General features: G+C 61.6%; 50 protein-coding genes and 8 pseudogenes (2 of these 58 only partly in view). 17 read left to right on the top strand and 41 right to left on the bottom strand.

Annotation, left to right across the window (positions count from 1 at the left end; translation table 11 throughout):
* From OKW39_RS27045 to OKW39_RS27080, 8 genes are all read right to left on the bottom strand, one after another.
* On the bottom strand, positions 1 to 568 hold the 5' portion of the coding sequence (locus OKW39_RS27045; RefSeq protein WP_184061701.1) for an SDR family oxidoreductase. 200 nt of this gene lie to the left of the window's left edge; the window shows 568 of its 768 coding nt (coding positions 1–568); it begins with the start codon at positions 566 to 568; the stop codon falls past the left edge of the window.
* 91 nt (positions 569 to 659) lie between these two features.
* Positions 660 to 1,379 (bottom strand): FadR/GntR family transcriptional regulator, encoded by a 720-nt coding sequence (locus OKW39_RS27050; protein ID WP_090812118.1) that lies wholly within the window; start codon positions 1,377 to 1,379, stop codon positions 660 to 662.
* Positions 1,380 to 1,770: 391 nt separating this feature from the next.
* The gene (locus OKW39_RS27055) at positions 1,771 to 2,352 is read right to left on the bottom strand and encodes a group II intron maturase-specific domain-containing protein (RefSeq protein ID WP_429564063.1); all 582 of its coding nucleotides are present in this window, start codon (positions 2,350 to 2,352) and stop codon (positions 1,771 to 1,773) included.
* 106 nt (positions 2,353 to 2,458) lie between these two features.
* Complete coding sequence (locus OKW39_RS27060; protein WP_429469385.1) at positions 2,459 to 4,039, bottom strand: aldehyde dehydrogenase (NADP(+)); 1,581 nt, start codon at positions 4,037 to 4,039, stop codon at positions 2,459 to 2,461.
* Complete coding sequence (locus OKW39_RS27065) at positions 4,039 to 5,037, bottom strand: amidohydrolase family protein (protein WP_090812117.1); 999 nt, start codon at positions 5,035 to 5,037, stop codon at positions 4,039 to 4,041. The genes OKW39_RS27060 and OKW39_RS27065 overlap by 1 nt, the downstream gene beginning before the upstream one ends.
* Positions 5,015 to 5,962 (bottom strand): YncE family protein, encoded by a 948-nt coding sequence (locus OKW39_RS27070; RefSeq protein WP_429401018.1) that lies wholly within the window; start codon positions 5,960 to 5,962, stop codon positions 5,015 to 5,017. The genes OKW39_RS27065 and OKW39_RS27070 overlap by 23 nt, the downstream gene beginning before the upstream one ends.
* Before the next feature lie 93 nt (positions 5,963 to 6,055).
* A complete protein-coding gene (locus OKW39_RS27075) occupies positions 6,056 to 6,796 on the bottom strand; it encodes an MFS transporter (RefSeq protein WP_429564064.1) in 741 nt (246 codons plus the stop codon).
* Entirely contained in the window at positions 6,739 to 7,461 is a 723-nt protein-coding gene (locus OKW39_RS27080; RefSeq protein ID WP_090812140.1) for an IS6 family transposase, read from the bottom strand. The genes OKW39_RS27075 and OKW39_RS27080 overlap by 58 nt, the downstream gene beginning before the upstream one ends.
* 530 nt (positions 7,462 to 7,991) lie before the next feature.
* Between OKW39_RS27080 and OKW39_RS27085 the strand changes: the two genes are divergently transcribed.
* On the top strand, positions 7,992 to 9,248 hold the full coding sequence (locus tag OKW39_RS27085; protein ID WP_429564065.1) for an IS110 family transposase: 1,257 nt from the start codon (positions 7,992 to 7,994) through the stop codon (positions 9,246 to 9,248).
* Between the two features lie 585 nt (positions 9,249 to 9,833).
* Here the strand turns inward: OKW39_RS27085 and OKW39_RS27090 are convergent.
* From OKW39_RS27090 to OKW39_RS27100, 3 genes are read right to left on the bottom strand one after another with little or no spacing between them, the layout of a single operon-like run.
* A complete protein-coding gene (locus tag OKW39_RS27090; protein ID WP_429332214.1) occupies positions 9,834 to 10,832 on the bottom strand; it encodes an NAD(P)H-quinone oxidoreductase in 999 nt (332 codons plus the stop codon).
* Positions 10,829 to 11,173: a carboxymuconolactone decarboxylase family protein gene (locus OKW39_RS27095; RefSeq protein WP_429332215.1), complete on the bottom strand. Its 345-nt coding sequence runs from the start codon at positions 11,171 to 11,173 to the stop codon at positions 10,829 to 10,831. The genes OKW39_RS27090 and OKW39_RS27095 overlap by 4 nt, the downstream gene beginning before the upstream one ends.
* 13 nt (positions 11,174 to 11,186) lie before the next feature.
* Positions 11,187 to 12,623, bottom strand: coding sequence for an NAD-dependent succinate-semialdehyde dehydrogenase (locus OKW39_RS27100; protein WP_429564066.1), 1,437 nt, complete (start codon positions 12,621 to 12,623; stop codon positions 11,187 to 11,189).
* 421 nt (positions 12,624 to 13,044) lie between these two features.
* Between OKW39_RS27100 and OKW39_RS27105 the strand changes: the two genes are divergently transcribed.
* Complete coding sequence (locus tag OKW39_RS27105; protein WP_429332217.1) at positions 13,045 to 13,986, top strand: LysR family transcriptional regulator; 942 nt, start codon at positions 13,045 to 13,047, stop codon at positions 13,984 to 13,986.
* A 347-nt stretch (positions 13,987 to 14,333) separates the two neighbouring features.
* Here OKW39_RS27105 and OKW39_RS27110 read toward each other — a convergent pair whose 3' ends face one another.
* From OKW39_RS27110 to OKW39_RS27120, 3 genes are read right to left on the bottom strand one after another with little or no spacing between them, the layout of a single operon-like run.
* The gene (locus OKW39_RS27110) at positions 14,334 to 15,626 is read right to left on the bottom strand and encodes a 3-hydroxyacyl-CoA dehydrogenase NAD-binding domain-containing protein (protein ID WP_429332218.1); all 1,293 of its coding nucleotides are present in this window, start codon (positions 15,624 to 15,626) and stop codon (positions 14,334 to 14,336) included.
* On the bottom strand, positions 15,619 to 17,709 hold the full coding sequence (locus OKW39_RS27115; RefSeq protein ID WP_429564273.1) for an acetate--CoA ligase family protein: 2,091 nt from the start codon (positions 17,707 to 17,709) through the stop codon (positions 15,619 to 15,621). Before OKW39_RS27115 ends, OKW39_RS27110 begins: the two co-directional genes overlap by 8 nt.
* Before the next feature lie 38 nt (positions 17,710 to 17,747).
* Entirely contained in the window at positions 17,748 to 18,530 is a 783-nt protein-coding gene (locus OKW39_RS27120; RefSeq protein WP_429564067.1) for an enoyl-CoA hydratase/isomerase family protein, read from the bottom strand.
* Between the two features lie 249 nt (positions 18,531 to 18,779).
* Between OKW39_RS27120 and OKW39_RS27125 the strand changes: the two genes are divergently transcribed.
* Positions 18,780 to 20,114 (top strand): MFS transporter, encoded by a 1,335-nt coding sequence (locus OKW39_RS27125; protein ID WP_429564274.1) that lies wholly within the window; start codon positions 18,780 to 18,782, stop codon positions 20,112 to 20,114.
* A gap of 18 nt (positions 20,115 to 20,132) precedes the next feature.
* Here OKW39_RS27125 and OKW39_RS27130 read toward each other — a convergent pair whose 3' ends face one another.
* Positions 20,133 to 20,924 (bottom strand): IclR family transcriptional regulator, encoded by a 792-nt coding sequence (locus OKW39_RS27130; protein WP_429564068.1) that lies wholly within the window; start codon positions 20,922 to 20,924, stop codon positions 20,133 to 20,135.
* A 115-nt stretch (positions 20,925 to 21,039) separates the two neighbouring features.
* On the opposite strand from OKW39_RS27130, the gene OKW39_RS27135 reads away from it, so the two are divergent.
* The 4 genes and pseudogenes from OKW39_RS27135 to OKW39_RS27150 form a co-directional block, all read left to right on the top strand.
* Positions 21,040 to 21,840 carry a substrate-binding domain-containing protein gene (locus OKW39_RS27135; protein ID WP_429564069.1) on the top strand — a complete coding sequence of 267 codons (801 nt, stop codon included), beginning with the start codon at positions 21,040 to 21,042 and terminating at the stop codon, positions 21,838 to 21,840.
* A gap of 749 nt (positions 21,841 to 22,589) precedes the next feature.
* Positions 22,590 to 23,408 (top strand): annotated as a pseudogene (locus tag OKW39_RS27140) (histidine kinase dimerization/phospho-acceptor domain-containing protein); the annotation flags it as partial.
* Positions 23,409 to 23,484: 76 nt separating this feature from the next.
* Positions 23,485 to 25,037, top strand: a protein-coding gene (locus OKW39_RS27145) for an IS3 family transposase (protein ID WP_244168772.1) whose coding sequence is annotated in 2 segments (ribosomal slippage) — positions 23,485 to 23,947 and positions 23,947 to 25,037 — 1,554 coding nt in all. Because the reading frame shifts where the segments join, the coding sequence is not laid out codon by codon here.
* Positions 25,038 to 25,055: 18 nt separating this feature from the next.
* Positions 25,056 to 25,373, top strand: a pseudogene (locus OKW39_RS27150) (sensor histidine kinase); the annotation flags it as partial.
* A gap of 175 nt (positions 25,374 to 25,548) precedes the next feature.
* Here the strand turns inward: OKW39_RS27150 and OKW39_RS27155 are convergent.
* Together OKW39_RS27155 and OKW39_RS27160 are read right to left on the bottom strand one after the other, a co-directional pair.
* Positions 25,549 to 26,943, bottom strand: coding sequence for a serine hydrolase (locus tag OKW39_RS27155; protein ID WP_429564070.1), 1,395 nt, complete (start codon positions 26,941 to 26,943; stop codon positions 25,549 to 25,551).
* Positions 26,944 to 27,157: 214 nt separating this feature from the next.
* Positions 27,158 to 27,454 carry a VOC family protein gene (locus tag OKW39_RS27160; RefSeq protein WP_429564071.1) on the bottom strand — a complete coding sequence of 99 codons (297 nt, stop codon included), beginning with the start codon at positions 27,452 to 27,454 and terminating at the stop codon, positions 27,158 to 27,160.
* Positions 27,455 to 27,530: 76 nt separating this feature from the next.
* Between OKW39_RS27160 and OKW39_RS27165 the strand changes: the two genes are divergently transcribed.
* Positions 27,531 to 29,083, top strand: a protein-coding gene (locus OKW39_RS27165; RefSeq protein WP_244168772.1) for an IS3 family transposase whose coding sequence is annotated in 2 segments (ribosomal slippage) — positions 27,531 to 27,993 and positions 27,993 to 29,083 — 1,554 coding nt in all. Because the reading frame shifts where the segments join, the coding sequence is not laid out codon by codon here.
* Positions 29,084 to 30,111: 1,028 nt separating this feature from the next.
* Here OKW39_RS27165 and OKW39_RS27170 read toward each other — a convergent pair.
* Together OKW39_RS27170 and OKW39_RS27175 are read right to left on the bottom strand one after the other, a co-directional pair.
* Positions 30,112 to 31,662, bottom strand: a complete 1,551-nt coding sequence (locus OKW39_RS27170; protein ID WP_429564072.1) for an ATP-binding protein — start codon at positions 31,660 to 31,662, stop codon at positions 30,112 to 30,114.
* 570 nt (positions 31,663 to 32,232) lie between these two features.
* Positions 32,233 to 32,416: pseudogene (locus tag OKW39_RS27175) on the bottom strand (EamA family transporter); the annotation flags it as partial.
* 110 nt (positions 32,417 to 32,526) lie between these two features.
* Between OKW39_RS27175 and OKW39_RS27180 the strand changes: the two are divergent.
* Positions 32,527 to 32,661, top strand: coding sequence for a hypothetical protein (locus OKW39_RS27180; protein ID WP_260335711.1), 135 nt, complete (start codon positions 32,527 to 32,529; stop codon positions 32,659 to 32,661).
* A 141-nt stretch (positions 32,662 to 32,802) separates the two neighbouring features.
* Here the strand turns inward: OKW39_RS27180 and OKW39_RS27185 are convergent.
* A pseudogene (locus OKW39_RS27185) lies at positions 32,803 to 33,031 on the bottom strand (DUF1488 domain-containing protein).
* A complete protein-coding gene (locus OKW39_RS27190; RefSeq protein ID WP_184050798.1) occupies positions 33,032 to 33,319 on the bottom strand; it encodes a hypothetical protein in 288 nt (95 codons plus the stop codon).
* 708 nt (positions 33,320 to 34,027) lie between these two features.
* Here OKW39_RS27190 and OKW39_RS27195 point away from each other — a divergent pair.
* The 3 genes from OKW39_RS27195 to OKW39_RS27205 all read left to right on the top strand — a co-directional run bounded on the left by OKW39_RS27195 (position 34,028) and on the right by OKW39_RS27205 (position 36,660).
* Positions 34,028 to 34,900 carry a transglutaminase family protein gene (locus OKW39_RS27195; RefSeq protein ID WP_429564073.1) on the top strand — a complete coding sequence of 291 codons (873 nt, stop codon included), beginning with the start codon at positions 34,028 to 34,030 and terminating at the stop codon, positions 34,898 to 34,900.
* Between the two features lie 42 nt (positions 34,901 to 34,942).
* Entirely contained in the window at positions 34,943 to 35,746 is an 804-nt protein-coding gene (locus tag OKW39_RS27200) for a transglutaminase-like domain-containing protein (protein ID WP_429564074.1), read from the top strand.
* A 251-nt stretch (positions 35,747 to 35,997) separates the two neighbouring features.
* The gene (locus tag OKW39_RS27205; RefSeq protein ID WP_429333713.1) at positions 35,998 to 36,660 is read left to right on the top strand and encodes a hypothetical protein; all 663 of its coding nucleotides are present in this window, start codon (positions 35,998 to 36,000) and stop codon (positions 36,658 to 36,660) included.
* A 355-nt stretch (positions 36,661 to 37,015) separates the two neighbouring features.
* On the opposite strand, the gene OKW39_RS27210 is transcribed toward OKW39_RS27205, so the two are convergent.
* The 3 genes from OKW39_RS27210 to OKW39_RS27220 all read right to left on the bottom strand — a co-directional run bounded on the left by OKW39_RS27210 (position 37,016) and on the right by OKW39_RS27220 (position 39,167).
* The gene (locus tag OKW39_RS27210; protein ID WP_429564075.1) at positions 37,016 to 38,557 is read right to left on the bottom strand and encodes a cryptochrome/photolyase family protein; all 1,542 of its coding nucleotides are present in this window, start codon (positions 38,555 to 38,557) and stop codon (positions 37,016 to 37,018) included.
* A 158-nt stretch (positions 38,558 to 38,715) separates the two neighbouring features.
* The gene (locus OKW39_RS27215) at positions 38,716 to 38,892 is read right to left on the bottom strand and encodes a DUF1016 N-terminal domain-containing protein (RefSeq protein WP_429332863.1); all 177 of its coding nucleotides are present in this window, start codon (positions 38,890 to 38,892) and stop codon (positions 38,716 to 38,718) included.
* Entirely contained in the window at positions 38,889 to 39,167 is a 279-nt protein-coding gene (locus tag OKW39_RS27220; protein ID WP_429564275.1) for an HU family DNA-binding protein, read from the bottom strand. Before OKW39_RS27220 ends, OKW39_RS27215 begins: the two co-directional genes overlap by 4 nt.
* A gap of 862 nt (positions 39,168 to 40,029) precedes the next feature.
* Here OKW39_RS27220 and OKW39_RS27225 point away from each other — a divergent pair.
* Positions 40,030 to 40,188, top strand: coding sequence for a hypothetical protein (locus OKW39_RS27225; RefSeq protein WP_167368858.1), 159 nt, complete (start codon positions 40,030 to 40,032; stop codon positions 40,186 to 40,188).
* Here OKW39_RS27225 and OKW39_RS27230 read toward each other — a convergent pair.
* Positions 40,119 to 40,748 carry an SET domain-containing protein gene (locus OKW39_RS27230; protein ID WP_429564076.1) on the bottom strand — a complete coding sequence of 210 codons (630 nt, stop codon included), beginning with the start codon at positions 40,746 to 40,748 and terminating at the stop codon, positions 40,119 to 40,121. The genes OKW39_RS27225 and OKW39_RS27230 overlap by 70 nt on opposite strands.
* An 854-nt stretch (positions 40,749 to 41,602) precedes the next feature.
* Here OKW39_RS27230 and OKW39_RS27235 point away from each other — a divergent pair.
* Positions 41,603 to 42,208, top strand: a pseudogene (locus tag OKW39_RS27235) (DUF2242 domain-containing protein); the annotation flags it as partial.
* 367 nt (positions 42,209 to 42,575) lie between these two features.
* Here OKW39_RS27235 and OKW39_RS27240 read toward each other — a convergent pair.
* From OKW39_RS27240 to OKW39_RS27265, 6 genes are all read right to left on the bottom strand, one after another.
* A complete protein-coding gene (locus tag OKW39_RS27240) occupies positions 42,576 to 42,770 on the bottom strand; it encodes a hypothetical protein (RefSeq protein ID WP_187639394.1) in 195 nt (64 codons plus the stop codon).
* A gap of 283 nt (positions 42,771 to 43,053) precedes the next feature.
* Positions 43,054 to 43,443 carry a hypothetical protein gene (locus OKW39_RS27245; RefSeq protein ID WP_429564077.1) on the bottom strand — a complete coding sequence of 130 codons (390 nt, stop codon included), beginning with the start codon at positions 43,441 to 43,443 and terminating at the stop codon, positions 43,054 to 43,056.
* A gap of 74 nt (positions 43,444 to 43,517) precedes the next feature.
* Entirely contained in the window at positions 43,518 to 43,937 is a 420-nt protein-coding gene (locus OKW39_RS27250; RefSeq protein ID WP_429564078.1) for a hypothetical protein, read from the bottom strand.
* Positions 43,938 to 43,971: 34 nt separating this feature from the next.
* Positions 43,972 to 44,442, bottom strand: a complete 471-nt coding sequence (locus tag OKW39_RS27255; RefSeq protein WP_429564079.1) for a hypothetical protein — start codon at positions 44,440 to 44,442, stop codon at positions 43,972 to 43,974.
* Between the two features lie 5 nt (positions 44,443 to 44,447).
* On the bottom strand, positions 44,448 to 44,660 hold the full coding sequence (locus OKW39_RS27260) for a hypothetical protein (RefSeq protein ID WP_429564080.1): 213 nt from the start codon (positions 44,658 to 44,660) through the stop codon (positions 44,448 to 44,450).
* Positions 44,650 to 45,708 carry a DNA-binding protein gene (locus OKW39_RS27265; RefSeq protein ID WP_429564081.1) on the bottom strand — a complete coding sequence of 353 codons (1,059 nt, stop codon included), beginning with the start codon at positions 45,706 to 45,708 and terminating at the stop codon, positions 44,650 to 44,652. Before OKW39_RS27265 ends, OKW39_RS27260 begins: the two co-directional genes overlap by 11 nt.
* Before the next feature lie 169 nt (positions 45,709 to 45,877).
* On the opposite strand from OKW39_RS27265, the pseudogene OKW39_RS27270 reads away from it, so the two are divergent.
* Positions 45,878 to 46,327 (top strand): annotated as a pseudogene (locus OKW39_RS27270) (tyrosine-type recombinase/integrase); the annotation flags it as partial.
* Positions 46,328 to 46,366: 39 nt separating this feature from the next.
* On the opposite strand, the gene OKW39_RS27275 reads toward OKW39_RS27270, so the two are convergent.
* The 7 genes from OKW39_RS27275 to OKW39_RS27305 all read right to left on the bottom strand — a co-directional run bounded on the left by OKW39_RS27275 (position 46,367) and on the right by OKW39_RS27305 (position 52,029).
* Positions 46,367 to 47,242: a tyrosine-type recombinase/integrase gene (locus OKW39_RS27275; RefSeq protein ID WP_429332195.1), complete on the bottom strand. Its 876-nt coding sequence runs from the start codon at positions 47,240 to 47,242 to the stop codon at positions 46,367 to 46,369.
* 331 nt (positions 47,243 to 47,573) lie between these two features.
* Positions 47,574 to 48,071 (bottom strand): hypothetical protein, encoded by a 498-nt coding sequence (locus OKW39_RS27280; RefSeq protein WP_429359823.1) that lies wholly within the window; start codon positions 48,069 to 48,071, stop codon positions 47,574 to 47,576.
* Between the two features lie 3 nt (positions 48,072 to 48,074).
* Entirely contained in the window at positions 48,075 to 48,422 is a 348-nt protein-coding gene (locus OKW39_RS27285; protein WP_429332193.1) for a nucleotidyltransferase family protein, read from the bottom strand.
* Positions 48,423 to 48,991: 569 nt separating this feature from the next.
* Positions 48,992 to 49,438, bottom strand: coding sequence for a GreA/GreB family elongation factor (locus OKW39_RS27290; RefSeq protein WP_262414930.1), 447 nt, complete (start codon positions 49,436 to 49,438; stop codon positions 48,992 to 48,994).
* Between the two features lie 318 nt (positions 49,439 to 49,756).
* Positions 49,757 to 50,188 carry a hypothetical protein gene (locus tag OKW39_RS27295; RefSeq protein ID WP_429359827.1) on the bottom strand — a complete coding sequence of 144 codons (432 nt, stop codon included), beginning with the start codon at positions 50,186 to 50,188 and terminating at the stop codon, positions 49,757 to 49,759.
* Between the two features lie 301 nt (positions 50,189 to 50,489).
* Positions 50,490 to 51,455 carry a Tim44 domain-containing protein gene (locus tag OKW39_RS27300; RefSeq protein WP_429564082.1) on the bottom strand — a complete coding sequence of 322 codons (966 nt, stop codon included), beginning with the start codon at positions 51,453 to 51,455 and terminating at the stop codon, positions 50,490 to 50,492.
* Positions 51,456 to 51,537: 82 nt separating this feature from the next.
* Complete coding sequence (locus OKW39_RS27305; RefSeq protein ID WP_429332190.1) at positions 51,538 to 52,029, bottom strand: CBS domain-containing protein; 492 nt, start codon at positions 52,027 to 52,029, stop codon at positions 51,538 to 51,540.
* 147 nt (positions 52,030 to 52,176) lie between these two features.
* On the opposite strand from OKW39_RS27305, the gene nhaR reads away from it, so the two are divergent.
* Positions 52,177 to 53,073 carry a transcriptional activator NhaR gene (nhaR, locus tag OKW39_RS27310; protein WP_429332189.1) on the top strand — a complete coding sequence of 299 codons (897 nt, stop codon included), beginning with the start codon at positions 52,177 to 52,179 and terminating at the stop codon, positions 53,071 to 53,073.
* Positions 53,074 to 53,748: 675 nt separating this feature from the next.
* Here nhaR and OKW39_RS27315 read toward each other — a convergent pair.
* The 3 genes and pseudogenes from OKW39_RS27315 to OKW39_RS27325 all read right to left on the bottom strand — a co-directional run.
* Positions 53,749 to 54,093, bottom strand: a pseudogene (locus tag OKW39_RS27315) (transposase); the annotation flags it as partial.
* A 17-nt stretch (positions 54,094 to 54,110) separates the two neighbouring features.
* Positions 54,111 to 54,428 (bottom strand): zf-TFIIB domain-containing protein, encoded by a 318-nt coding sequence (locus tag OKW39_RS27320; RefSeq protein ID WP_429332188.1) that lies wholly within the window; start codon positions 54,426 to 54,428, stop codon positions 54,111 to 54,113.
* Positions 54,429 to 54,526: 98 nt separating this feature from the next.
* Positions 54,527 to 55,357, bottom strand: a complete 831-nt coding sequence (locus OKW39_RS27325) for a TerC family protein (RefSeq protein WP_429359831.1) — start codon at positions 55,355 to 55,357, stop codon at positions 54,527 to 54,529.
* A 143-nt stretch (positions 55,358 to 55,500) separates the two neighbouring features.
* Here OKW39_RS27325 and OKW39_RS27330 point away from each other — a divergent pair.
* Positions 55,501 to 55,875: pseudogene (locus tag OKW39_RS27330) on the top strand (LysR family transcriptional regulator); its annotated part runs 363 nt beyond the window's last position; the annotation flags it as partial.

Here is a 55,875-nt window from a genome sequence, read left to right on the forward strand (position 1 = left end):
CGGGACCGATCGCGTTCGCCTGGATGTTCGATGCGGCCCACTCGGCGCTCATCGCGCGGGTCAGCATCTTGATGCCGCCCTTCGCCGCGGTGTATGCGCCCACCGTCGCGCGAGCGGCCTCACTGGTGAGCGAGCCGATGTTGACGATCTTGCCGCCCGTGCCGCGCGCGATCATCCGTTGTGCCGCCTGCTTCGATACGATGAAGGCACTGGTCAGGTTGGTGTCGATCACGCGCTGCCAGTCCGACAGTTCGAGCTCGACGAGCGGCTTGCGAAACTGGATGCCGGCGTTATTGATGACGATGTCGATCTTCACGCCGTCTTTGTCCCATTGGGCGAACGCATCGGCTACGGCCTGTTCGTCCGTCACGTCGAAGGCTCGGCCTTGCGCGCTGAAGCCCTTCGCATCCAGCCGGCTGACCGCGTCGGCGACCGTATCGGCGCGTGTGCCGTTAAGGATCACGCGCGCGCCTGCGGTTGCGAGTCCCTCGGCAAGCGCAAAGCCGATGCCGCGGGCCGAACCCGTGACGAGCGCCGTGCGCCCGCTCAAATTGAATAGCTGATTCATGCGTTGTTCCTTTCCCAGTGTTCAAAAACGAGGCGTAATGGCGCCCCTCGCGACAGGGCTTGCGTCGCGATGATGGTGAAAACAGGAAGCGTCAGACGGGCCGGTCGTTGGCGGTTTGCCTGAGCTTGTCGCGGTCTTCGAAGTCCTTCTCCGCGCGCTCGATCAGCGTCAGTACCGCGGCCTCCGCGGCCGCTTCATCGCCCCTTTCGATCGCCACGCAAAGAGCTTCATGCATCGGCAGCGAACGCGCCGGACCACCGGCGATTTCGGAGCTGAGTTCAAAGCTCGTCCGCAGAATCGCCGACAGCGCGTTTTGCATCTGCTGGACAAACTGGTTATGGCAGGCGCTCAGGATTGCGCCGTGAAAGGCGAGATCGGCGGGAACATATTCGCCATGGCCAGCGACTGCGCGTTCCATCGCCTTGAAAGCGCGACGCACGGCAACGCGGTCTTCTTCGGTCGCGCGCCGGGCGGCGAGTTTGGCTGCGTTCGGTTCGATGATGAGGCGCAACTCCATCAGGTCCTGGATCAGGCCGGCGTCAACCGCCCCCGCCCGCGCGCGCCACGTGATCACGTCCGGGTCGAACAGTTGCCATTGCGAACGCGGCAGCACGATCGTGCCGTAACGGCGGCGCACCTGGAGCATGCCTTTCGCCGACAGCGACTTCATCGTCTCGCGAATCGTGATGCGACTGACCTGCATTTGCTCGGCGAGCACGGGCTCAGCCGGAAGGATGTCGCCCGGCGCGAACTTGCCTGAACAGATCTGTTCGCCCATCTGGTTCAGGACCTGCCGATGAAGCGTTTCCATGTTTTGCCTCTACATCATACGTATGATGTTCAAATACTAGGCAAATGACCGACCGGGTTCAACCAGGGATCTCCCTGTATCTGACCAATGGGATTAGCAGCCCTTTCGCGTGGGCGATTAACTATCGCTGAGTGGGTTTCCGCGTGCATGTCCCGCGTGCCCGTCGAAAGCAAGCAGCCGCGGTTCCCCGGGCGCGCCCGATGCCAGTTTCAATCCCGATTGTTGTTAGTAGGAGGGCGCTTAACGGCCTTGGGCTTGTGTGACGAGTAAGGTTAGCGCCGCAATCTGTTTGCGTTTGGCCGAGCCATCCGTCGCATGTCGGTATCGAGACGTGGCGCGGTAGCGGTAGGTTCGATTTGTCTGTTGCCGCCTCTTTCGTCTGGCGGCAGGTTCACAACCAGGGACCAGTCAGACGCACGAGAGCGAAGTGCCCGTAGCGGTGCTGGGATGGATAAGTCCCGCCCCTGCGACGTCGAACCTTGTACTTCTTGCGTAACCACCGACGCAGACGCAACCGCGCAGCGGTGTGGCTGTCGAGCGCGCGATACGCGCGTCTGTCCGTTCCTACGTTGAAGTAGTTCGCCCAGCCTCGTAGCGAGCGGTTCAACCTGCCCACCAGTTCCGTGGTTTCTTGCCATACCGTCTTAAGAGCGGTCATTGCATGAATCTTTTCTAGCATACGCCGGATACTCTTCTTCGACGGACGCATGCCGATTGAACTGCGGTGGCGGTCGGCGATAGGACTGCGCCGACGTGGGCTACGCGACCATCCACCAAAGGCCACAGCCGACCCGACGCGGTCGGCCGAAGTCGACCCGGTGCGGACGGTCCCAGCCGTCGCAAGCATACGGCAGGTCTGGAGCGTACAGCGGTCAGTCAGGACGTGAAGCTCGGCGCCGGCACCAACGGAGTGGGCTTCGACGTCGGCATGGGCGGGAGGTTCGACGATGGTCGATTGGCAGGCACTCATCATAGTCGACGACGCGCGCGCGAGGCCGCAGGACAAAATCCCGCGCTCACGCCGCGACGCGCGGATCGCGCGCGCATGCGGCGCGATCCGCGATTCATCGTGTGCCAGGTTAGCCGTGGCCGAGCCGGCCGTCGCGCACCCGCCAGAGATCGAGCGGGTTGTCGTCTTGCAGCGCGGGCGGCAGCAGTTCCGCAGGTAGATCCTGATAGCAAACCGGCCGCAGAAAACGCTCGATCGCCATCGCGCCGACCGATGTCATGCGCGGATCGGACGTCGCCGGGAACGGCCCGCCATGCACCATCGCATGCGACACCTCGACGCCGGTCGGATAGCCGTTCGCGAGAATCCGTCCCGCCTTGCGTTCGAGCGTCGGCAGCAGGCGCCGCGCGAGCGCGACGTCGTCCGCCTCGACGTGCAGCGTCGCCGTGAGCTGCCCTCCGACGTGCTCCGCGAGCGCGATCATTTCGTCGACGTTCCTGCAGATCACGATCAGCGACGTCGGCCCGAAGATCTCGTCCTCGAGTTGCGGGTCCGACACGAACGCTTGCTGCGTCGTCGCGAACAACGCCGGGCACGCGGCGCTTTTCGCGTCCGTGTCGGCGCCGCGCGCGAGCGCACACACGTTCGCGCCCGCCGCACGCTCGGCGATGCCGTTCGCATACGCGGCTGCAATGCCGGCGGTCAGCATCGTCTGCGCGCCCTTCTGCCCGAGCGCCTGCGCAGCCGCATCGACGAACACCTGCGTATCTGGCCCGTCGAGCACGACAACGAGGCCCGGATTCGTGCAGAACTGCCCGACGCCGAGCGTCAGCGAATCGACGAACCCGCGCGCGATCTCCGCGCCGCGCTTCGCGAGCGCGCCCGGCAGCACAAAGAATGGATTGATGCTGCTCATCTCCGCATACACCGGAATCGGCTCACGACGCTTCGCGGCGATGTCCATCAGCGCGAGGCCGCCGCCGCGCGAGCCGGTGAAGCCGACCGCCTTGATCGCCGGATGCGCGACGAGCGCCTCGCCGATCGCGTTGCCCGCGCCGATCACGAGCGAGAACGTGCCTTCCGGCAGCCCGCACGCGCGCACCGCCTGCTGGATCGCGCGCCCGACGAGCTCCGACGTGCCGAGATGCGCGGGATGCGCCTTCACGATGACCGGGCACCCGGCCGCGAACGCGGATGCGGTATCGCCGCCCGCGACCGAGAACGCAAGCGGGAAATTGCTCGCGCCGAACACCGCAACCGGCCCGACCGGAATCTTCTGCAGACGCAGATCGGCACGCGGCAGCGGCTTGCGCTCGGGCTGCGCGGAATCGATCGTCGCGGCGAGCCAGCGCCCGTCTCGTATGTGCGACGCAAAGAGCCGCAATTGCCCGACCGTCCGCCCGCGCTCGCCTTCGAGCCGCGCGACCGGCAGTGCCGATTCCTGATGCGCGCGCTCGATCAGCGCGTCGCCGAGCGCGAGAATGTTCTCGGCGATCGTCTCGAGAAAGCGCGCGCGCGTTTCGAACGGCGCCGCCCGGAACGCATCGAACGCCGCGTGCGCGAGCCTGCACGCGCGATCGACGTCGTCCGCGCTGCTCGCGCCGAACGGCGGCTCGAGCGCCGTGCCGCGCGCCGGGTCGAACGCGAACATCGTCCCTTCCGCGCCGCGTACCGAGGCGCCGCCAATCAACATCTCTCCGGTGATCTGCATCATCGTCCTGTCTGTGTGTCCAGTTTGCGAGGTTCGTCGAGATCGATCCGGTAGATCCGGATCGCGTTGTCATGCCAGATCGCGCGGCGTGCCGCGTCGCTCAGCTGCCGGTCCGCCATCGCGGCCGCGAACGTCTGCACCAGCGCCGGATACGCGATCCGCAATCCGGCGACCGGGAAGTTGCTCGCGAACATGCAGCGTTCGGCGCCGAAGATCGCGACCGCGTCGCCGATGATCCGGCGATTCTCCGCGTCGTTCCATGCGGCGTCGCGCAGCCCGAATTCGGACAGCTTCACCGACACGCGCGGCTGCTCGGCGAGCGCCTCCATCCCGCGCCGCCAGCGCGCGAGGCCTGTGTCCGAACGGTCCCACGGCAGCCCCGCGTGTTCGAGCACGACGTCGACGGCCGGCGCATCGGCGAGCCGCGCGGCCGTTTCGTCGAGATGCCAGAACGGCACGCGCAGATCCCAGCGCAGCTCATGCGCGGCGAGCCGTTCGAGCGCGCGCGGCCAGCGCGGGTCGCTCAGCGTGCCAGGGCCGTCGACCGTGGCGTCCGGCGTCGCCGACGTGCGCGGCTTGAAGCGCACGCCGCGCACGAGCGGATACGCGGCCTGCTCGGCGAGGCGCTCATCGGCATCGTCGGCGAGCAGGTCGACCCACGCGACGACTGCCGACGGAATCGGATGACGCACCACGACGTCATGCAGCCAGCGCGTTTCCGCGAGCGCGTCGTCGCGCAGGCACTCCGCCTCGACGTGCACGCTCGCGACGACCGGCGCGCCGCCGGCCGCGCGCCGGAATTCGTCGACGCCGAAGTCGTTGCGCAGGTCCGCGTAATCGCCGAGGATGAAGTGCTCGGGATCGTACGCGCCCTGCAACCATGGATAGCGGACGTCGCCGTTCAGGCGCCACAAGTGATGGTGCGCGTCGACGATCGCATCGGGCAGCGCGAGCGCCGCGTCGTCCGCGCGCGGATCAGCGACCGCCTGCGAGCACATAGGACGCGTCCGGCTCGCGCAGCGTCGGCATCTCGTTGACGAAGCGCCACGCAGTCAGGTCGAGTTCGCGCACGTGATCGTCCTGGAACGACACGTACGCGGCGGGCCGCGACGGATGGAACGACAGCGCGGTCGGATTCGCCGGCAACGCGATGCGCTCGATTTCCTCGAGCCGCTCCGCGTCGAACACCGAGATCGACTGCTCGCCCGAATTCGTCAGCAGCAGCAGGTCGCGGCCGTCGACCGAACTCGTCCGGTAAATGCGGTTCGGATCGCTGCGCGTCTTCGCGCGGCGGCCGCAGGTCATCGTCGCGGTGTCGATCGGGACGAGCGTGTCGTCGCCGCGGTTTGCGACGAAAAGCGTCTTCTCGTCGCTCGACAGAGCGTTGCCTTCGGGGCGCGGCCCCGGCATCACCGCGCGCGGCGTCACCGTCGCATCGCGCGGATCGAACTGCGTGACCGTGTTCGACAGCAGATGCACGCCGTATGCGCGGCTCGCGTCGCGCGTCAATGTGACGAGGTGCGTCTTCACGCCGCCGGATGGCACCGCCATGTTCGGCACCGTCTGCTCGCGCGGACGATCGAACACGAGCAGCATGTCGCTCGCCTCGCTCATCGCATACAGGCGCCCGTCGGCGTCGCTCGCCATCCCGTGCGGCCGGTAGTACGGCCAAAGGTCGAGCATCCGCGTGAGTTTGCGCTCGTGCAGATCGATCTCGGCGATCCGGTGATCGCCGTCCTGGCCGCGCGTCCACGCGGTTTCGATCCCGAAGATGCCGACGTACGCGAAGCGGCGCTCCGCGTCGACAGTGAACTCGTGTGGGAAGCTCGGCAGCACGATGTGCTTGAGCGCCGCTTTCGTCTCGAGATCGTAGAAGCTGAAGGTATGGGCGCATTTCTGCACCAGCAGCAAAATGTCGTTCATCGTGAATCTCCGTCCTTCGAGGTTTCGCCGCGGCTCGCATATCGTGCCGCGGCGAGTGTGGGTTCGTTGCGTTCGCAACCGTCAGTCGGTTTCTCAGTCCTCGCAGAGCTTCGGCAGCGTCAGCGCGAGCAGGCCGGCCACCGCGAGCGTGACCGCGAGGCTGTACACGCCGGCCGCGGAGCTCACGTGCTGGGTCAGCACACCGACCGCGTACGGGCCGCAGAAGCCGCCGAGGTTGCCGAGCGCGTTAATCAGGCCGCGCGCACTGCCGGCGGTCTCAGGGCTGCAGAGCTTCGGCGGAATCGCCCAGAACACGCCGGCCGCCGCTTGCAGGAAGAAGCCGCAGCCGATCAGGAACGCGAACGACACGAGCATCGTTTCGTGCGTCAGCACCGACAGCGTGAGGCATGCGGCGAAGCCGACGAGCGGCAGCAGCACGAACAGGCGGCGCTTGCCGGTCCGGTCGGACAGATACGACGTCGCGAACATGCCGACCATCATCGCGATGTACGGCAGCATCGCGAGCAGGCCGATCTTGCCCATCCCGGTGTGCGTGAGGTTCTTCAGCAGCGTCGGCAACCACATCGTGTAGCCGTAGATGCCGACCTGGTAGCAGAAGTTGATCGCGATCAGCAGCCAGATCGTCGGGTTGCACATCATCGCGCCGAACGACGCCGCGTCCGGCTTGCCCGACGCGCGCTTGCGCTCCTGCTCTTCGCGCGGTTCTGTCGCAGTAAGCGTGACGAGACGACAAATGTCAATATAATCAGTATTGCTTACATAACAAGTGAATAAAACTGCCGGGAAGCAGACAACGGGTCTTTGCCCACACATTTCATCTGTCCTTTCCTGATCATGTGCATTACCTCGATGCCGCCGAGAATGACCCTCGCACTGTGGAAATCCTTGAACCCTAGCATAGGACGGGTCCGGCGTTTGATAGCCCGATGGTCCTGTTCGACGATGTTATTCAGGTATTTGATCTGGCGGACCTTGATCGGCGTCTCGCGATCGGCATTCACCGCGTTCAACGCGGCCAGATTGGAGCCGCTTTTGTCGATGGTCACGGTCTCTGGCGCACCATTGTGGGCGATGGCTTTTTCAAAGAACCGCCGGGCTGCAACCTTGTCCCGCCTGGCCCTGAGCAGGAAGTCGATCGTGTCGCCCGCCTTGTCCACCGCCCGATAAAGATATTTCCACTCGCCTTTGATCCTGATATAGCTCTCGTCCATTCGCCAGCTTTTCCCAACCGGAAGCTTGTGCTTGCGGAACGTCTTTTCGAATAGCGGCAATAGCTTCCGTACCCAGCGGTACACCGTGGAATGATCAACCGCGATACCACGCTCGTCCATCATCTCCTCGAGATTGCGCAAACTTAACGAATAGGCGACGTACCATCGCACGCACAGCAAAATCACTTCAAGCGGGTAATGAAGCCGCTTCAGGACCTTGGCCAGGCCCGGGGCAAGCGTGGTTCGCGGTGTCTTCGTCTTCTTCATCAGACAGCTCAGAAATTTTGCTGCCCAATTTTAACCCGGCCCCTTACTGCAACAAAACCCTGAAACGCGCAATCAGTTGAAAACCACATTTGAACCAACACCACATATCGCATCAAATGAGTTCGATCACATTTGATGCGGGAGATCTGCACGCTGGGTTCGATGAGCGGGATGTGAAAACGGAGCCATGGTGAGGTTATTCGGGCACCGCTAGACGAAAGAGGCGGCAACAGACAAACCCAGCCTAAAGTCACCGCGTCACATCTCGATATAGGTAGCCTGTCCTGCATTCCGTGATACTGGTCACAGCTGGCAGGTAGCTGTCGGCGAAGGCGGGACACGCACCCCGTGGGCTACGAATAACATCTCGCAACGTTTCGCGACGTTTCTAGAGTCAGTTTCGAGTCCTCGGGTGCGCCTGCGTTCAAACGAATACTCAGGGTTTGCCGTTGCACCGGCTGGCTATATCGCCTTCGGCGGACGCAGGCATGCATGTTCCTTTGCGTAATCTACTAATTGCAGAGGTCTACATGTCACTTTTATTCGAGCAGCCATTCACGGCCTATATCGGTATCGACTGGGCCGACACGAAGCACGATATCTGCGTTCAAGCGGCAGGCGACCCCAGTCGCGAGTCGAACCGCATTGCGCACCGGGTCGCGGCCATCGACGAATGGGCAAACGCGCTGCATCGGCGCTTCGGCGGACCAATTGCAGTGGCCCTTGAACTGGCCACGGGGCCAATCGTCGCTGCGCTGCAGAAATATGATTTCCTCGTGTTGTTCCCGATAAATCCGGCAACCCTGGCGAAGTATCGTGAGGCATTCCAACCCAGTGGCGCCAAGAATGATCCGAAAGATGCGGAACTCGCGCTTGACCTCCTGCTGCACCATCCAGAGCGGTTCGGCCCCTTGAGGCCGCAGAGCGCCGCGATGCGGACACTGGTGAGCCTGGTGGAACGGCGCCGGCAGCTGGTTGGCGACCAGACCCGGCTGACCAACCGGCTGTGCGACACGCTCAAGCAGTACTACCCGCAGGCGCTGGAATGGTTCGATGACCGGGGCACAGTGCTGTTCTGCGACTTTCTCGACCGCTGGCCGACGCTACGCTCGGTCAAGCAGGCACGCGCGGCGACCCTTGAGGCATTCTTCCATGCGCACCACTGTCGCAGTGCGAGGCGGATCAGCGCCCGTATCGGATCGATCCGCGAGGCGGCATCGCTGACTGAAGACTTGGCGATCATCGGTCCGTGCCGGCTGCATGTGCTGGCACTGGCTGCACAGCTACGCGTGGTGCTGGCTGCAATCGTGCAATTCGAGCACGAGATCGCCACGGTAGCGCGCACGCTGCCGGACTATCCGCTGTTCAAGAATCTGCAGGGTGCCGGCGCGCAGCTCGCCCCACGCCTGCTGGCCGCCTTCGGTGAGCAGCGGGAACGGTTCAGGAATGCTGATGAACTGCAGAAGTACGTGGGTATTGCCCCGGTGACCCAGCGCAGCGGGAAACAGTGCTGGGTCCACTGGCGCCTGCAGTGTCCGAAATTCCTGCGCCAGACCTTCGTGGAATGGGCCGCCCAGACCATCCCCCGGTCATCGTGGGCTGGCGCCTACTACCGGCAGCAGCGCGCGAAGGGCAGCTCGCACCACATCGCCGTGAGGGCCCTCGCATTCAAGTGGATTCGCGTCCTGTATCGCTGCTGGCAGACGCGCACGCCATACAACGAAACCGTTTACCTCGACGTGCTCAGGAAACGCGGTTCGCTCCTTGCCGGCAAGCTTGGCACTTAGGTCAAGGCCGGGTCCTGCACTTTTATCTGATCGGGGCAAGCCGCGCAGCGGCGCGTCAGGCCGAAGGCGAAGCTCGCGGGGAGACGGTGGGCAACGAGGGAACCGCCGTCAGGCGGCTGTCCACAGCCTCGTGCTGTGGGCAGCGTCGTTGTCCACGGGCGGGCGCGGGATGATCGCCATAGGAGACGTTGACGTCGAACAAAAAACTTGACAGACCCACTCAGGGCATGACTCTACCGACTTATTCGTAGTCCACGGGTGCATGTTCCGCCTGCACTGGCAGCTCGCTGCCAGTCCCACCAGTATCGATGAAAGCGGGACGGACTATCTATACTGGGTCGGCTAGAGCCGTCCGCGTCGGGCGGCAGTCGGCCAATTTGAGACAATCGGACGAGATGCTGTTGGGACTTTCGAGCGTCTGCAAGCGGGCCGGTTGCGAGCGTACGCCTTTGGGCGCACACCGACCCAAAGGTCGAACGCCCACGTGCTGAAAGTCGTCGTCGACCGGTTATGGCATTACGAAGTCTGCAGATCGATATCCCGCGCGCCGCCGTCTACACCGTGCCGGCAACGTTCCGCCGCGCTTCACAGGTCGTCTGCTTCCATGGTCAGGATGATCTTTCCAACATTGGCAGATGATTCCATGCGCCGATGGGCATCGGCGGCGCGCGCAAGCGCGAATGTACTGTCCACAACCGGTTCAAGGCGGCCGCCGCCGTCAAACCGTTCGAGCCAGTGTTCGCGGAAACGACGCACCATGTCGTGTTTTTCCTCCTGAGGGCGCGACTTCATCACCGTCCCCTTGATCTGCAGATAACGGTAAAGGATCTGCTCCAGTTCGACCGCCACCTCCCCACCACCACCAAGAATGCCGACCTGGATCAACCGGCCGCCATTCGCGAGGGACGCTACATTGTGCGCGAAATACGGCGCACCCACGAAGTCGATCACGACATCGACACCCCGACCGTTCGTCGCCTTCTTGACGACTTCGGCGAAATCCTCGGTGCGATAGTCAATGACCACGTCTGCACCGAGTTGCACAACACGTTCGCGCTTTCTGCCTTCAGCCGTAGCAAAGATCCTTGCACCCGTCGCATACGCCAGTTGCACGGCGGCCGAACCGACACCGCCTGCCGCCGCATGAATCAGCACCGAGTCGTCGCGCCGCAGGCCGCCCAGGTGCAGCATCGCCTCGTGCGCCGTGACAAACACTTCGGGAATCGCTGCTGCGTGCACGTAATCGAGCGTGGCGGGAATCGGCATGGCCATACGCCAGTCGATTCGCGCAATCTCCGCGTAGGCGCCGCCGCCCACCACGCCCATCACCCGGTCGCCCACCTTGTAGCCCTGGACCTCGCTGCCGGTCTCGACCACTTCACCCGCTATTTCAAGGCCCATGATGGTGGAGTCGCCGAAGTTGGGACGGCCGTAGCCGCCCGTGCGGTGCGTGAGATCGGCGCGGTTCACGCCGGCGGCGTACACGCGCACTAGCAGGTCCTCCGGACGCACTTCGGGTGTGGATACCTCGGCGAGCTGGAGTACGTCGGCGTCGCCGAATTCCTTGAATGTGATGGCTTTCATGGTTGTGTTTCCTTAGCGTGTTGCTCAAGAAGCGTGGCCTGCGCCACAGCGGAGGCTGAGATCGCTGCCGGAAAACCGGCATAGAACGCGAGGTGCGTGATGGCGGCGGACAGTTCTTCGAGTGTCACACCGTTATTTACGGCGCGGCGCACATGTGCGGGCAACTCGTCGAGATGGCCGCCCGCGATCAGCGCCGCGACCGTCACGAGGCTGCGGTCGCGCAGCGAGAGAGCGGGGTCGCTCCAGATCTGCGGATAGAGCGTGGCATCGACGAACTCCGCGAGTTTGGGCGTGAAGGCGCGCGCCGCTTCGCGCGGGCTGCTGAAGTTTGCGTGGGACATGACCGCTCTCCTTTCAGGCCTGGCTGATGAACTTGTGCGTGAGGTAATACTCGATGCCCTCGACGCCGCCTTCCGAACCATGACCGCTTTCCTTCATGCCGCCGAATGGCAATTCGGTTGCGATGATGCGGTACTGATTGATGCCGATCATGCCGGCTTCGAGACCGTCGCCCACGTCAATCGCGGTGCGCGCGCTCTGCGTGAACGCATAGGCCGAGAGGCCGTACGGCAGGCGGTTCGCTTCGGCAAGGCCGTCTGCGAGTGTGTCGAAGCGCATCAGCACGGCGATCGGGCCGAACGGCTCTTCGTGCATCACGCGTGCGTTCATCGGTACGTCGGCGAGTACGGTCGGCTCGAAGAAGTAACCGTCGCCTTCAATGCGCTTGCCGCCCACGAGCACTTTCGCGCCGCCCGCCACCGCGTCCGCCACCAGTTCCTCCATCTTCGCGAGTTGGCGCGGATTGGCAAGCGGGCCAACCTGAGTGGCGGGATCCATGCCGTCGCCCACCTTGAGCGCCTTTGCCGCCTGCACGAAGTGCTCGACGAACACGTCGTAGACACCGCGCTGGATCAGGAAGCGCGTCGACGAGATGCAGATCTGGCCGGTGCCGCGAAAGCGGTTGGCTGCGCCTTCGACAGCGGCCCTCTCCACGTCGGCGTCGTCGAATACCAGTACCGGACCGTGGCCGCCGAGTTCGAGTGTGATCGGCTTGACGCCTTCGGCGGCGCGCGCCGAGAGCAGACGGCCGATCGGCACCGAACCCGTGAAAGTGACCTTGCGGATCACCGGCGAGGCGATCAATTGCTTCGAGACCTGGTCGGGCACGCCGAACACGACTTGCAGCACGCCTTTGGGCAGGCCTGCATCGTCAAGTGCGCGGGCCAGTGCGAGTGCCGTGGCCGGGCTTTCTTCGCCAGGCTTGATGATCACGCTGCAGCCTGCCGCAAGCGCCGCCGCAAGCTTGCGGGCCGGCGTGATGGCCGGGAAATTCCACGGCGTGAACGCAGCCACCGGACCGATGGCCTGCTTCTTCACGAGTTGCTGCACGCCGGGGCGGTTCGACGGCACCACACGGCCGTCGATGCGGCGTGCCTCTTCCGCGAACCACTCGAAATACTCGGCGGCGCGCAGCACTTCGTCGCGGCTTTCCGAAAGCGGCTTGCCTTCCTCCAGCGTCATCAGTTCGGCAATGTGCGGCGCGCGTTCGCGCATCAGATCCGCAGCGTGCCTGAGGATGCGGGCGCGTTCGGCGGGTACCGTGTTGCGCCAGACGTCGAACGCGCGGCGCGTAACAGCTAGCGCGTGATCGAGGTCGGCGGTGGTGGCGAGCGGCACGCGGCCCAGTTCGCCTTTCGTGGCCGGGTTGATGACCGGCGCGGTTTCGCGTTCGTTGGCCGCGATCCATTCGCCGTCGATGAAAAGGTACAGCGGATCGTAGACTGCGTTCATGACGTTACCTCATGTTGATATTAGTGATCAGGTATCCGTATTAATAGAGCGGCTTGTCCACTTAACGGACGTACTTCGGATCAGGTTATTCGTACGGGCGGCGTGATCGCCTCCCGTCGTTCGGGGCTGGATACGGATGCGTCAAATGCCTGACTGCGGAACGAAGTTTAGGCGCGAAGGCCGCCCGGTTTTAGCGGTGCTGGAAAGAATGATTCTTCCCGCTGGAGGGAAAATCGCGTCGTGCGTATCGAACGGCCGTACGCTTTATGCTCAGCGCGCAAAGCCCTCAGAACCGGCCGCGCGCCTTGCTACCCCAAATAAAAAACGCTCGATATCATGCGGAGTACGCATCCGACGCGGCTGCGGAAGCGTCTCGCGCCGTCATCGAAAGAATAATGAAAGCTCAATAGGGATCGCCGGAATGGACAAGGTCTACAACATGTCGGTATTCGTGAAGGTCGTGGAGATGGGCAGTTTCACCGCCGTCGCCAACCATCTCGACACCACGGTCGGTAACGTCTCGCGCGCGGTTTCCGTGCTTGAGGAGGGCCTCAACACGCGACTTCTGCAACGCTCCACGCGACGCCTCGTCGTCACCGATGCGGGCCGCCGGTTCTACGAGCGTAGCGTCTCGATCCTCGCCGAAATCGCACATGCCGAAGCCGAGGCGCGCGACGCTTTGCTTGAGCCGCGTGGGACGCTGCGCGTACACGCTGTACCGGGACTCGGGCGCGAGCTCGTGACGCGAGCGATACTTGCGTACCGCGAAGCGTATCCGAATGTTTCGGTCGACCTGCTGCTTTCGCAACGCATGCCCAACCTGCTCGAGGAGCAACTCGATCTCGCTGTCGTGATCGCCCGCGCACTGCCCGATTCCGCCTATGTGAGCCAGAAGATCGGTAGCAGCCATTGCATTCTGGCTGCTTCGCCGACGTACCTGGCGCAGCATCCTGCGCCCGCAGCGCCGGAAGATCTCGTCGATCATGCGCGGGTATTGTTGAGCACCGTGGATTACGCCGCGGGTGAATGGCACCTCGAGAGTTTCTCTGGCACTGTCATTTATCGGCCATCCGGACCGCACTTCAGCGTGAACGACATGGAGGCCATGGCCGTCGCGCTGCGCGACGGCGCCGGAATTGGTTTGCTTGCGGGGTTTTCCGCTATCAACGATCTACGTAAGGGAACCCTGGTTCGCGTGCTGCCGGAATATCACACCTACGCGCGGAATGTGTACGCGGTCTATCCGTCCCGGCAGTTCGTCGACGCCAAGGTAGTACGCTTTGTCGACACACTGAAAGCCTGCGTCGGAGATCAGCTCTCCGCGTACGCAAGGGAACTTGGGATAGAAAATGCCGCCGTGTAATTTGGCGCAGGCGCTTGCTGATCGAGCTATTGATGTCTGCGACGTGCGAATTGCCACTGCGACCGGTTTGTGCACGAACCGGGTCATTTCAGCCACGTAACGTCGAGCCACCGCTTCGGGTCCGGGTGCCGCCGATCGCGACCGGCGGTGTTCAGCCCCCTCGCCGAAGTTTGCTGTCGGACCGGGATCGGCAAGAAGCGGCCTTCGCGCTAGTCGCGATGAAGGGCCCTTCCTCAATCTAATTCGGTCGTTCATCCCGATCGACGCACGGCCATCGATCAGCCACTCCTGCCCTTTTGAGAACGTCTGGCCGGAAAGCCTCTATCGATACAAACGTCTCTGCGAGCTTACGCCGCCCCCAACACCAGATCGAGGCGGCCCGCTGGCTTGAACCCGGTCCCGCTTACCTCGGCGAGCCAGGCCAGATCTCTTGAAAGCGTTTCAGGCGCCATGGCTTTCGCCCAATAAATCGGCCCACCTTGGTTACGCGGAAACCCGTACCCATTCGCCAGCACCACATCTACGTCTGGCCCACGCGCGGCGACACCTTCTTCGAGCAGAAGCGCCGCTTCGTTGACCATTGTGAGCAATGCGCGTTTCCGAATGTCTTCAAAGCTAAGCCTACGCGGCACAATCCCCTTACGAGCACGCGCGTCATCGATTATCGCTTTCACAATGTCGTCGGGCTGGCCGTGCTTTGAACCGGCGCCGTATTGATAGTAACCCGCGCCCGTCTTGCGCCCGAGGCGGCCCGCTTCGCACAACCTGTCGGGAATGTCGACATAGCGTACATCGGTAGGGCGACTTGCCGCCCGGGCCCGGCGCATCCGCCACGCGATGTCAAGTCCCGACATGTCAGCAACGGCAAAGGGGCCCATCGCAAACCCAAAGGCTTGGAGCGTCGCGTCGATCTCATTAGGATAGGCACCTTCTTCAAGCATGAATTCGCACTGAGCGCGATACGCCGAATACACGCGATTACCGATGAAGCCAAACGCATTGCGCGTCAACACCGGTAGCTTGCCAAATCGCTGGGCGAGCACGAAAGCCGTCGCAAGCGATTGCTGCGAGGATTCAGTGCCGCGCACGACCTCCATCAGCCGCATCACGTGCGCGGGGCTGAAGAAATGCAACCCGACGACATCGCGTGGCCGTTTTGTGGCTCCAGCGATGCCATCGAGATCCAGATAGGAGGTATTTGAGGCAAGCAGTGCTCCGGGACGCGCGAGTTTGTCGATGCGCTGAAACACTTCTTGCTTAACTGCAAGATCTTCGAACACCGCTTCTATCACGGCATCGACATGCGTCAACGACTGCCAGTCGGTCGTGCAAACGAGCCTCCTCGCGCGTTCTGCTGCGTGATCTGCTTTCAGCTTGCGTTCGTAATGCTTGAGGATTCTTTCTCGTCCCGCGTCAAGGGCGCCTGCATCCTGCTCGACGAGTGTCACCTGAAGTCCTGCATCGAGTGCGCAGATTGCGATGCCACTGCCCATCGTACCGGCCCCGATCACCGCGATCGACTCTACGGCACTTGCAATCGAGAAATCGATGTGGGTGGGATTTGCAGCCTCGCTCTCGGCACGCGCAAGATAGGCGAGGGGGGATGTTTCGTCGAGTGTGATCAGAACATCGTCATTCATGGTGAGCCTCCGATGCGAGTACAGCAACGCCATCAGCCGCCAGTACGCCTTGGCCTGCAGGCAGCACGAAGATCGGATTGATTTCTGCTTCGACAAGACGCCCGCCAAGCTGCACCGCCATTCGCGCAAAGGCGACGATTGCGGTCACGAGGGCGTCAATATCAGCGCGCGGCCGTCCACGATACCCGTCGAGCAGGGGCCACGTTTTCAGTTCGTGGATCATCGCGAGCGCGTCTGCGCGCGACAGCGGCGCTTCGGTGGAGAGGAGACGCATTGTCGTATCCTTGAACAACTCCGCGGTGACGCCGCCCATGCCGAGCAGCAATACCGTGCCGAGTGGATCACGATGGAGGCCGAGAATCAGTTCTGTACCACCGGTCACCATTTCCTGCACGAGAAATGCATTCGCGGATACGCCAGTCGCGGTTTCGACGTCGTCGCGCATGCGGTCTAGGCGCGCCCCGATGCTGTCGGCAGTGACGCCCACCACAACGCCGCCGACATCGCTCTTGTGCGTGATCTCGTTCGACAGCAGCTTGAGCACGACCCTGTCACCCAGATCGCGAGCGGCGCTCTCCGCTGCATGTGCGCTCGTGACGACACGCTCGCGCACCGCTGTCACGCCGAAGCGGGAAAAAAGCGCTTTCGCCTGCGCTTCGTTGAGTGATCCGACCGGTAGATCGCTCAGGTCGACGTCTGATTCAAGGGACCTTTCGTCCGGACTCACAGCGCGTCGAATGTATTCGCCATGCTGCCACATCGCCGCAAGCACGCTCGTCACGCTTTCGGGCGTTGGGAACGCCGGCACTCCCTGCTCGTTAAGCAACCGCGTGATCTCCGGCGCGTGAGGGCTCACAAATACCATCACGGGTTTGTCATTCCCGGGCAGCGAATCGCGGATCGCGCCGGCCATCAGGTCAGGCATCGCGAGGCCAGACGATCCAACGATAACCACGACCGCGTCGTAAGTCGGACTATCGAGTAGAGTGCCGATCGCACCGCGCAGGAGAGCCGGCTGCAGACCTGCAAGCGTCACGTCGATCGGATTGCGGTCGAGCACTGCATGATCGCCGGTCTGGAGCGCGCGCAGCTTTGCAGCAGTCGCTTCATCGGGAGGCGGGGTCTCAAAGTTCGCCATGCCGAGGCTATCGGTGACGAGCGTGCCCGCACCGCCGGTCGAGGTTAAAATCGCCACCCGTCGCCCGGAGAGATTACGCCGCGTAGCGAGCGCATGAGGAATGTCGAGCAAATCGGAAAACGTCTGGGCGCGAATGACGCCGACCTGGCTGAAAAGCGCGTCATACATGCGGTCCGAGCCGGCCAGCGCGCCCGTATGCGAGACCGCCGAACGCGCGCCTGATTCCGAGCGTCCGATCTTGAACACGACGACCGGCTTGCCCGCGGCGGCCGCCCTTAGCGCGGCGCGGCGAAAGCGGTCCGGATGACGTAGCCCCTCCATGTAGAGCGCGATAACAGAAGTCGAATCATCGTCGACCAGATAATCGACGAAGTCCGCCATGTCGAGATCTGCTTCATTGCTCGTCGACACCAGCTTTGACAAGCCAATGCCGCGTGCTGCCGCCCGCGACAACAGCGAGCCTAGAATCCCGCCGCTTTGTGACACCACGCCGATCCCGCCGACTGTAAAAGTGTCTGTCTCCAGCGCCCCGCTTGCTGACAGCGTGATGCGATCGGTGAGGTTGACGAGCCCGATTGTATTCGGGCCGAGCAGGCGCATGGACCCTGCTGCCTCGATCAATTGCGCCTGCCGCTTCGCGCCTTCCTCGCCAATTTCTGCATAGCCGCTCGCCAGCACGATTGCAGCGCTCGTGCCGCGGCTTGCCAGATCTCGCACCGCAACGTGGGCGCGCTCGGCGCCGAGCAGCACGATGCCGACATCCGGTGCGTGCGGCAACGACGCTACATCGGGATAGCAGGGTAGGCCATCGATCGAGTCGTAACGCGGATTGACCGGGTAGATGTCGCCGGCGAAGCCGTGCTTCCTGAGGTAAGCCACCGGTCGGCCTGACGTCTTGGCTGTGTCCGCCGATGCGCCGATTACGGCAACGCTCGCCGGACGCATCAATTTTGAAATTGCATTCACGTCGATCTCCTTCGTGCTCACTTGGTTTTGTTCAGAAATGCGAGCACCGAGTCGCGATGTTCACTGCTTGTGTAGCAGACGGCCTGGGCCTGGCTGCCTTGTGAAAACACCTGATGCGCGGACAGTTCGTAGCTCTGGTTGAGGATGCTCTTGCCAAGCGCGAGCGCGGTGGCCGAACCCTGGCTCAATTCGGCGGCCCAGGCGTGGGCGTCGGCGATGAGCGAATCCGGCTCGCTCAGGCGATCCGCGATGCCGATTTCCAGCGCTTCCTTGGCATCCACTTTGCGCCCGCTGAAGATCAGTTCCTTCGCCCGCGCGAGGCCGACCCGACGCGGCAAAAAGTACATGCCGCCACCGTCGGGAATCAGCCCGCGTTTGATGTAGCTCCACGTGAAGCTCGCTTCTTGAGATGCGATGATGAAGTCACAAGAGAGCGCCATATCGGCGCCGAGCCCCGCCGCCGCCCCGTTGACTGCGGCGATGGTTGGTTTGGGCATCGAGTAGAGCAGATTGACCGTGTGATGCACGAGTTGCTGGCGGGACCAGCCATTGAACGCAACCTCGCCGGCGGGCGCTTCCATGCGCTGCGCCATACCGCTGACGTCGCCGCCGGCGCAGAACCCCTTGCCGTTGCCGGTCAGCACCACGGCGCGCACCCGCCGGTCGCGCGAAACGGCGTCTAGCGCCTCGATCAGTTCGGCACGCATTTCGTTGGTGATGGCGTTACGTTTTTCAGGACGATTCAGCGCGATCATGGCGACCTGCGAATCGATAGTGACTTGAATGGTGGATGTGCTCATGCGTGTCTCGATGGTTGAATTGGAGTCGACTGACAAGGTCAATCTGCCAATGCAGCTTAGCCCCACCCGCCACCCAAGACACCCCGTTAATTCCACTGTGTGGAACGGAGCGGGTTTCATCCGAGGGTTCGACAAATTCCACTGGATGGAATTGACGGATTGTCATCGAGCGTTCGGTGCCGATAATGGATTCCAACGCAGGCCACTTGCCACGACGATCCTGCGGCCCAATACAAGCCCGGAGACATGATGCACGCAGCCCGTTCCAATCCCATCGACGTCAGCGCCGTCGCGCAACCGCAGACAGAGGCCGTCTACCGGAAAGTCACCTGGCGGCTGCTGCCGTTCCTCTTCGTTTGTTACGTCTTCGCTTATCTGGATCGCGCGAATATCGGCTTCGCGCACCTGCAGTTCTCGCGTGACATCGGTCTTTCCGACGCCGCATTCGGTCTGGGCGTGGGACTCTTCTACGTGGGTTACATGCTCTTCGAGGTGCCGAGCAACCTGTGGCTTGCGCGAGTCGGCGTGAGAAAAACGCTCATGCGGATCATGGCGCTATGGGGCATCGTTTCGGCGGGCACCGCGTTCGTGCAGACGCCAACGCAGTTTTACATCGCGCGCGTGTTGCTGGGCGCAGCGGAAGCAGGATTCTTCCCGGGCGTGATTCTCTACTTCACCTACTGGTTTCCGGCAGCGCGCCGCGCACGCGTCACGTCCATCTTCATGATGGCGATCTGCGTATCCGGCATCATCAGTGGGCCTGTGTCGGGATGGATACTCAATAGCATGTCGGGCTTACTCGGCTATAACGGCTGGCAATGGCTGTTCCTGCTAGAAGGGTTTCCGTCAGTCATCGCCGGTGTCTTTGCGTATGTCTATCTGACGGACCGGCCGGAGCAGGCAACATGGCTCACGGACGACGAGAAGGCCCTCCTGCTGGCGGAGCTTAGCCGCGATGCGCAAACGAAGGCCGCACGCGCTCATGGTTCGATCTGGGTCGCGTTGAAGGAGCCGAAGTTTTATTTCCTGACCTTCGCATACTTCAGCGTACCTTGGGCGAGCATCGTCGTGCATATCTGGGCGCCGAGCGTGATCCAGAAAAGCGGTGTGTCGAACTACTGGCACATTGGGCTACTTTCTGCGATTCCGTATGTGGTCGGCGCAGTCGCGATGTATCTGCTCGGCCGAAACTCGGATCGTATGCTGGAGAGGCGGTGGCATTTCATGGCAAGCGCATTGATGGCCGCGCTGGGCGTCGCGCTTTTACCGGCGGCGGCGAATCACGCAGGCATTCTGGTAGCACTGCTTTGCGTCGCGACGGCTGGTTATCTGGGCATGCTGTCGCTGTTCTGGACGATCCCACCCGCGTACCTGTCGAGCACCGCCGCAGCAAGCGGCATCGGCCTCATTAGCAGCCTCGGCCAGTTTGGCGGGATTTCGGCTCCTTCGGTGATCGGCTACGCATCGACGCACTTCGGCAGCAGCGCGATGGGTCTCTATGCGGTTGCGGTCGTCTCCATACTCGGCGGTCTCGCAGTGGTGCTGGGTATTCCAGCGCGCGCGATCAGTGAACGTCGGGAATGAAAGAGACGCTTGCGGGCCTCAATTTTCGAGGCGCACGCATTCGGCTTTGATCTCGTCGCGCAGACGCAGCAGAGCCGGTGCCAGCTCGCTCACAACGCTGTCTTTTGACGCTGCCGTGCGGACGCTAAAGTTGAGGATCAACAACCGGTGTCCTGGAATGGCGAGCGGAGTCGCGAGTGCAATGACTTCAGGCTGCCAGCTTGCGACGCAATAGCCGTTTCGGTGCACATCATCCACGGCCTCGGCGATTTCTCGCGCCAGACGCTCCCAGCCGCTCCGTCCGCGACGCTTGAACGCGCCCATCAGGCGGGCAAATTCGGCCTCCGGCTGCGTGGCGAGATACGCACGGCCGAGCGAAGTCAGTTCCATCGGCACACGTTGTCCCGAGACGATCGTACGCAATGAGGCTCGCTGGTTATAACGAATGGACTCGAGGTAGACCATCTCTTCCCGGTCGGCGCCCGCGATTCCGACATTGATGCGCTTTGCCTGGGCAGTGTCGCGGATTAGCTGTCCTGCAGCATTCAGTACCGTGGATCCGCTGCGCAACGCCTGCGCCAGACTGAGCACGGGCAGGCCCAGTCTATACGCCCTGCGTGCCGCATCGTGCTCGAGATAACCCGCCTCGACGAGCGTTCGTGTAAGGCGGCTCACCGTAGCCTTCGGCAGGCCTGTGCGTTCCGCGAGTTCTCCATTGCCGAGAAGCGTTGCACCGGGACCGAACGCGCGCAGCAGTTCGAGCCCGCGTTCGAGCGATCGATTCGACGGGGTAGCGTTCGATTCCGGTTGTTGATTCTTGTGCTTCGCCATAGACAGCGGGTCTGTAGGGCTTAACGTGGAAAGGTCAATTATGGATGTATGTCACTACATGCGGTGAGATTCGATACCTGAACAAAACGTAGCTTTACTAGAAAAGGATAATCCGATGGTCATCAACATTGCAAAGCTCCGACGCGCGACCGTGTCTGTCGCACTCTGCACCGCGTCACTATTGTCAAATGTGGTTCATGCCGCTGACGTTCATGTTCTGGCAACTGGAGCGCTCTCAGCAGCGTTTAGGGAGCTCGGACCAGCGTATGAACGACAGACCGGGAATCACCTCGTCATATCGTGGGGGCCTTCATACGGTACGTCCGCTGACGCGTTACCCATGCGCATTAAGAATGGCGAAGCAATGGACGTCTGCTTCATGATCCGCCCTGCGCTAGACGCACAGATCAGACAGGGTAAGTTTCTCCCGGGCACTCGCACAGATCTCGTTGCGTCCCGAATTGGCGTGGCGGTTCAGGCCGGCATGCCGAAGCCGGATGTCAGTACTGTGGTAGCACTACGTGGTGCACTGCTCGCAGCGAAATCAGTAGCCTTCTCTGAAGGAGCGAGCGGCACCTATATTACTGAGACGTTGTTCCCCAAGCTTGGCATCGCGGATCAAATGAAAGCCAGGAGTGTTCAGATCAAAGGGAAGGAGCTGGTCGGAACGGCCATTAAGCGGGGCGACGCCGAAGTTGGATTGCAACAGATCAGTGAACTTCGTGCCATTCAGGGGATCCAGTACGTCGGGCCGCTTCCGCAAGAAGTGCAGAAGGCGAGCGTCATTTCCGCCGCCGTGTCAACAAACGCGCAGGAGCGGGAAGGCGCCGCGGCGCTCATTTCTTATCTGAGAACGCCGACAGCGTCGGCAGTATTCGAAAGGACTGGGCTTGGCCCAATCGAGCCCCACAAATAAATCGCATTGGTTTTGAGTCCTGGTACCCCGGAAGATAAGCTGCCGCGACAGCCGCTTCTCTCGTTGATTAACCTTGTCCGAGCGAAAACGGGGGCATGACCTTCGAGCAAGATAGCTAGCCGTTTAGTGCGATCCAGTCACTTCCAGCGACGGCTCGCTCGCGCAAAGCGGTCGTTCGTGGATTTCGGCGGGCTGTCTCGTTTGGGTCGACTTGCGACGATCATTCGCTGCAGGCCGGCAAGCAGTTCTCAATTCAGCTATCGGATCGGGTTCGGCCATCAACGGGCGCTGGCCCCGCACGCTCGACGCGACGTTCGCGTGGCGCCTTCGCCCTGACACCGGCCGTCAAGCGTCCGTGTTGATCGCGTTGTTAGCACTGGGCCGGTACCGCGGCGCTTAGCTTACGGGTTCTGCAGGAATCTCAAATAGAAGGCTGCAAACACCAAGACAATGCCGACGTTAACTATCAGCCGTTCCCAAAATCGATTCCTAAAGAACAGAAAATCTACACTAACGACAACGGCTATCAACATCACAACGTAAAGCACGATGGACGTGTTCCTTGTCATTTCAATCACCAGTTCAAATATATCCACAGGTTGGCCATGACCGGTCGTCGGCGGTTGTGCCAGAAAGCGGCCCTTGTCGACACAGCGTAAACCCGACGGAATCCTGTCACGAATTCGCGCGTAACATAACGTCCGTAAAATATTCCCTGGAGTCCTATTTTTTGTTCTGCAGGAGCAAGTATGCGACTAGCCGCCTTTATCTTGCGAGACATGGAGCCCGTAGTGGCGGAATGGGAGACGTTTGCAGCGACCCTGCTTCCAGCTTCAGCCGGGATGGAACTGCTGGCCCTGCGCAACCACGCGCAGCAGATTCTGGAAGCCGTGGCCAAGGATTTGCAGACTTCGCAGACCAGGGAAGCGCAACACGAAAAATCGTTGGGGCGAGCCCCTAGACCGGCTGATGCCCCAGAAACAGCCGCGCAAACGCATGCCCTTCTGCGCGCGCGACGCGGCTTCAACATCAAGCAGCTGGCCGCCGAGTACCGCGCGCTGCGCGCAAGCGTGCTTCGTTTGTGGATGGACGATTGCCAGCCCGACGCGCCGCATCTGGATGATATCGTCCGCTTCAATGAGGCCATCGATCAGGCGCTCGCCGAATCGGTCGGCTTTTTCAGCGAGCAAGTCGATCAGGCTCGCAATCTGTTGCTTGGTATGCTCGGGCACGACATGCGCAGCCCGCTTCAGACGATTCAGGTGACAGCCTCATATCTGTCCGCCCTGAATGCGGGGGAGCGCGTTTCGGAAGCCGCAGCCCGTCTGGTACGAAGCGGCGCGCGCATGCAGTCGCTTCTTGATGATCTGTGCGATTTCAATCGGACCAGGCTCGGGCTTGGTATCAACGTCACACGCACCAACGTTGATTTGGCGGATGTGTTCACCGATGAGTTAGACCAGTTGCGCGCAGTTCATCCGGACAGGCAGATCGAGATGGAGTTGCAGGGCAATGCTCATGGCGTCTGGGATGGCCCGCGTCTGCAGCAGTTGCTTGGCAATCTTGTTCTCCCCCGGCGTCAGACTACTTGTCGTGTTATCTGAATCTTATAGACATGGTCCGGGGGCGGTAAAATCAGGGTGAATGAAAGCCTACTCAGCAGAAAGAAAAGAAGCGCTGGTGCGTCGCATGATGCCGCCGGAAAACGCGTTGGTCTCAGCGCTGGCCAGAGAAACGGGGATTACCGAACAGACGTTGTACACGTGGCGCCGACAGGCGAAAGGACAAGGGCTGGCCGTGCCGGGCGATGGGAAGAATCCCGAGGGATGGTCTTCGGAAGACAAGTTTGCAGTAGTGCTGGAAGCCGCCCCGCTCAACGCAGCGGAGCTGGCCGAGTACTGCCGGCGCAAAGGACTCTATCCCGAACAGATCGCGGCGTGGCGAGCGGCCTGCCAGGCAGCCAACGCGAATGCCACCGAGCAGGCACGCGAGCAGCGCCACCAGTCGAAAGACGACAAGCAGCGCATCCGACAGCTCGAGAAGGAATTGCAGCGCAAGGAGAAGGCGCTAGCGGAAGCGGCGGCGCTGCTGATTCTGAGAAAAAAAGTCCAGGCGATCTGGGGAGACAAAGAGGACGATTGATCAACGTCCCGGATCGCCTGTTATGTATATCGTTGATACGCGAGGCGGCGCAGTCAGGCTGCCGGCTGGAGAAGGCTTGCGACGAGTTGGGCGTGAGCCTGCGCACGTTTCAGCGCTGGGTCGGTGACGGTGACACGGTACGTGCCGATGGTCGTACCACGACCGAACGGCCGCCGCCGGGCAACCAGTTGAGTGAGGCTGAACGGCAACAGATTCTTGAGGTAGCCAATAGTGCGGAGTTTGCCAGTCTGCCGCCCAGCCAGATCGTGCCGAGGCTGGCCGATCGCGGCGTGTATGTCGCATCGGAATCGAGCTTTTACCGCGTGCTGCGCAGCGCCTCGCAGCAGCACCATCGTGGTCGTGCGCGCAAGCCCTCGACCCGGGTAGTGACCAGTCATTGCGCGACGGCGCCCAATCAGGTCTGGTCGTGGGACATCACCTGGGTACCTGCGGCGGTCAAAGGACAGTATTACTACTGGTACATGATGCTGGACGTGTTCAGCCGCAAGATTGTCGGTCACGAAGTGCATGAGGCCGAATCGGCAGAACTGGCCGCGTTGCTGATGCGGCGTGCCAGTCTGGCAGAGGGCCTGGCAGGACGTCCCCTGGTGCTGCATTCGGATAATGGCAGCCCGATGAAAGGTGCGACGATGCTTGCCACCCTGGAGAACCTGGGGGTCGTGGCCTCGTTTAGCCGACCACGCGTGAGTAACGACAACCCGTACGCAGAGTCGCTGTTCCGGACCTGCAAGTATCGGCCCGACTACCCGCGCAAGCCGTTCGGCAGCGTTGATGAGGCGCGGGCCTGGACGCAGCAGTTCGTGCGCTGGTACAACCATGAGCACAAACACAGCGGCCTCAAATTCGTCACGCCGGCCCAGTGTCATAACGGCGTGGCGAATGCAGTTCTTGCGCAACGTGAGATCGTTTATGCGGAGGCCAGGCAGCGCAATCCACGGCGTTGGTCCCGATCGACGCGCAACTGGAAATTGAAGGATGAAGTCTGGCTCAATCCGGAGCGCATGCAACCGGAAGAACTAAAGCAGTGCGCATGAGGTGACGCGACAAGTACGTTGACAACCGCCGTTCTCAATGCGATCAGACATGGGGCGCCGAACGCACCGGTGCGCGTGGTGGTGACTGGTGACGAAGCGGAGTTGCGTTTCGAGGTCAGGAACAGCGGACCTGCCATCGAGAGGTCGTTGCTGGAGCGCATCTTTGATCCGCTCCAACGCGGCGCGAATCATGAGAACAGACGGGACAGCAAGGGCAGTCTCGGACTCGGGTTGTATATCGCAAGCGAAATCGCCAAGGCCCATCACGGCACGATCGAGGCGCGGTCAGATAAGGTAGAGACCGCATTCACCGTGTGTCTGCCGCGCCGCACGTAGCAGGCGATGTCCATGCCGCGACGGACATGTAACGGGGTCCGTGGGTGTTTGCTTTGCCTGAACGCCAACGGCCGGGGCGACATGAGTCCGACGCATCCGGCAGCACGCGGCCAATTTGAGACATCCGCGAGTAACGTCTAGATTGTCGACGATCGGCGAATACACCGCATCCCGTTCATTCCTTCTGCCGGACGCCAGACTGGGCGCCGATGTTGAAGTTTGCTCTAGCTCCCCCGATTTTCAACATTTCAGTGTCCTTGCCATGCTGACGCAGCGTCATGGAAACGACGACGCCATGAGAATCCACATTGAAAGTGACCTGAACGTTTAGGTCGAAGTCCGCGAAGAACTCCCGGGCGTTTTCGGGAAAGATGCCGAACGGGCCTTGACCTGTCGCCTGAGCAATCAGATGTTGATCCGCTTCCGTCACAGTGATCACAAAGTCCGCTCGCAGTTCATAACGACCTGTGTAGGACTGCAGCACAGCCTGATCAACCGGGACGATCACCCGTGCTTTGTTCAACGGTTTAGCCGGATTCAAAAGATGGTGCGCAATGTCGCCCACGTCACCCGCTGCGTTGGACATTAATACCACGCCGATCCGCGCGCGGCGGTAGAACAACATAATCGAGCGATAGCCCGCAGTGCCACCGTCGTGACCGTACAGTACATCATCACCTACTGCTTTCGCTCCCCAACCGAGCGCGATATCGTGATCCGCTACGCGTTGGCGCAGCGTCATCGTTTCTTCAATCGCGTGGTCGAGGCTGGATTTACGCTGCCCGAAGATGGTATCCATTAAGGTCAGCTGGTCGTTCACTGTCGAGCGAAGTGCGCCTGCTCCGGCAAAGGGGGAAGGACCGAGATTCCATCCTGGCACTGGCCGCAGTGAGGCGTCATGTCCGGGTACAAGACGGATTTTCATGGAATCTGACAACTCGATCGATGTGCTATGCATACCCAGCGGACCAGTGACGCGCTCGCGGATCAAGGTCTCATAGTCTTTGTTGGCACGGCACGTCAGCGCATGGCCCAACAGGCCGACGCCAAGATTGGAATATTCTTCAACCGTGTCAACATCGCGCGTGAGTTCGTGCGCTGCGAGGAATTGGTAGAGCGCGTCAACTGTGTAATGCCGATAAGGATCGGGGTCGTCGCCATTGAAGTTGTCGGGCATTCTGGGAAGGCCGGACAAATGTGTTGATAGCTGCTGCAGCGTGATTTTCCGGCCGTTACGCTCAGGTATCACTACGCCGCTTGGAAGCAGATCCTGAACCGGCTCGTCGAATGTTGCTTCTCCTCGCCCGACCATATCAGCGAGTAGGAGTGCCGTGTAGACCTTTGTGATTGAGCCTATCTCGAACACAGAGTCGCCATCAGGAGTGCTGGTGTTGTCGGCGCTGTGGCGGCCATAGCTCACGACACGCCGCCTGCCACCATCGATCATGCCGACCACAATTCCTATGCTTTGCCTCCTCCCATCGACGCGATCCGCAAGAATTGAAAGAATTTCATCGTTGCTGGGGAAATGCGAGTGGGAAGCTTGTGCGTTGTGGTCGGTTTTAAGCATACGTGGCTCAACGTGTAGGGACGGGGATATTGTCTGGCGCCAAAATTTTCGCCAGTCGCTCGGGCGGCCGCTTATTCGTCGACCGGCGACCGCAACCACCGCTTTTGGGGAATTTGACTCTCCGTCTTGGCCGAGTTATGCGTAGCGCATTAGGCAGCGGTCGGCCAAAAGCAGCCTGTCGAAATGGCCACGCAGATCGTCGACAATATTCGGGTTAGCCGTAGAGCCCAACGCAATTTTCCCAAGGGTCGCGCAGCATGCACATCCGCTTTCCATCTTCCACTTGGCCTGGACCACGATAAAGCGTGGCACCTATGTTCAGAAAATGCTTTAGCGATTCATCGAAGTCATCGACGGTCCAGTAGACGACTGTGCCCGCCGATCCCGCCGATAATTTTGCATCGGCGGGAACAATTTCGAGTCTGATGCCATTGAATTCGAGGTATGTCAGATTGAACTCGTCAAGAAAGCGCCTTTCAGCGCCTCGAAAAGCTGACTGGTACCAGTCCAATGCCCCCGGCGTCAGACTACTTGTCGTGTTATCTGAATCTTATAGACATGGTCCGGGGGCGGTAAAATCAGGGTGAATGAAAGCCTACTCAGCAGAAAGAAAAGAAGCGCTGGTGCGTCGCATGATGCCGCCGGAAAACGCGTTGGTCTCAGCGCTGGCCAGAGAAACGGGGATTACCGAACAGACGTTGTACACGTGGCGCCGACAGGCGAAAGGACAAGGGCTGGCCGTGCCGGGCGATGGGAAGAATCCCGAGGGATGGTCTTCGGAAGACAAGTTTGCAGTAGTGCTGGAAGCCGCCCCGCTCAACGCAGCGGAGCTGGCCGAGTACTGCCGGCGCAAAGGACTCTATCCCGAACAGATCGCGGCGTGGCGAGCGGCCTGCCAGGCAGCCAACGCGAATGCCACCGAGCAGGCACGCGAGCAGCGCCACCAGTCGAAAGACGACAAGCAGCGCATCCGACAGCTCGAGAAGGAATTGCAGCGCAAGGAGAAGGCGCTAGCGGAAGCGGCGGCGCTGCTGATTCTGAGAAAAAAAGTCCAGGCGATCTGGGGAGACAAAGAGGACGATTGATCAACGTCCCGGATCGCCTGTTATGTATATCGTTGATACGCGAGGCGGCGCAGTCAGGCTGCCGGCTGGAGAAGGCTTGCGACGAGTTGGGCGTGAGCCTGCGCACGTTTCAGCGCTGGGTCGGTGACGGTGACACGGTACGTGCCGATGGTCGTACCACGACCGAACGGCCGCCGCCGGGCAACCAGTTGAGTGAGGCTGAACGGCAACAGATTCTTGAGGTAGCCAATAGTGCGGAGTTTGCCAGTCTGCCGCCCAGCCAGATCGTGCCGAGGCTGGCCGATCGCGGCGTGTATGTCGCATCGGAATCGAGCTTTTACCGCGTGCTGCGCAGCGCCTCGCAGCAGCACCATCGTGGTCGTGCGCGCAAGCCCTCGACCCGGGTAGTGACCAGTCATTGCGCGACGGCGCCCAATCAGGTCTGGTCGTGGGACATCACCTGGGTACCTGCGGCGGTCAAAGGACAGTATTACTACTGGTACATGATGCTGGACGTGTTCAGCCGCAAGATTGTCGGTCACGAAGTGCATGAGGCCGAATCGGCAGAACTGGCCGCGTTGCTGATGCGGCGTGCCAGTCTGGCAGAGGGCCTGGCAGGACGTCCCCTGGTGCTGCATTCGGATAATGGCAGCCCGATGAAAGGTGCGACGATGCTTGCCACCCTGGAGAACCTGGGGGTCGTGGCCTCGTTTAGCCGACCACGCGTGAGTAACGACAACCCGTACGCAGAGTCGCTGTTCCGGACCTGCAAGTATCGGCCCGACTACCCGCGCAAGCCGTTCGGCAGCGTTGATGAGGCGCGGGCCTGGACGCAGCAGTTCGTGCGCTGGTACAACCATGAGCACAAACACAGCGGCCTCAAATTCGTCACGCCGGCCCAGTGTCATAACGGCGTGGCGAATGCAGTTCTTGCGCAACGTGAGATCGTTTATGCGGAGGCCAGGCAGCGCAATCCACGGCGTTGGTCCCGATCGACGCGCAACTGGAAATTGAAGGATGAAGTCTGGCTCAATCCGGAGCGCATGCAACCGGAAGAACTAAAGCAGTGCGCATGAGGTGACGCGACAAGTACGTTGACAACCGCCGTGTATGTCGCATCAATCCGAAGCCGTTCCGCGTGCTGCTCGGCCTGTTGACGACGAACTTCGGCAATCCGCGCGGTGACCTCATCGGAAATTTCTCTCCGGCCCGCGAGCTCTAGAGCCCAAGCTCCCACTTCCTCTGGCAAGTCTGCGGCCCCAGCGAGCGCGGCCGTAAAGAAAAGTGGGTCTTGGTTGACATAGATCACCCCATGACCCTTCTCGACCTGAACGGTGCGCGCCATGGCCAAGGCCATTTCAGCCAGCTCGCGACGAAACGGAATCAGCATTCCGTTTTCCAGTTCGCGTGGAGTTCCTGTTAGCCAGGTCTGTATAACCTTGGCGATCGCGGACGATACCGCCCCCCTGAGCTTTTCCCGTTGCGCTATGAGGAATCGAAGCACTGGCGGCCAGCGTCCGATGACAATCGAGCGATGCTGCGCCTCCAGGTACAAACCAAGGGACGACATGGTGCCTGAAATGCCACCGGTAGGCACGGTTCCGATGTGGTCGAACCGGATCAGCAGTCTGGTGAGATGCTCAGCGTTGTTCGCAAGCAGCAGGTCAACCCGCTCTGTAAGAAACCGCTCCGCTTCAGGGTCGAGACACAGTGCATCAAGGAGGATGTCTCCTGCCAGGAAAAGGCCGCTCGTCTGGGCGGAGGCGAACGCCGAATCCCAGGCCGTCCCAGTTTCGGCAGGCTGTCGCAGCAGAAACTGGCCCAGCATCCGTAGCGAGTTTGTCCAGAGAGGATTTTCCGCGAGCTTCGCCCACTGAGCCGCATCAGCCGATATCTCCTTGAGGTACTGGAAGCGAGCCCAATCCGCCGCGAGGTCGTGCTCGAACTCGATGCGGTTTGTTCGTCGGTTCAGGCGAAGAGGCAGTTCTGCAGGACTCTCCGAGAAGGTCGCAGCGTCGGCCGGATCGAGGTCACTAAGCGCGAAGCTTCTCTCGAAGTACGCCTCACGCTTTGCGAGGCGCATCATGAGTGCCTGAACGTCTGGTCAGTCGCCAGTCCAGTAGTGCCACAGACGATCAGAAATAGCAGTGTGAGACGCAAGCCCACCCGCACTTGAACCGAACGCAGAGCCGGCCTTGACCACCCATGCCAGGGTCCTGAGGTTTGTTAGCGCTGAAACCGTGTCGTCGTGGGCGGCCAGCCAGCCAAGGGAGGGCGACGCCAACAGCGCTGACATTACGTCCAGTTTTTTCATGAGCTCGAGTTCGACCAACGCGGCTCGGCGGCCGCCGAGCATGTCCCCGGCACCGTCGGCCCAGTTCTGGGTCTGGGTGATGACGACAACGCGCCATACGATGCCGTCAGCCTGTTCCGCGGACCCGAGGATAGCCCGGAAAAGCTGCCGGATGATGCCGAGTTCCGCCGGGTCGATTCGTTCCGCCGAGTCGACAACGAGGACGTTTTTCGGATTGACCGTTGCGTTAAGAACCCGCGCCAGTTCATGCCTGAGCGGAAGCATGCTGCGACGCGCAGCGCTGAGCGCCGTCTTCAGATCATCCGGACCGAACCAAACCTGCGTCCACGCCTCAAAGTGCGCGTCGAGCACGTTCTTGACGAGCGCTGATTTACCGGAGCCCGACTCGCCGAATACCACTGTGACAGCGTTCCCGAAGATCGCAGTTTTGAGTTTCGATTTCTCTTCAGTTCGCGGGACGCTGTAACCCGAAGGTAACGCGGTCTCTATCCGCGCCTTGCAATCGGAAGCGATACTAGAGAGGGTCTCCCAATCCCGCGTGAAATCAGGATGGTGGCGAAGACCGAACTCCACGCGGAGCATCGACCAGAGTTCCTGACACGTGATGGTGCCACGGCGAAGGCGTATCTCCGTTGCGACGTTGATAAGCCACTGCCAGAGTTTTTCTGCTTCCGTCGCGTCGCCGCTTGCCAGGAGTTGCCGGCATTGCGCGATCGCCTGATTCCTAGCCTCCGAGTGAGGGAGCTGCAGGTCGACTGGCAGTACATGCAGCCGCCGGATGAGTTCAATTGTCTCTTCCTCAGTTGCCTCCGGGCCATTCTTGTCCGGCTTCCGAACGCTCTCGAAAACTTTGGCTTGTCCGGGATTGCTCCGGATTCGACCCATGGCGAGCGCGACGTCGAAGCCGGTACATGCATTCTTCACCTCCCGCCAGTTCGGCTCGAAGACGCGATGCGTGCCCTGTGTCACGAGCGCCAGACCGTCGCCTGATCGGCTCATCGGGCCGTGCGATGCGCGCCACTGTTCCCACGCACGCTTTACGAAATCTGCGGGCAAGCCCGAAGCGCTGACTTGCAGATTGCCTTTCGCTGAGATAGCAAGCTGCCCATGCGCTCCCGCGTTATGCTGTGTCGTCAATAAAAGGTCGTCGATGCGCCACCCTAGTGTCGAAACCTGCGCCTGAAGCTGAACGCCCGCGCCTCCGATTGCAGGTGCCTGCTCGCCCGTTAGCATTTTCACCAGAAGCCAGGCGCTAATCAGATCCTCGAACTCAAATCCCGCGCCGCTCGTTGACCGCAGGGTCGCGGGTGCTCGCTTCTTTCTGGCTGGCTTGTTCGGCATTGCTTATGTCGGCCCAACAATGGACAAGGAATAAAGACTAGCACCAATCAGTCGCGCTTATGAAAGACAATGGACGTCCAACGGTGGGGCACTCAAGACGCCCGGCCATGATCGTGCCTCGTGCTTCGTTCCTCGGCCACTGTTCGGTCGAGCTTTTCGACCAAACCCGTGGTCGTGCGGTCGTACAGCGCGTAGTCTTCACCGCTTGTTGTACGCCGATGCCTCGGCTACGCGTTCCACCTTGTCACGGTCGAAAATAGATATGACACTGGCACCGCAGAGCGAATGTCCGGAATGGCCGATTATGCAACGTTCATCGTCGGGAATGGAACGGCCGCTTACAGAGGCGAAGCCGACGTCTGAGTGTCCGAGCAACGGTGCGAGCGAATGACGCTTCATGGCCGATAGCACCAGTTCAATGAACGTTCCGAAGAACTGCCGTTGAAAACTTCAACGGCGGCTTAGGGGCGGCCTCTGTGAGCGAGTACAGTCGGCCATTTAGGAGTCGATCAAAGCGATAGAGTGAGCGACCGATAATCGCGCTGCTGCGGACATTGAAATCACGTGAAGTCAATGACGATGGTGGCGATGCTTGTGTGTTACGGGTTCACGCTTATGTGGGGGTATGTGGTTCCTGCCCGTCCCACGGGAAGTCATGAACGTGCTGATGGTGCTCGTCATGGCGACCTCGGTGGTTTGGTTCCGGTGTCTCGTGCGTGTGAGCGTGCTCGTGGCGCTCCCGCAAATGTAGCCAGGTCGCTCCGAACACCGCTTCCACGTCGCGGCCGCGTGGCGGGACTGCTACTCAGGTGAGCTTTTTACCCCAGGGCGCCGACCGCCTATGTATTGTTCACGACATCGCGAGTGTCGCTCGGCCCGGATCAGGCGACAGGCAAGATTGTCGATCGCACCGTGGAGTTTGGCCAGTCTTCAGCGGTTGCGCTTTTTCGTGAAGCGGTGTATCAGGCGCTGGGCGATCTGCTGCCTGCTTCATATTGAACGTATGGGGGCGTTCGGGCCGAGTAATATTGGCTGCATGTTCGAACCCTGCTCGCGCCTCGCATCCCCGCAACTAAAAAGTGATCGCGCCCGATCTTCGATTCAGGAGATCGTGTACCTGATCTGCGGGCCACCCTTATATCACGTTTTGGCCAGTTCCAGTATCCGGTCGCGATTACGATCGAACGCCGCGAGCAGGTCGGTTTCCTCGCTACGGATTCCGGGGTTGAGCTTCGTCAGCATTTGACCATCGACGAGAAACGCGATCTCGCGAGAATTGTCGTAGCCCCAGAAACATACACGATGCCTAGGAGGTGTCGTAAGAGCGACTGGGATTTGGGAAGCTGAGCACGATCTTGCTTTTTGCCATCTAATCTCTCGAAGAGACGTAGCGCCACTTCGCGGCGTTGATATCGATGCGCGCATCATCGTCGAGCCGCTTCTGGGCGCGGTCGGACTCCGCCTGCCGCAAGGCTTCGACGCGAGCTTTCTGGGTCGCCACATAGTCTTGCGGTCTGCCCGACATGATCGGGCTCATTGGGGTTCGCTTCAGCATCTGGACGCCTGCAAAAAGAGCGTGCAACTTCAAGGCAGTGGCCTGAGGCCAGAAAGCACGCTTGAGCACGGCGACGCGCCACATCAAGGTAGCAATGCTCATTCGCGTGCGAGATTCAACGCGTATTCCCGCCGGTACTGGCGAGCCGGACACGAGTGGCGAGTCGATGAAAGCGGCTTGCGCACTCAAGTTGGCTATCCGAGAGTGCGCCGCATGGCGCGACAAAGCAAGAACAATCGGCAAACCGGCGGCTGGGTGCATGAAGAGAGCAGGCACTATCAGCAAACTTGCGCAGTATCAGCAAACTTGTGCACTTACCCCTTAAGGTGTGTGATCGGGTCTTTTAAATAGATCGCGACAGTAATTAAAAATGCGCCCAGAATGAGTCGCAGAGCGGCCCCTTCCGTGGGCGCCTAAATGGGGAGCGAAATGGCAAAAGGTCAACTGCGTAGTAATCGCGAGGCAAAGAAGCCTAAACAACCTAAAAAGTTACCATCTCCCGGAGCAGGTCTGTTCAAGACGTCTACCCCGAAGACTTCTGTGTCGAGCGGCGTGACGAAGAAGTAACCGACACGCGCATGTGACGCGCGGTCGTTTCACTTTGCTTGTGCGCACTTTCGACGAAGGTGTAACAGCGGCCCGGTAGAAAGAGCGTCATTGCAATTCGGGCTGCACCTTGTTGCCTCTCATTGCTGATCGTTTCCAGCGCGTGTCTGAGTCGTGACCGATTGCCGCCCCGGTTCGTGCTGTCGCGGTGGGCTTTCCTTTTGGGGGCGAAATGGTGAGCAAGTTTGTTCGCGGCGAAACGCAATGAGCGCGCCGCAACGTCTAACCGTGTGGCACCAGAGCGTCTACCACTACTTGGAGCCAGTGCGCTTCGGCGAGCATCGCATGATGTTCCGCCCGCGTGCGAGTCATGATCTGCGGCTTCTCACCGCGCAGTTGCTGATCACGCCCACACCTGAACGGCTGTATTGGTTGCACGATGTCTTCGACAACTCGGTCGCAGTCGCCACGTTTTCGGTCGAAGCATCCGAGCTGCTCTTCAGAAGCGAGGTGACGCTCGAACATTACGAGGCGCCGCTGCCTGACTATTCGCTGGAAGCCTATGCGTCGACCTGGCCCTTCGCGTATACGAGCGAGGAAGCCTCTGATCTGGTGAACGCGCGAAGCCGACAGTTTCCGAACGAGGATGTCGACCTGTGGGCGCGACGCTTTATCGACCCCGGCGGCACGACGGGCACGATGACGTTGTTGCGCAGCATGACGCTCGAGATCAAGAACAACTTCATGTACGTGCGGCGCGTCGAGAAGGGCGTCAATCGTCCTGCCGACACGCTACGCCTGCGCAGCGGCAGTTGCCGCGATTTCGCGGTGCTGATGATGGATGCCGTCCGCTCGCTTGGCCTCGCGGCCCGGTTTGTCAGCGGCTATATCTTCGTGCCGGACCACGACACCACCCTGGGCGGCGGCGCGACCCACGCATGGCTGCAGATCTATCTTCCCGGTGCAGGCTGGGTCGATTTCGATCCGACCAACAGCATCGTCGGCAACCGGCATCTGATTCGTGTGGCGGTAGCGTGGAATTACGATCAGGCGCTGCCGCTCTGGGGCACATGGCACGGCGCGATGCATTCGTTCCGCAGTCTTGAGGTCGACGTGAGCGTGACCGAAGACGCCTGAGCGCTCAGCGCGTTACGACTTTATCAATGGAAGGATGGTCAGATGAAACTTCGCGTGGGCTATGAACTGATCTACGAGTGCGCGCAGCCGACACCAATGATGTTGATGTTGAACACGCATTTTTCCCGCGTGCAGGATGTCCTGTCTGCCGATCTGCTGGTGGTCGATCCGCCGGTGGCGATCACGCAGTATCGCGATAGCTTCGGCAATCTGTGCAGCCGCATCGTCGCGCCGCAGGGGCTGATTTCGCTCTCCACCACCGCGCTGCTCAACGTCTCCGATCAACCCGAGACGCGCGAGCCGTTCGACTATCAGCATGCCGTCGAAACGCTTCCGGATGAATGTCTGGTGTTCCTGCTCGGCAGCCGCTATTGCGAAACCGATCTGCTGTCCGACGTTGCCTGGAAACTATTTTCCAATACGCCTCCGGGCCGCCACCGGGTGCAGGCGATTTGCGACTACGTGCATCGCCATGTCATGTTCGGATACGAATTTGCACGGCCGACCAAGACGGCGTTTCAGGCGTGGCAGGAACGCAAGGGCGTGTGTCGCGACTTCGCTCACCTGGCCGTGGCGCTATGCCGCGCGATGAATATTCCGGCGCGCTACTGCACGGGCTACATCAGTGACGTCGGTGTGCCGCCGCCGTGGAGCACGATGGATTTCGCGGCATGGTTCGAAGCCTATGTGGGCGGCTCCTGGCAGACCTTCGATCCGCGCAACAACGTGCCGCGTATCGGTCGTGTGCTGATGGCGTGCGGCCGCGATGCCGCCGACGTTGCGATCAGCAACACATTCGGTCCGACGAAGCTCATCAAATTTGACGTCCACTGCGCGCCTGAATGATGACGAGTGGTCATTCGTTGGTGGTGTCGTAGAGGACGGGTTTGGGTCGGGATGCATCAGATGCATCAGGCAGCGGTCGGCCAGTTTGAGACGTTCGACATCATGGGCCAGATCGCTGACAATCTCGGCAGCAAGCTGGGCGAGCCCAGAGAACCCTCGTGTTGGCAAGCGACGAATTGACCGACGCCAACGACTTCGGCAGGTAATGCCGTTGGGCGTCTCGAGCCCCGTGCTAGTACAACGGAGAACACATGCGAACGACAACTATGAAACTCTCGCACACGATCAGGATTCTTATCGCAACGGTCGGTCTCTCGGCGCTCGGTGCGCATGCAGCCGACGAAGCCAAAGTGCTGCCGTTTGAAACTCATGCCGCGTTCTTCTCTAGGGAGACACAGCAAAAGACACCATTGGACCCACAGGTTTTCGTCGAGCAACCGGGTGCCCCCGCCGCTACCGGGCCGCAAGGGATTAAGCGAAGCGCTGGCCTTCGCAATGCGCTAATCGCTGACACGCCGACGCTGCCTTTGAAGACCGCTACCGGCCAGCGGATGAATCTTACCTTGGGCGCCTGGCTTGGTGCCAGAGGGGAAGCGATCCTGACGCCGCAGCCGGACGGGCGTGAGAAGGTAACTGTCGTGCTTTCTGGTCTCAAGCCCAACGGACACTACAGCCTTTTCGAAAATCACTTCAATGAGAAGCCGATCGGCTTCACGCCGCTTGATGGTAGCGGTCAGGACAACGACCTGGTAGCAGACGCCGAGGGCAACGCGGCGCTCACCACGATCGCACCAGTGCCGCTGACGCACGACAACGCTGTACTCGTCGTCTATCACTCCGACGGAAAATCACACGGCAAGCAGCGCGGCGAAATTGGCGTAACGGCGCACCACCAACTCATCGCGAGACCGTAACTTTGCTGTTGTTCATGCGTGAAGGGCTGCTTCAGAGCAACGTTAACGTCCCTTGCGGGTCGCCTGCTGCCGATCGCAGCCTTCCGATGACTCCGGCCTCGTATGGGGATTGCATGAGGCAGTGTGATCGGCCATTTCCTGCCATTCGTCGGCGTGCGTCCGCAGACGTTCAAATGGCCGTTCCCCAGTAGGCAGCGGGCGTTCACGGCTGACTGACGAATTGCCCGAGGCCCGATCGCACCTGTAGGACCTGCTACAGCATACTGAAGCCGAAGTAGGTGTCAACGGCTTCTTGATAGGGTTGGCACAAACCGCATCGACCCGCAGCACGACATGCGCTAAGGGATGAGCCAGCTTAGCGTGCGATTTTTTTCTGAGTTACGCGACCGGCGCGCTCGCGCAGCCCTTCCATGGCTTCGAGCGCCCGCGTGCGCGCGTGCTGGTGAGACACTAGCGGCAATGGATAGTCGTGGCCCAGCCGAACCGACGCGGCCGCCAGCTGCGCAGGCTGCGCGAGCCATGGCGCGTGGATCGACGCACTGGGCAAGCGCGCGAGCTCGGGCACCCAGCGTCGCACGTAGTCGCCCAGCGGGTCGAACTTCTGGCCCTGCAACACCGGATTGAAGATGCGAAAGTACGGTGCCGCATCCGCACCGCTGCCGGCCACCCATTGCCAGCTCGCTGGGTTGCTGGCCTCGTCGGCGTCCACGAGCGTGCCCCAGAACCAGACCTCGCCCTCGCGCCAGTCGATGAGCAGATGCTTGACGAGAAACGACGCCGCCACCATGCGCACCCGGTTGTGCATCCAGCCCGTATGCCATAGCTCGCGCATGCCGGCGTCGACGAGCGGGTAGCCAGTCTCGCCGCGCTGCCACGCGCGGAGCGCCTCGGGATCGGCGCGCCAAGGCATGGCGTCGAATTGCCGTCTGAAGTTGACCTGATGCAGCGAGGCGAAATGGTAGAGCAGGTAGTACGAGAACTCGCGCCAGCCAAGCTCGTCGAGAAACTTGTCCAGATTGGCGCCTGCCATGGGCGCTGCGCGCGGGTTGCCTGGGCCGTGGCCCGCATGTGCCGCCGACAACCGCGCTGCGTACCATACCTGCCGCACCGAGAGATTGCCGAAGCGAAGATACGGAGACAGCCGGCTGGTCGCGTGCATCGCGGGGTTGTCGCGGCCGCTTGCGTAACCGGCCAGTGTGTCCGCCAGAAATGCCTGTAGCTGACACTGTCCTGCTTCTTCACCGCATTGCCACGTTTCGCGCAACCCGCCGGCCCAGTCGGGCGCAGAAGGCTGAAGCGCGAGTGCGGACAGATCCTTCACACATGCCGTTGCGTCTTCGGGCACCGGAAAGAAGTCGATTCGCCCGGGCGCAGGCCGTGGCGGTTCGGGCGAATACTCGCGGCGCGCGGCGCGCCAGTACGCGCTGAATACCTGAAACGGCGGGGCGTCGCGCGTGGCCACCGTCCACGGCTCGCGCAGCAGGTGCCCATTGAAGGTCGAAACCGCAATTCCGCATTGTTTCAACGCCGACTTAATCGCTGCGTCTGTCTCGCGTTGCGCTGCCGAATAGCGGCGATTCCAGCACACCTCGATCGCCCCGATCCCTGTGGCGAACTCTTCGACCACCTGCCGTTCAGGTCCGCGAAGTACGGTCAGCCCCCCGCCCATCGCGGCAAGTGCCGCATTGAGCTCGCGCAGTGATTCGTGAAGCCACCAGCGCACAGCGGCGCCCGGTAGACGGGTTTCCCGCGGTTCCGGGTCGTGGACATACACGCAAACGACAGGGTGGCCTGTGACGACGGCATGCTCGAGCGCGGGGTTGTCGGCAAGACGCTGATCGTCGCGGAACCACACGAGGACGGGCGGGCGTGAGCGGGACTGAGAAGACGATGGCATGAAATAAGGCGGGAGCGAGCAGCGGGTGACAGCTTACATGATAGGGGGCGGCACGGATGACCGTTGGACCGCGGAAGCAGCCGTTGACGCGGTGACGGCTTGAACGGCGCCAGTGGGTCGAGCTGAGACAGTTGACCGGGTGCCACCGACCCGCTGGCCTAGCCGAGTTCGCCGCCTTGCTCGAACTCCACGATGCGCCGGCCAATCTCCCGGTAGGTCGCCGTCATCAACGCATTGACGCGGCGGGCGGCGGCCGCGCGCGCGGACTCCACTACGTCGGCGATTTCACGCTGCAGGCCCGCGTAGATGGCCGGTGCGATGCCGGTCTTCGTCACCGTGCGTTCACCGCGTCTTTGAACACCTTGCCGGCAGTGAACTTCACCGACTTTGCCGCGGCAACCTGGATTTCAGCGCCCGTCGACAGATTGCGGCCGGTGCGTGCCGCACGCTGTCCCGTCGGGAACGAGCCGAAACCGAACAGTTGCACGGTGTCGCCAGCGGTCACCGCGCGCGTGATGGCGCCTGGCACTGCATCGATGACTTCGCCGGTGGCGGCCCAGGTGTCGCCGGTGCGGGCTGCGACCGCGTCAATCAGTTCCCGTTTATTCATGTTCGATCGGTTGTTGTTGGCCAGACCCGCAAGGTACGGCAACGGGCGGTCCGAACGCAAACGCGCACGCACGTGCCCAAGGTAGCGCCCGCCCCCTCCGTTTTCCCGGCCAGCGCGGGCTGCCGGAGCGTGACAGACGGAAAATCGTCCAGCGGCCAGCAGCGCTGTCGCGGCACTGCGGTAAAAGTCGGTGTGTGCGGCTCCGTCATTGCGAAACGGTCTCGACGTTGGAGGGGCGGACCAGGCGAACATGACGGTTAGTTGCGTCATCCGGTATTAAATGAACCGGTAAGGCGAGCTTTTGCAGCAGCGCGGACACTGGAACGTTGAGGCTTTCCTCCTGCAGTCCGTCGTGACATCGCTAACCGCATCGGGCGCCTTGGCGATGCGGCGGCACGTAATGGCGCCGGGCAAATCGTTTGCGCCTTTGCGCCGGAGGTCCTATGAGGTCACACGCCGATCTGCCATCGGGACGGCAGGAATTCGCCCTTATGAGAGCGTCGAACGCACATGTCAGGGTCGAATCGATACTCGAACCTCCAGATTTCAGTCTGCGTAACGAGCGAAGCCGAATGTGGTCGGTCGAGGAGGATGCCATGTGGAACCGATCGGCGATGATGACAAGATCACCGTTCGGCAGACCAGGCTACCCCTGGTAGCGCCCCCGTTTGCCGAGTAGGACAAGCAGCGCTAAACCCGGGTCATCAACGCGCCCATGCTCGTGGCAGCCTCTTCGCATCCTTCCCGGTTTGGGCTGCGCAAGGCGGCAGGAGGCGGCAGCAGGAAGGAACAGGTAGAGTACCCGACGCGCCGGCGCATCACCTAAACTGTAAGCATGTTTGCGACGCGACAGGAGGTCGCCATGGCCGAATCAATTTCGGGAATCATGCTGGGAGTGATCGTTCTGATCATGGCTGCCATCCTCGTGACGGAGCACTACCGACGTGAACATCACAGGAGCCGGCAACTCCGCTGGCTGGACACCCATCCGATGCGGGACTGGTTGCACCGCAGGCCTTGAAGCACAGCCAGACACCTGCCTTGTTGACTGTCCACCCATTGCGGGCAATTCCGGCAGCGCAAGCGACAGGGGCCAGCCGTTTGCGCTCCACTCCGGACGAGCTGTGCTCCGGGACTTTGCCAGCGTCGGCATGACCCGGCCCGTCCCGGGTAACGCTCGCTTCCCGGGCCCGAGCATGGTGCGGCGGCACCACCGCACAGGCACGCGTAGTACCGACACAGGTCACCATCAAGTGGCTCGTCCGTCTCCAGTCGGTAATCGATAAAGAGTTCGCCGCCAGCCGTAATGTCCCGGATCGCGTGGTTGAACACGCGCCCCGCCTCCTCAACTGCCTCGCAGTTCGCCGAGCAGCAGTGATCAGCCAGCGCGCGCTGTTGCCCCCGCGGCTGCCGTCGATCACCCGGCCGTCCTCCAGCCCGAAAAAGAACGTGTGTCCCTCGATGCCGTCTCGCCGGTGCTGCGCGGGCGGCCCGTCGCCAGGAAATCACCTCACCCCTGTATTCCAACACGCGCTCCCCCGCTTTCAGCGTCCGCAGCGCGAACACTCGTTTCCCATGCACCGGCGATCGCTGTCATCGGCGATCTGAAAGTCGTCAAAACTGACAGTGTGAAACTCACTGCGTGGAACCAACTTTTCTTGGTTCATTTTCTTCGGGGCCCGGTTTATCCAGAGCCTCATTCTTCTTTATTTTTCCTCGCTCCATTCTCCTGCTTCCCGTGTGGTTGCCGCATTCTCAGCGGATTAGCCACTGAGGTCAGCCGCGGTCGCAGAGCCAGCCTGACTATTTATCCCGCCCCTACCGCATCGCACAGCTCTCGGGCGAACGCAATGTAGGCTTCGGGCGTGACGGCGGATGTCATCTGCCATGCCGTGCGTTGAAATAGCAGCAGGCCCCCACGTTCACCGAGCCTCCTGAAACAACCCGTCCGCACGTTCCGAAAGGCTGCCCGATTTGACTACGCTGCGCAACATCGCACACGGGGTTTCCTCTCATGCTTCGGCCTGATCCGGCAGCACTTCGCGCTGCCTCGACATCTGATGAATGCAGGTCGACACCGGGCAGAATTGAAGGATCGCCTGGCGGCCCGGCGTCAATGGACAACGGCAGAATCTGGCGTCCGCATTTTTTGATTTGCAATCCTACTCTTTGTCAAAAATTTCATCTTTCCTCGACCAACTTGAGAAGGCCGTCCTCTCATATCAGCTTGCCACATCCGCCGTACCACGTAACGGATCTGCGCTCACGAGAACGTCGAAGGTTGTTGTAGGGAAAGAAAACTATAATGGCCCGGCCCATTCACTGCCGGATCGGCCGCATGATGTGTCCCTCTCATGCAGCGCAAGAGCATTGGGTATCGTGGCCATCTGGCGCCGGCCCCCATCTCCGCTCGAGCCGGTCCAACCTGTTCAGCCATGCATACCCCGTTCCGCTTTTCCTCCGCGGCTTTCGTGCTTGCGCTTGCGAGCGCACTGTCTGCGTGCTCGACACCGAAGCCGCTTTACCAGCAAGAACAGTTCGACGCAGGCGATAGCCCTTATATGCACAATTTCGCCGGGAAGGCAGAGCTCGCCTGCGAAGCCGCCCGCCGTGCGTTGCTCAGCCAGGGATATATCGCCAGTTCGACGAGGCCCGATTCGGTCGACGGCTCGAAAAATTTCCAGCCCACCGGCGATACGCACGCGGTGATTGAAATCCATGTGGTCTGTACAACCGACGACCCCAAAAGCAACAGCAGTATCGCGTACGTGAACGCAGTGCAGGATCGCTATGCGCTGAAGAAGAGCAACACGTCGGCGAGCGTCGGACTGAGCGTGTTCGGATCGCTGTCGCTGCCGATCGGCTCAAGCGATGACTCGATGGTGAAAGTTGCGAGCGAGACGATTCCTGCCGGCGTTTTCTATCAGCGTTTCTTTGCGCTCGTCGACCACTACCTGAAGGCCGACTCCGCCCAGCCGGACGCCGTCGCCGCCGCGGCAGCGCCGAAGGAGACGCTGCCGTCAATGAACGACGCCGTGCCGCCGATCGGGACAGCCCGGACAGGTAATGGTTCGGAGAAAGCGACGAGCGCCAGGTAAGGCGTCGACGGTATGGCGCGCCCGGACGTGTGCTCGAGCCGCGTTTGGTCCGCCCACTTTCCCGGCTAGCATGCAGCGACGAAGAGGCGAACAGCCTGACGTGCCATGTTGCCGTGTACGGACCCGCCCGGCAGCAGACGCGAGCCGCCGCGGTCGTCAGCCCGGTCGTAAACTTCGGCGCATAAACGGCGTCATGCTCGCGCTGTCCCAGTGCAGATCGGGCGGCCCTCGAAGTTGGGCCGCGGCAAGTATCCGGAACAACGCTCAAGCCTGCATCATATTGGCTTGCGGGCTCATAGGGTGCGACATCTCAGTGACGGCGTGCGAAGGCCCGAAGAAGGGAATCTCCGTCCTGCGTAATTCGAGGCCGCACCGTACCGCCGGCAAGCTGCTCCATGGCGACGAGCTGGCGTTCGAGCAACGTGTCAAGTTCCTGCCGCTCGGCAATATGGTCGGCCGAGTCCCTGACGAGCATCAATGTCGCAAATTCATGGGCGCTGAGCATTCCTGTCTCCTGGTCGTTCGAGTAGGTGCCGTAGGGGATTGCGCCGGCTACTGGCCTGTGGGCCGTGCCTGCCCGGCTAAGGTCGCTGTCGGCGACGCATTACCGATGGCGCGTTTGGCTGCGATTGGCAGCGGGGAGTTGATGATAGAAGCAGGCTCGGGAGCGGAGCAATCCGGGTCGTCCCGCATATTGGACATATTGGAGGTCTTCCGCGCATGAAATAGCGTCACCCAGCTTCAACGCCGGCTGCCCCGTGCACAGTCGCGAGAGCACCCAACCGGCCTCACCTGATCAACCCGCCGCTCCACCGGTCACGGTCGCTCCAGAACGGACACCGCGGACAGGTTTCGCCTGCCGGATAGTCGATGCCTTCCTCATGCGGGCACCCGATGATGCGATCGACCGCTGCGACCGAACGCGCACCATGTTGTTCAATGAACCGGACGACTGCTTCGGTGATTTCCGGATCGGTTCTCGCATCGGACGTTTCACAGAACCACCGCTCAACAGGATCAGCATCCGCGCCTTCGTACGCGACGATGCCGACGGCAACCTTCGTCGCCCGCCTGTCATCGGGCCCATAAAAGGCCACCGTTGCGACCGGATAGCCGCAGAAGCCCTTGCGGCTTTTTTTCGTGAGCCTGTCCCGGTACCACTGCGCTTTCAATGTCATGTCGCCTCCGTGCCTCCGCCCGACTGGCCAATGCGACCACGGCATCGTCGGTGATTGGCCGCCGATCGCCATACTCACCGGTGCTGCACTTTCCGTGTCGCCATGTACACGTCGAACAGGCCGGCATGCAGGCGACTGAGCGCCTGACGCAGACTGACGAGTTCGTGCTGGTCGCCGTCATGCTCCCGGCGCAGGATCTCTCCGAGCAGGGCCGTCGCGCGCGATGCCGCCCGGTCACGCTGCGTCCGGGCGTCACCCAGCCGGCCTGCGAGCGCCGGCTTGACCACCAGCAGCCAGGCCGGAAACCACGAATAGTCGTCGATCTCGCCGGTGCCGGGGAACTCCGCATCGAAGCGCCGGCGTAGCGCGTCGAGCGACGCGTCGCCCAGTCCGGGCAGCAACGCCGCGCACCGTGCGGGCGCGAGCCACGCCAGTCCAGCGAGCAGTGGCCACGCGGCATCCAGACCATCAGCCCGGTAGCGCGCCTCCGTCATCCACGCGAAGGGTGCCGGGATGCGCCACCAGGACTCAATGCCTCGACCGCTGCACGTGCAGCCGCGCCCAGTCGCCGGCCAGCAGCCAGAGCGGCGCGGCGTGGCTGTCGGCAAGGTTCCCGGCACCGGCGCCGCGAAAGGCCAGGGACGCGGCCCGCTGGGCGAGCGCTCGCCAGCATGGTGCGAGCCACGGCTGGACGCTCTGCGCGGGCAGCACGCGCCGGGCGGCGGGCACCACCCCGTCCTCCTGGTGACGGTGGGCGATGTCCAGCGCCGCATGGTCAGCAAAGGGCGCGGTCGATCCATTCCCGAGTTCGCGGACCAGCACGGTCATCGCGGGCAGCGCACCGTCGTCCGGGTATTCGCCGGCGAGCTGCGCCAGTGCCGTTCGCGCGGCCGCCACATCGCGCCGCTGCAACGGCTCCAGCACGTCGTTGCGCAACATCACGTCACGGCTGTCGGCGAAGATGTCGAGCTGCTGAATGGTGGGCTGCTGCATATTCATCCCGCTCAGAAGAGCTGATCGTGAAGAGCGGCCAGATTAGCCCACTTCACCGTGCTGCGGAAGCTGCTGCCGTCTTCGTGCACCGACCCGATGATCACGCGCTGGCCGCTCGCTTCGGCGATCACGCGCACGGTGCGCTCGCCATAGCGCATCAGCGCGCCGATCGGCGGACAGACCGGGGCCTTCCGTCTCTTGCGCGGGCGGGTTCTATTTTCCATCCCTCTTTCCCCGCTTGCGGTGCACTACGGTCTGGCTGGCTGGCGCGGGCGTGACGCGCGGCGCGCGTGAAGGGCGTGTCGCCACCGGGCGCGCCGGGGTGGAGCCGGACTTCGCACGGGCTGGGCGGGCGTCGCGTGTATCCGCCTGCCGCAGTGCCGCCAGCTGTTGCTGCAGCGTGACGTTCGTGGCCAGCACGGCATCGAGCCGTCCCTGCAGCACGCCCGCCTGGTGACGCACGTCCCCGAGCTGCGCCCGCAGCGCCTCGACCGCCCGGTGATGGTCCGCCCCGCGACTGTCGGCCCGCTTCACCGCGGCATCGAGGTCCTTCTGCAGCTTCGCGGCCGCACCCCGCTCGCGGTCGATCTCCAGCAGCGCGCGCTTTTCCGACGCCCGCAGGCGCTCTTCGGCGCGTTCCGCGCTCTCGCGCAGCTTCTCGAGATCCCGCGAGAAACCTTCGCGCACCTTGTCCAGTTCACGGTCGCGCACGAGCGCCTCGGCCTTGAGCCGGACGACCTCGGCCTCGCACGCCTGCCGCGCCGCGTGGCCCTCGGCCTGCGCCTTTTCCAGTTCGCGCACCTCGACCTGCGCGGCAAGGAGCGCCGCCGTGCGCTGTTCGAGCGCGGTCTCGACGCGACCCAGTTCGTCGCGGGCAGCAACGACCGACCGTTGCGCCTCAACGCGTTGCGCCTCGACCTCGTCGCGCAGCGCGTCGAGCGCGGCTTCGGCAGAGGCGGTTGCGCGGGTCCAGAGCGCCGCGACCAGTTCGCCGGCAGCCGGCCCCAGATCGGCGGGCAGGTCGGGGTGTTCGATGCGCACCCGGCTCTTTTCGCGCAGTTCGGCCCAGAATCCACCGAGCACCTGGGTCGGCGTGCTCATGCTGCCGCGCTTGACCAGCTGGTAAAGCCGGTTCGCGGTCGGCGTGATCCCGAAGCGGAAGAACAGTAGCGCGCAGACCTCGCGGTACAGCTCGCGGGTCTTCGGGATTTCGGCCTTCAGGCGGTCGATTTCAGCGGCGAGACGGGTTTCGTCAGGGAGGGCGTCGGCCATGGAAGCATGCTGGGGTGGGTGTCAAATAAATAATACAACGTAAACCGCCCGATACCTAACGCATCAGAGGCCATATTTTGACATTACGGCGATAATGTTGATATCTTGGGGGCGGATCAGTCCATCATCACGTCACACCCCGACCTCCGCCTCCGCCGCGTCTGCGACCATGAAAACCGCCGTCTCCGCCCCGCGCCCGATCGACGCGCTCGAACTGCCCGCCGGTCTCGATGGCCACCACGGCACGAACCGCGCAACCGGCCACATGCAGGTCGCCGCGGTGACCGATCCCGATGCGATCCGCGCGTGGCTCGCCCGCTTCGTCGATACGAAAACGACGTTCGACAGCTACCGCAAGGAAGCCGAACGGCTGCTGCTGTGGTCCGTCCTGCAGATGGGCAAACCGCTCTCCTCGCTCACGCACGAAGACCTGCTGGTCTACCAGCACTTTCTCGTCGATCCGCAACCCGCGGCACGGTGGACCGCTGATGGCGGACGCAAGCATCCCCGCAACGATCCGCGCTGGCGACCGTTCTACGGCCCCCTGTCGGCATCGAGCCAGCGGCAGGCGATGGTGATCCTCAACGTCATGTTTGCGTGGCTGGTGCAGGCGGGGTATCCGCGACCTCCAGCACGGGGTGCTCCGCGTGCGGCCGGGCTAGCCGGCGGGCAGGCGGTCCAGCGGACTGACCACCTTGCGCAGGAGGTCAGTGGCAACCTGGGTATAGAGCGTGGTGGTCTCGATCTGCCTGTGTCCAAGGAGCACCTGGATCACGCGGATATCCTCCTTCTGTTCCAGCAGGTGCGTGGCAAAGGAATGCCTCAGCGTGTGCATGGATACGCGCTTGTCGATGTTTGCGGTCTCGGCGGCCGCATGGATGGCGCGGGTCAGTTGCCGCGTGCTGAGCGGGTCAATCGGATCGAGGCCCGGAAAGAGCCACCCGCCATCGAGCATGCAGCCCTGGGCACGGGCAACGCGCCACCAGACGCGCAGACGTTCGAGCAGGACCGGCGAGAGCATCGCGTAGCGGTCACGGCGGCCCTTGCCCTGCTCGATGCGCAGGGTCATGCGCTGGCTGTCGATGTCGCTGACCCTGAGGGCGACCACTTCGCTCGCACGCAGCCCGGCGCCATAGGCGACCGACAGCGCGGTCTGATGCTTGAGGTTTCCGGCTGCCGCGATGAGCCGGCGCACCTCCTCGGGGCTGAGCACAACCGGGAGCGTGCGAGGCACGCGTACCGGCTGCATCCGCGCCATCAGCTCAGGCCGGCCGGGCGTGACTTCGAAGAAGAACTTCAGACCGCTGATCGCGGCGTTCAGCGACACCGGCGACGCGCCGTGATCGACCAGATGCAGCTGATAGTCCCGGAGGTCCTCGACCGTGGCGGTATCGGGTAAACGCCCGAGGTATCGGGCGAACTGACGTACGGCACGCAGGTAGGCGGCCTGGGTCTTGGGTGCGAACTTGCGCATGCGCAAGTCCTCAAGCATACGGCGGCGCAGCGGGCTGATGCCCGGATCGGAGGAGGTCATGATGGGGCTCCTGCTGGAGGACGAGGCGGATTGCCTCAACCACCAACATAAGCGCCGGCGCCACTGGCCTCCCATTCGCCGCCAGAGACGGGCCGCAGCCCCCTACCGCGCGAGCGGTTTAGTCCATTCGGCCTGAGCCGTCATTCGAGCATCGGTGCCGGTCAGACGGGTATGGGGCGCTTTCCTGTCAGCCACAGGTCGGTGGTCGCGAATGACTCGTCCCGCGGAAAGCGAACGAGTACTTGCGACCCACAACGGACGGTGAACGCGGTGGAAAGCGGCCGTTCGCGGAGCCGCTGTCACGCTCAGCCAGCACGACTGCACTGGCGACCTATCTGATGTAGCCCCGATACTGAGAGACGCTGACCGACTTGTTATTTAGGTAGGCGGCAAACAAGGTTCCAACCGATACAACGAGGAAACGCTTACTCTTCCTTTCGATGTAGAAGGTATCGGTGCCTCCGGCGGTGCTAACGAATTGGAGAACGATCAAGTTTTCGTTCTCGAAGAGCTTGGACAACTTTTCGTCGAAGCCATCTGGCCAAACAACCGTGGGCTCTGCGGTCGTGATCCCGGTGAAGGTGACTTGACCACCCACCCATTTGGAAGAACTTGGTGCGTCGGTGACCACACCGATCAAGCTGTTCTGACCTGGCTGGGCCAGTGAGTGCTGCGGCGACGCTCCCGTTATCGCGAGAAGCAGCGGAATTGTGATACGCGCGACCAACGCGCGCATCCTCGTTCGTTGCATGATCTTCGAGATAACGGACATGACCTGGTGTCGTGCGTCACAAATAATGCGGGCTTCGCCGCCATCGCCGTTTATCACGATTCATCCTTCAGCCACATCATCACGTTGATAGACCAATGCGGCACAGCAGCCGATATATGCGACGACGCGTGACGTTGGGTTTGTGAGATCGTAGTCCTGGAGGTGCACCTTATATGGGACGAGCGCTGTCATCTCAGTCTCCCATTCAGTGCGGTGACAGCCCCACGAATCTCGTGCCGTCTCATCGTTGCCGACAGGGTCAATTTCCATGGCGACATCGAGATCGCTGTCGGTCCGCTGGACACCCTTGAGTCGGCTGCCATAAACCCATAGCCGTCGCACGTGCCGGCGCGCTTGCGCCCATCCGCGCAACCGTTTTATGGCGTCGAAGAGGCCGTCGTCGATCATCGTGGATCTCCGTAGCACGTATTGATCGTCTCTCACTGTAAACCATTGCCCGCCCGACGCCTGGAATTACCCATACCGCCCCCTTGCGCCGAACCGAGAGTCCAACGAGCAGCCGACCGACTGCTTTCGTGCGCCACTGTCGACCGACCGGTCATGGCCGAAACTTGCCCGATGCTCAACGCGAGCATCTCGGCCTTCCCCGTGGCCTCCTGCGGCGGTTCGCCTTGGCGTATGAAAGCGAGGCGGAACTGCGGATAAGTGAATCCTTTCGGCCACTGGGCCGTGATGGCAACAGAAGTGATGCCGGACACTCATTCTTCGGTGCATCTCGGCGTTTTGAGTGGACAATCTTGTGATTGACCGCCGTAAAGACGGTGATGCCACCACCCAGCATGCACACCACCGCTAACGTCAGCGAGAAAAATGACAGCAGCTTGAGGACAGTCATGCTAGCGCCCCCTTGACCCTTGACCAACCGAATCAAACGGAATTGAATGGGCGACGGGGCCGACTGAGGGGCGCTCGCTAGCGACGCTATGCAGTTTCTTCGGTGCCTCCTCCCGATATCATCAGCCTGATAAGCGACGACTCTCCGGTTGCAGGAGGATCTTCCTGATGACGTAATGAACCGGCACGCCGCTCGGCGGAAGGCACATGATGACTTGTCCGCAACGCGCACCCAACAGTGCGATGCCCGTCGGCGAGAGAACGGACAGTCGCCCACGCTGATAGTCGGCCTCGCGCGGGTAAACCAGCGTCCATTCATGCGTCTCAGTGCCGTCGGTGGTCGTACATTCGACCGTTGTATTCATCGTGACGACGTCCGGTGGTATCTCGGCGGAATCGACAAACAAGGCTGTCGCTTCCATGGCGTCCAGGAGGGCGCGCTGCGTCGGTGACACCCTCGGCAGGTGCGCACATTCCCGGAGTCGTTCCATGTCGGATTCGGACACGACCGGCTGGCCTTCCATGCGGCCGGTTATGGCCGTGATCGAAATGTTTTTGGCAGACAACATGTGTGCCTCCGGCTGGAAAACAGGTTACAGATATCCGCGCAATCGCGGTCATTCCATACGTCGAGCCACGAACCGTCCAAGAAAATGAGCCGATCGATGGTTCCCAAATGTTGTATATCGAGCAACGCGCTCCGGTTGACGAACGCACCGGGTCGATCGTCAGGAAAGACGACCTGCATCAGGGGAGCGAAGCGCCGGGTTATCTCGGTGAAGCTCGCCTCACTAGACGGTTCCGTCACGTCAAGCCAGTAGACAAGCGCCGCCGTTGGACTTCCTGCCTTCCGAGCAATAAAACGGAGTGTTTTTTCGCCTGACGATTCATTCATGATCCCCTGCCCGGTTAGTACGTTCCTCTTTCAAAAGCAGTTCGGCGCTGCTTGCCGGGCTTGCCGATACGACGCGCTGTAGGGCGACTTTCGTAAGCCGGTGGTCGACCCATATCCGTCCCCATCGGATCGCGTACCGCAAGGCCTGCGCTGGGTCGTAGAAATAATCCAGCGCGTGGAAGCAGCACTGTGTCGGGCAGCCCGGCCCTTCGATCACAAGATGGGCCGCGTGCAACGCACTCTCCACGGGTTCTGCTCGGGCCGTCAAACGGTAGCCCTGATGTTCAGCCTGATAGCTCACAGAGCCGATGCGCCTGCTTTGCGAAACGTTCCACTGCGAGGCCAAATTCTGGCCACTGATTGTGACGGAGCGTTCCTGCCTGACCGTCGGCGTCTCATTCAGACGTTTTGTTTGCGTTCTCATGGCTTCTCGATCCTTCGAAGACGATCCGATTCCGCCGCTGTTCGGTCGCGCGGCTAAAGACCTGCGCACAGGCAGCGCAACGGATCTCGAGTTTGTTCGGCACGCGGGCGGACGCCCATCACGCAAGTCGTGATGGAGTAGCCGACTATCGCCTCATGCGCCCAGCGTTTGCCACTCCGCAAGTGGCGCTCGACTTTCTCACGCACGGTCGCTGGCGAAAGGTTGGTCTCAGGTAGTTCCGCGGCACGCACGACCCTCACGAGTAACCGGCAGCAGGCCGCTGCCGGTTTCAACTACGCTCTCATCCGTCAATTTGCTGAATGCCGGCCAGTCGCCACGCCTGGTTGCCACGTGCGTCGCTGACCATGTTCCAGACTTCCTGGAACGGCTGGGCAGTCGGCGCATCGTCTTCCCGCATTTGACCGTAAAAGCGAACGCTAACCAGCGTTTCATCCGCATTGCGTTCTGTGCCAAGCACTTCCGCGTCAAGTTGCGTGACTTCCGTATGACTCACCTGGCGACCCCGCGCTTCGAGGTCCCGCTTGATTTGCGCGAACATCTCCGGCGTCGTCAATTCGAACAGGTCACCCTGCTCGTTCCGGTCCCATGCGCCTTGAAGGCGCATGAACAAGGTCTTTGCCGATACAAGAAACGCCGCCTGATCTTGCTCGAGTGGTAGTCCCGTTGTCCTCTCCGTGTCCGCTGCTCCCGTCGAACCCATCGCCGCGTTCGGCCTGCCCCGCAAGTTCGCTTCAGGCCGCGCTTGCGGGATCTGATTCAGAAACCGTGAGCCGTTCGTTTGCTGGCGGTTCACGGGACCGTGTCCATAGGCAAGATCCGGACGACGCCGGTTGGCGATAAAGCGGAATAGCATCACGCCGGCGAAAATCACCGCCCCGATCAGCAACACATTCGACAGCATCTGCGCCAGCCCTTCGCCCAGGCCAAACGACGACAGTAATGCTGCAATCCCAAGGCCCGCAGCGAGACCAGCCAGCGGGCCCATCCAGCGGTTGCCCGCTGCCGCAGCAGGCGCCTGCGCGGCCTGTTGTGCCGGCTGTGCCTGTTGGCTTCGCTGCGCTTGTCCAGACGGCGACGCCGTCTGCGACTGCCGCCCGATGCTTTGACTCCCGCCTACGCGCTTCGCCTCGGCGTCGTTCGACGCCACGGCGCCCAGCGCCAGCAGTCCCGCCAGACCGAGCGCGGCCGTCCCGCGCGTGACTGCACCGGCAGCACGTCGTAATTTGTTGATGATTTGCGTGTACATAAAAACCTCTTTCGATGAGTCGCGAAACTGCCCGCAACGCGCTCCATTTGCGCGCGCAAATACATTACGAACAGTAATATTTTTAGCTACGCAAGCTCGCCGCTGGTTGTGCCTTCGATCCATCAAAAGCGGCGTGAAAACCGTTGCCGTGGATGTAGTGCTCCAGTTGCCGGATGGTGTGTTCCTGCTCGGAAATCAGGTTCTTGATCAGGTCGCCGATCGACACCATTCCTGTCACCTGCCCTGCGCTGATCACAGGCAGATGGCGAATCTGATGTTCTGTCATGATCGCCATGCACTCGTCCGTCGTCTGCTCCGGACTGACATAACGCACCGCCGTCGACATGATGTCGCGCACAGGCGTATTCGTTGACGAGCGTTCCATCAGAACGATCTTCCGGGCGTAATCGCGCTCCGTCACGATGCCGGCTATGCGCCCGTCGTGCGCGGCGATGAGCGCTCCAACCTCCCTGTGAGCCATGATTGATATCGCGTCGTAAACCGAAGCGGATGCCTCGATCGACCACACTGTCCGGGAAGCTTTCGCACGCAGCAATTCTGCAACCGATGCCATATGTCACCTCTGTCAGCTGTCATGAAACGCCCGCCGACGCTTCGGGGCGAGGTTTCAATCTAACTGAACCCATGCCAACATAAAATTCGTATTTTTATTGTTGATACTTCGAGAAAAACGTATCTTTCCGTAATCGATGGAGGGTTCGTGAATTTCAAGCATCTCTATTACTTCTGGGTCGCGGCTCGTGCGGGCGGCATCGTGCGCGCGGGCGAGCAGTTGCACATCACGCCGCAAACGCTCAGTGGCCAGATCAAGCTTCTCGAAGAGGCGCTGGATAAGAAGCTGTTCAGGAAAACCGGCCGCACGCTCGAACTGACCGATGCGGGGCGCCTCGCGCTCGATTACGCCGACGAGATATTTTCGTTAGGTTCGGAACTCGAAAGCGCTGTGCGGCGCGAAAGCGAAGCCGGTGCGCAAACGCGGTTTCGCGTCGGGATCGCGGATTCGGTCCCCAAGGCGATTGCGTACCGGCTGCTGGAACCCGCGCTGAGCGCGTCGGCGTCGCTGCGCATGATCTGTCACGAAGGCAAACTGCACGCGCTGCTCGCGCAACTGGCCGTGCACCGCCTCGATCTGATCATCGCGGACGCCCCCATTCCCGTCGACGTCAACATCAAGGCGTTCAATCACCGCCTCGGACGTTCGACGCTAAGCTGCTTCGGAACCCAGGCGCTGATTCAAAGCAGCAAAAAACGCTTCCCGATGTCGCTCGACAAGCTGCCTGTGCTACTGCCCGGCACGGAATCCGCCGTGCGGCGCAAGCTGGATCACTGGCTCGCCTCGCACGCCATTTCGCCGCGCATCGTCGGCGAGTTCGACGACGGAGCGATGACCATGGCATTCGGCCGCGAAGGCCGCGGCCTGCTGTTCGCGCCAACCGTGCTCGAAAGCCAGTTGCAGACAGAGCACAACCTGACGATAGTCGGGCAGATCAATTCGATCGTCGAGGAATTTTTTGCAATCTCTATCGAGCGCCACATCAGCCACCCGGCTGTCGCGATGATCATGGACGCGGCGCGTAGCGAACTGTTCAACGTTTAGGCGGGGTCGTTTCTGAGTAGGATGACCTCGCGATGCCGGCAACACCCTGGTTTGAGCGCGCTTGCGGCCCCTTACGTAGCAGGAACGCGGCGATCACCTCGAAGGTCTCGATGCGAACGCACGCGTGTTCAATTCGATGATGACAATAGCTACTATCGCTATTCCATTAGAGCGATGAACAGATTGCTAATGTCCGCGAGAAGCACGCATGCGTTTTATATCGAGTCGACGTCCATACGCGATCTATCCAAAGTTTGCGGCCGACGGCTCGCCTGATCAAACGGCCGGGCAGATGAAGGCTATGGCCGTTCCGATGTGAAGGGTACGCCTCTCGCGATTGATACCCTGCATCTTGCGATGCTTCGTTACGTTGTCAGAGTCGCTCTTTATTGAGACTCCTAGACGCGCCCGGTGACACGGGCGGTTCCCTCATGTTGAAGCGGGAACAGCTCCTGCAAGCAACTTCGTGTCGCAGTCACCACCTTCCATCCGCTGGCGGCTAGCCAGCCTCATCTGTTGCGCGTTGCGCCGGAATTTCTTTTCGGGAGCACGCCCCATCTCAAGAATCGGTTACGTGAGTAACCCGCGGCACCCCACGGGCATGTTCACTTCAAACCGCCCAGACATCGGGTCCCGCGCTTTCCATGGTGATGTTGTCGGAACGCCTTTGCGGATCGCTGACTTCAGCTGCGCCCCCTCGGGTATCACCCCGTCCTTCAGATAGCGCCACAACGCAATTGCGAGACGCCGCGCCACCGCGACGATGGCGATACGTCGGGCGCGGCGATTCAGTGGGACGCCCTGCGTTCGCTGGAAGAACCACCGTGTCAGCACACTGTCGGGCTGGTACCGCAGCCAGGACCACACCATCTCGAGGAGCAGGGCACGCACCCGTCGATTGCCCTGCTTGCTGATGCCCTGATCTGTGCGGCTCCCGCCACTGTCGTATGGCTGTGGTACGAGGCCAACGCACGTACCGACTTCACGCCGGTTGTGGAATGCCCGCCAGAACAGTTCGAGCGCAGGATGCATCCAGGTCAGTCAAAGTCGAACATATCGAACAGTGACTTCTTCTTGCGGCGCGGATCGTAGTGCTTGCGCTGATCGCCGTGGTAAGAATCGTTGCGCCGTCCCCACTGCTGGTCATGGTGGCCGTCGCGGTCGCCGTAGCGCGCGTCGCGCTCGACCTGATTGCTTCTGTTGTCCGGTTCGGGCGTGCCCTGCATCTGGGTCAGCAGCTTGTCCAGCTCGCCGCGATCGAGCCATACGCCACGGCATGTCGGGCAATAGTCGATCTCGATGTTCTGACGCTCGGTCATCAGCAGATCGGGGGTCTTGCAAACGGGGCACTTCATTGCGTTGCTCCTTTCTTAACGTTCAACCTTTGTGCTGCCGGTCGGGGCGGCGTTCAACCGCCCCGATACTTCTGTCAGTCCGCTTCAGTCCGCTTCGTTCAGTTCGAGAAAGCCGAACCGCTGGTCTGCGTCTCTTCAGACCTTGCTTCGGAGCCAGCTTCACGCTTCGCTTCCAAAACTGCCGCCTCGTGCTCGCGCTTGTCCTTTCTGCGCCGCGCCATCATGTTCATGCCTTCGACGAAGCCTGCGAACGCCATGGCCGTGTAGATGTAGCCCTTCGGCACGTGCGAACCAAAACCTTCGGCAATCAGCGTCATCGCGATCACCAGCAGGAAGCTCAGCGCAAGCGTGACGACGGTCGGATTGCGCTCGATGAACTTCGACAGCGGGCGAGCCGCGAACAACATCGCCGTGACAGCAGCGATCACTGCAATGAACATGATGGGCAGGTGATCCGTCATGCCGACCGCGGTGAGGATGCTGTCGACGGAAAACACGACGTCGAGCAGCAGGATCTGGCCGATGGCAGCCGTCACCGTCAGGCCGCCGACGCCCATCGCAGGAGTCGTGTGCGCCTCGGCGTCACGGCTCACGTGATGGTGCATTTCACGCGTGGCCTTCCACACAAGGAACAGACCGCCCGCGAGCAGGATCAGGTCGCGCCACGAAAACGCGTGATCGAACACGGAAAACACAGGGACGGTGAGACGCGCGATCCATGCGACGGTGCCCAGCAGGCCGAGCCGCATCAGCAGCGCCAGCATGATGCCGATACGCTGCGTGCGCGCGCGTTGCGCTTCGGGGAGCTTGTTGCTCAGAATCGAAATGAAGATCAGGTTGTCGATGCCAAGCACGATCTCCATCACGACGAGCGTCACGAGTGCAGCCCATGCAGCGGGATCGGCGGCCAGGGTCAGTAAGGATTCCATTTGCGTGCGTCGTTCTCCGGTTGAGAAGAAAACGGCTGATTACTGGGTCACAGCCTGTGGAAAGCATGATCGCCTGGCGCCGTATTCGAAAAAACCAGTGATAATCTGACAGTTGGTTCGGTTTTTTCGAAGTGAGGCCACACATGCTCAACTACCGGCACTTGCACTATTTCTGGGTCGTCGTGAAGGAAGGCGGGTTTGCGCGCGCCGCCGAACGGCTCGACATGGCGGTGCAAACCATCAGCGCGCAGGTGCGCGAACTGGAAAAATCCCTCGGACATCAACTGCTGAAGCCCGCCGGACGCGGCGTCGCGATGACGGAAGCGGGACAGGCGGCGTATGCGCGAGCGGAGGAAATCTTCCAGATCGGGCGCGCGTTGCACGACGAAGTGCGCGAAGCGGCCAGCGGGACCGTCGCGCGCTTCGCGGTCGGCTTGACGGATGGCATTTCGAAGCTGGCCGTCCATGCCATTCTTGCGGGCGTGCTGGACACGCCTTCGCTACGGCTGCTCTGCCAC

Origin of the sequence: Paraburkholderia sp. MM6662-R1 (assembly GCF_050436245.1) — a bacterium.
GTDB classification, from domain to species: domain Bacteria; phylum Pseudomonadota; class Gammaproteobacteria; order Burkholderiales; family Burkholderiaceae; genus Paraburkholderia; species Paraburkholderia tuberum.

What these genes read in the sequence shown, in the direction of transcription:
- OKW39_RS27095 (WP_429332215.1), bottom strand. Translation starts at nt 11,173, where the DNA reads ATGTCCCACGCAAACTTCAGCAGCCCGCGCGAAGCGGCGCGCGCCTTC.
- OKW39_RS27070 (WP_429401018.1), bottom strand. Translation starts at nt 5,962, where the DNA reads ATGAACGACATTTTGCTGCTGGTGCAGAAATGCGCCCATACCTTCAGC.
- OKW39_RS27170 (WP_429564072.1), bottom strand. Translation starts at nt 31,662, where the DNA reads ATGCCGAACAAGCCAGCCAGAAAGAAGCGAGCACCCGCGACCCTGCGG.
- OKW39_RS27080 (WP_090812140.1), bottom strand. Translation starts at nt 7,461, where the DNA reads ATGAAGAAGACGAAGACACCGCGAACCACGCTTGCCCCGGGCCTGGCC.
- OKW39_RS27290 (WP_262414930.1), bottom strand. Translation starts at nt 49,438, where the DNA reads ATGTTGTCTGCCAAAAACATTTCGATCACGGCCATAACCGGCCGCATG.
- OKW39_RS27285 (WP_429332193.1), bottom strand. Translation starts at nt 48,422, where the DNA reads ATGATCGACGACGGCCTCTTCGACGCCATAAAACGGTTGCGCGGATGG.
- OKW39_RS27050 (WP_090812118.1), bottom strand. Translation starts at nt 1,379, where the DNA reads ATGGAAACGCTTCATCGGCAGGTCCTGAACCAGATGGGCGAACAGATC.
- OKW39_RS27105 (WP_429332217.1), top strand. Translation starts at nt 13,045, where the DNA reads ATGGACAAGGTCTACAACATGTCGGTATTCGTGAAGGTCGTGGAGATG.
- OKW39_RS27265 (WP_429564081.1), bottom strand. Translation starts at nt 45,708, where the DNA reads ATGGCCGACGCCCTCCCTGACGAAACCCGTCTCGCCGCTGAAATCGAC.
- OKW39_RS27240 (WP_187639394.1), bottom strand. Translation starts at nt 42,770, where the DNA reads ATGCTCAGCGCCCATGAATTTGCGACATTGATGCTCGTCAGGGACTCG.
- OKW39_RS27320 (WP_429332188.1), bottom strand. Translation starts at nt 54,428, where the DNA reads ATGAAGTGCCCCGTTTGCAAGACCCCCGATCTGCTGATGACCGAGCGT.
- OKW39_RS27255 (WP_429564079.1), bottom strand. Translation starts at nt 44,442, where the DNA reads ATGAATATGCAGCAGCCCACCATTCAGCAGCTCGACATCTTCGCCGAC.
- OKW39_RS27110 (WP_429332218.1), bottom strand. Translation starts at nt 15,626, where the DNA reads ATGAATGACGATGTTCTGATCACACTCGACGAAACATCCCCCCTCGCC.
- OKW39_RS27195 (WP_429564073.1), top strand. Translation starts at nt 34,028, where the DNA reads ATGAGCGCGCCGCAACGTCTAACCGTGTGGCACCAGAGCGTCTACCAC.
- OKW39_RS27155 (WP_429564070.1), bottom strand. Translation starts at nt 26,943, where the DNA reads ATGCTTAAAACCGACCACAACGCACAAGCTTCCCACTCGCATTTCCCC.
- OKW39_RS27115 (WP_429564273.1), bottom strand. Translation starts at nt 17,709, where the DNA reads ATGCGTCCGGCGAGCGTTGCCGTAATCGGCGCATCGGCGGACACAGCC.
- OKW39_RS27055 (WP_429564063.1), bottom strand. Translation starts at nt 2,352, where the DNA reads ATGATGAGTGCCTGCCAATCGACCATCGTCGAACCTCCCGCCCATGCC.
- OKW39_RS27135 (WP_429564069.1), top strand. Translation starts at nt 21,040, where the DNA reads ATGGTCATCAACATTGCAAAGCTCCGACGCGCGACCGTGTCTGTCGCA.
- OKW39_RS27225 (WP_167368858.1), top strand. Translation starts at nt 40,030, where the DNA reads ATGGCCGAATCAATTTCGGGAATCATGCTGGGAGTGATCGTTCTGATC.
- OKW39_RS27305 (WP_429332190.1), bottom strand. Translation starts at nt 52,029, where the DNA reads ATGGCATCGGTTGCAGAATTGCTGCGTGCGAAAGCTTCCCGGACAGTG.
- OKW39_RS27200 (WP_429564074.1), top strand. Translation starts at nt 34,943, where the DNA reads ATGAAACTTCGCGTGGGCTATGAACTGATCTACGAGTGCGCGCAGCCG.
- OKW39_RS27205 (WP_429333713.1), top strand. Translation starts at nt 35,998, where the DNA reads ATGCGAACGACAACTATGAAACTCTCGCACACGATCAGGATTCTTATC.
- OKW39_RS27130 (WP_429564068.1), bottom strand. Translation starts at nt 20,924, where the DNA reads ATGGCGAAGCACAAGAATCAACAACCGGAATCGAACGCTACCCCGTCG.
- OKW39_RS27250 (WP_429564078.1), bottom strand. Translation starts at nt 43,937, where the DNA reads ATGACGGAGGCGCGCTACCGGGCTGATGGTCTGGATGCCGCGTGGCCA.
- OKW39_RS27245 (WP_429564077.1), bottom strand. Translation starts at nt 43,443, where the DNA reads ATGACATTGAAAGCGCAGTGGTACCGGGACAGGCTCACGAAAAAAAGC.
- OKW39_RS27075 (WP_429564064.1), bottom strand. Translation starts at nt 6,796, where the DNA reads ATGTGTGGGCAAAGACCCGTTGTCTGCTTCCCGGCAGTTTTATTCACT.
- OKW39_RS27065 (WP_090812117.1), bottom strand. Translation starts at nt 5,037, where the DNA reads ATGTGCTCGCAGGCGGTCGCTGATCCGCGCGCGGACGACGCGGCGCTC.
- OKW39_RS27260 (WP_429564080.1), bottom strand. Translation starts at nt 44,660, where the DNA reads ATGGAAAATAGAACCCGCCCGCGCAAGAGACGGAAGGCCCCGGTCTGT.
- OKW39_RS27220 (WP_429564275.1), bottom strand. Translation starts at nt 39,167, where the DNA reads ATGAATAAACGGGAACTGATTGACGCGGTCGCAGCCCGCACCGGCGAC.
- OKW39_RS27060 (WP_429469385.1), bottom strand. Translation starts at nt 4,039, where the DNA reads ATGCAGATCACCGGAGAGATGTTGATTGGCGGCGCCTCGGTACGCGGC.
- OKW39_RS27190 (WP_184050798.1), bottom strand. Translation starts at nt 33,319, where the DNA reads ATGAGCATTGCTACCTTGATGTGGCGCGTCGCCGTGCTCAAGCGTGCT.
- OKW39_RS27210 (WP_429564075.1), bottom strand. Translation starts at nt 38,557, where the DNA reads ATGCCATCGTCTTCTCAGTCCCGCTCACGCCCGCCCGTCCTCGTGTGG.
- OKW39_RS27125 (WP_429564274.1), top strand. Translation starts at nt 18,780, where the DNA reads ATGCACGCAGCCCGTTCCAATCCCATCGACGTCAGCGCCGTCGCGCAA.
- OKW39_RS27090 (WP_429332214.1), bottom strand. Translation starts at nt 10,832, where the DNA reads ATGAAAGCCATCACATTCAAGGAATTCGGCGACGCCGACGTACTCCAG.
- OKW39_RS27275 (WP_429332195.1), bottom strand. Translation starts at nt 47,242, where the DNA reads ATGACCTCCTCCGATCCGGGCATCAGCCCGCTGCGCCGCCGTATGCTT.
- OKW39_RS27295 (WP_429359827.1), bottom strand. Translation starts at nt 50,188, where the DNA reads ATGAGAACGCAAACAAAACGTCTGAATGAGACGCCGACGGTCAGGCAG.
- OKW39_RS27300 (WP_429564082.1), bottom strand. Translation starts at nt 51,455, where the DNA reads ATGTACACGCAAATCATCAACAAATTACGACGTGCTGCCGGTGCAGTC.
- OKW39_RS27120 (WP_429564067.1), bottom strand. Translation starts at nt 18,530, where the DNA reads ATGAGCACATCCACCATTCAAGTCACTATCGATTCGCAGGTCGCCATG.
- OKW39_RS27325 (WP_429359831.1), bottom strand. Translation starts at nt 55,357, where the DNA reads ATGGAATCCTTACTGACCCTGGCCGCCGATCCCGCTGCATGGGCTGCA.
- OKW39_RS27085 (WP_429564065.1), top strand. Translation starts at nt 7,992, where the DNA reads ATGTCACTTTTATTCGAGCAGCCATTCACGGCCTATATCGGTATCGAC.
- OKW39_RS27100 (WP_429564066.1), bottom strand. Translation starts at nt 12,623, where the DNA reads ATGAACGCAGTCTACGATCCGCTGTACCTTTTCATCGACGGCGAATGG.